Consider the following 57671-nt stretch of genomic DNA (forward strand, 5'->3'; position numbering starts at 1 on the left):
CAGCGTTCATCCTGAGCCAGGATCAAACTCTTCATTTGATTTAGCTCTTCGATGTTCCTGACATCGTTTGTTTCTTTCTCGAAATTGACGTGTTTCTTGGTTTCCTGTTCAGTTTTCAAAGATCGTCGCTCTCTCAAGCGCTTTTTAATTTAATCATATTTCTTACCTTTTGACAAGTATTTTTTTAAAAAAATTGTAAAAAAAAAGGTAGATAGGTTCATCTACCAAAAATTCGATCCAAGAATTTGAAAAGACCGGATTTTTTCTCATACTTTACCTTTTTATTAAGTGCCAATTCTTCTGCTTTTTTCATGGCATAATTTTGCGAATCAAAGAGTGTTTCCGTACCTAATTTCGCATAGGTACCATCTTTCATTAAAACACGACCCTTTACATCATCTTTGAATTGATCCTTAAAATAATCTAAGATATCCTGTTTTAATTTTGGTTCATCGATAGGACAAGCCACTTCGACTCGTTTTTCCGTATTTCGCGTCATGAAATCCGCACTAGAAATATATACTTTTTGTTCATCACCAACACCAAATGCATAAATTCGTGCATGTTCTAGATAACGACCAACAATACTATGGACTTCGACTTTTTCTGTATAGTGTGGCAAACCTGGAACAATACAACAAATACCACGAACAACCATTTTGACTGGTACCCCAACTTGGGAAGCTTCACTAATCTTTTTAATTAAATCAACATCCGTGATCGAATTCATCTTTAGTAATATCTGTGCTGGTTCATTATTTTCTGCTTTTGTGATTTCTTTATCCATCATTTCCAAAACATGAGACTTTAAACTAACTGGCGAAACCAACAATCGATTATACGTTCCTTTTGTATTGCCTAAAGCCATATTGTTAAAGAAATGCATGGCATCTTCACCAATGTCGGAACGCGCCGTAATAAACGAATAGTCAGTATATTGATGACTGGTTTTTTCATTATAGTTACCCGTACCAATCTGAGTAATATGCTGAATGCCATGCTTCGACTTTCGAGAAATCATACATACTTTCGAATGCACCTTATATTCATCAAAACCATATTGAACACGAGCACCAGCATTTTCGAGGATTTCAGCCGCTTCAATATTTCGTTTTTCATCAAATCGCGCACGCAATTCCATTAAAACGCTCACTTCTTTGCCATTTTCCAAAGCTTCCGTCAAATAATGAATAATACGGCTATTCTTCGCTAAACGATAAATCGTCATCTTTATAGAAATGACATCCGGATCATTGGCGGCTTCTTTTAATAAATCAAGGAAAATATCAATGTTTTGATAGGGATACAATAATAAAACATCGTGATTTAATACTTGTGGGATGATCTTGCGATCACGATCGACATAAATGCTTTCCTGCGCTTTAAATGGCGGATAAGATAAATATCCCAAATGAACCTTTTCGGCATGCTCGGTCAACGCAAATAAGTAATCCATCTCTAAAGTAGATTTAGAAAGAAAAGCTTGCGCTTTTTCCAAATGTAGTTTTTTACACAAGAATGCAATGGATTCTTCATCTGCATCTTTATATAGTTCCAAACGAATTGGCGATAAACGATCTCTTTTCTTTAAGATCTTTTTCATATAATGACGATAATCTTCATCTACATCAATTTCTTTTATGTTTAGATTGATATCGGCATTACGCGTAACACGTATGATCGTTTTATATAAGATTTCATTCTTTGGGAAAATAGATTTGACCATGTAGTAGATCAATTGTTCCAATAAAGCATAATTTCCTGAACCATCTTCAAAATAAATGATTCGATCGATCACTGTAGGCACAGGAACGATTCCATAAACCGTTTGATCATTTTCTTTCATTCGCACAAAAATATATTGTTGCTTATTTAATAAATGTGGAAATGGATGTTGTAGATCAATAATTTGTGGAGACAATACTGGTAAAACATGTTCTTCAAAATACTCATCCAGATATTTGGATTGTTTTTTTGTGAGATTTTTTTTGTGCACACGAAATAGATGGATATCTCGCATCGTATGCTCGATCTCTTTCGCTATCGCATCTTTTTTCTTATACAACGTATGTGTCCTTTGATAAATGGCATGCAATTGTTCCTTTGGCGTCCAACCACTTCGCCGATCGTGATGTTCACTGTCTACTAAAGACATATCGTATAAACTACCACAACGAACCATATAGAACTCATCTAAGTTACTTCCAAAAATAGCTAAGAATTTCAATCGTTCCAATAATGGAACATCTGGATCAGCTGCCTCCTCTAAAACACGTTCATTGAATTTCAACCATGATAATTCACGATCTTGTGTAAATGGATACTCACGCATGCTTCAACACCTTATCTATCATATAACCCTCCCGTACACCATTCGTGGAGACTTGAATATTTTTAGCACGACTGTACTGGGCCACACTTTGAATCAGCAATAACCCCGGGAACATGGTATGCACCCGGTCCGCCTTTACTTTCAAGAATAAGCGAATGGTCTCTTTTTCATCTTTTGATAATAATTTGATCAGTTGTGATAAATCTTCAGGTTTGATCACAAAACGATTCGCATCAACCATTTTTAAATGAACCATCAATTCACGAATCGCACGCATGCTACCACCTGTCACCACTAAATTCTCGACTCGAAACATACCCTTACTAGGCTCGGCGCTTTTTAGTTCCTGTTTCACCCGATCTTGGATGGCTGTGATTTCATTCTTTGTCGGAATGATATGATCGACATATTCATTAAAAAGATTTAACGAACCAACTGGAAGAGAACATACAAAACCAATTCGTTTTTGGTCATATAATACAATTTCACTACTTCCTCCACCGGTATCCATATACATACCATCTGCGTAATGAATCCCTAATAAAGCACCATCAAACGAAATCAAACCTTCTTGGGCGCCGGATAAGATCTCAATTTGTATATGACAATGCGTAGCTACTTGATCGAGTACTTCCTCTGTATTTTTGATATTTCTTAGAGAAGCTGTCGCAAAGGCTTCAATCACATCGATATTCAATAGTTGTGCTGTTCGTCTAAAATCCAACAAACATTCAATCAATGCATCGATTCCTTCTTGTAACATTACTTTCTTTTTTACATACGAAGCCAAACCAACTGCTGACTTTTTCGATACCAATAAAGAAAAATTTTCATTCTTCACCTGGTAAAGATTCATTCGCACGGTATTGGACCCAATATCGATAATCACATATGTTCTCATAGTATATATTATAAACCTCCCCATTTTCCTCTGTCGTAAAGTTTGCGTAAAAAGCGACCCCCTATAAGAGATCGCTTACTCTTGATTCTATTATACTACTCGATGACCAAATGTTTGATACCGGATTTTCGCGCAATGTCATAAAAATGCTCCATTTGACGCGAAGAATATAATTTTGGATTATCTTCAAAACAATATTCCATATCCAAATACGCATACTTAGACTGTGCCATGGGATTATAATTTAAGATCTCATAATGGACTTCAGGATCACACGATACCAGAAATTCACTGATTTTTTGAATATTTTCATCCGTTGCTGTCATTTGCGGAATCAGTGGTGTTCGTACGATCACATGGGCATGATGCGTCAACACATAGCGAATGTTTTCAAGAATCATTCGATTGGAAACACCCGTATAGCTTTGATGCTGCTCATCATCCCAACATTTACAATCACAATAAACTTGATCGATATAAGGTAAAGCTTGTTGAATATGATCTAATGATGTAAATAAAGTGGTTTCGATGGCTGTGTGAATACCTTCTTTTTTGGCCGCCTGCAATAAAGCTAACAGAAAATCGAATTGATAGAATGGTTCTCCACCACTGATGGTCAATCCACCACCATATTTGAAAAAAGCCTTATCTTTGCGAACTTCTTTCATGGCTTGTTCCACGGTATAGGCTTTGGCATCAAACCGCATTGCCGTGGTCGGACAGGCATCGACAATGGCTTGCCAATCTTCGGGCTGGTTCCGATCCACACAAATTCGATTTCCAAAGTAGGTTACGCCTTGATGTTTAGATGCATGCACACAACTTAAACAATGAATACAATGATTGGACATATATAGAATTTGTGGTTTTGGTGATAATCCTTCAGGATTTTGACACCAAGCACAATGTAACGGACAACCTTTTAAAAAAACCGTTGTTCGAATGCCTTGTCCATCATGTGTCGCAAATCGTTTAAAATCAAAAATATAGCCTTTAGATGTTGTCATAGGTTGTTCTTGCAATGATTTCATTTTGCAGATCTCCAGCTAGTTCGGTAAAGTAGGCCGTATATCCAGCCACTCGAACCGTCAAAGAACGATATTGTTCTGGATGCTTTTGCGCATCCAATAAATTTTGTCGACTCACGACATTAAATTGAATATGTGGAATTTCTAGATCTACAAAAGTTCGCAAAAAGTGACAAAATTTGGTGATACCGGTTTCGGTCTTAAAGAAATCAGGTAAAAATTTCATATTTAATAAACCACCATTGGTCGTACAAGCATTATCCATTTTTGATACGGATTTTAAGACCGCGGTTGGTCCTTGTAGATCTCTTCCATATACAGGTGATAATCCACCATCTGCTAATGGATCTTGCGCTAAACGACCATCCGCACTAGCCCCCACATTCTTGCCCATAGGCACATGGGCACTGACCGTATACATACCTGTATGATAAGGACCATGACGATAATTTCTATGTTTGCCCAATTCTTTACGGAAAAAGCGAGCCCATTTTGCGCCCAATTCATCCACCCATTCTACATCATTGCCATACTTTGGTACCCGATGCAATAATGTTTGACGCATGATTTCATCTCCATCAAAATTAGTTCGTAATGCATGTTCCAAATCTTGTGGCGCAATGCGTTTTTCATCATAAACCATCTGTTTGATAGCGGCCAAAGAATCTGCTAAGTTGGCGACTTGGATCATCTGGATACCCGATAAATTATAGTGGGCCCCACCAGCTGTCACATCCATTCCCTTTTCCATACAATCATCGATCACTGCGGATAAGAAAGGGGTTGGTAAGACATCGATATGTGCTTTTTCAACAGCTTCACAACAAACCAACATCTTATCCATAAAATACAAGATCATCTTTTTATAGGCAGCTTCTAGGTCTTCAAATGTTTTATACGTTGACAACGAACCAAAATCCGGGCCTAACTGTTTTCCTGTTAATAAACAGACACCATGATTTAATGTCAATTCCAATACTTTATTCAAATTAAACATGGCTGCATCGCTCCAACCTAAATTATTTCCTTGGGTCGTCAGTTCTACACAACCAACAATGGCATAGTTCATCGCATCTTTATGAGAAATACCTAACTGTTCCAGCGAGTGTATGATGGCCTTGTCATTAAAGAACTGTGGCATGCCACTACCCTTTGATACACAGCGAACGGCATGTCTTAATAAAGCATCGTTGGTATGTTCATGCAAACGAACAGATAAATTCGGCTGTGGCAAACCAATATCTTCTTGAGCATCCAAAAATAAATGGGATAATTCATTGCAATGATCATTGCCCTGTGTATCTTGTCCACCGATAGCCACATTAAAACCGATCGGGAATCCCGCAAAATATTTTGCACTATTTTTATTGCGCAAATAGACAATTTCATTAAATTTTAACCATAAGCATTCAATTAATTCCAATGCATCTTCTTTTGTCAAAGTCAGATCATCGATATCTTTCTGATAGTATGGATACAAGATCTGATCCAAACGTCCTGGCGAAAAACTCGAAGCATTCGATTCCATATGCAAGATGACCATTAAAAACCAAAGCGACTGCAATGCTTCATGGAAGGTGTTGGCTGGTTTTGTCTGTAAATGATGACAAATGCGAGCTACTTGCATCAGATCCTGTGCATGATCTGGGCTTGTTTTCGCTGTTTCTTTCAATAAATCCTCATATCGTTTCATGAAGATTTGTACACCTTGCATCACTAAGCGGACACATTCATAAAACTCTTTTTGTTCGGGTGTGCAATTTTCAAGCTTACGATTGGCTTGATCGATATATCCTTGTGGTCCTGTTTCTAACCATTCTTTCACATTGGGGCAAATATGACCTTGTGCATGATCCGTTTGATTGATTTTCACTACCGTTGAAATGGCTGAAATTTCATCTCCTGCTCGATCATGGACGATATCTTCTAAACTTTTTCCTTTCCAATACGGGACAATTTGTTCACGGAACGTCCGGATATCTTCTTGTCGAACCAAAAATTTATCTTGTGGACGTGTGGGGATGGTCTCAAATTCACGATCCACCCATGAAATACCACTTTCAGGAAACACAACACCATAACGAACGCCTTTCGTTCGATTGCCCACGATCAATTCATCGGGTTCTATCCCAATTTCAATTTGGGTCAATGCATTATATAAAGCCTTTGCTCGTTTGACTTGTTTTGAATCTTGTTCATTTTCTTGATAGGTCTTGGTTATGATCAAAGCTTGTTCAATACTTACATAACGTGGTTGCGATAACATCTTCGTTTTTAAATTTTGAATACGTTGTATTTGTTCTGCTCTCATATTTCTACCTCTTCGTGCTTATTATATAATACATTGGCTATTTTTCAATAATTTATTATTGTTATTTATTTATTTTTATTTTTTATTATTGTTTCTTCCATGTGTATTGGTACACTATACGCAGAATTTGGCCCTAAAATTTTATATGCATAAGATTTGATCTTTTTAGAAGCATTCGATGGGGCATACGAATAGCGGAACGCTTTCATCATATCCATATCGTTTCCACCATCTCCATACACGGCCACATCATCATCAACCAGCCCTAAATACTGTGTCAATTGATGGATGGCCATGCCTTTATTGACTCCTTTGGCTGTGATTTCAAAAAAATCAGGTCGAAAGGGGGCATTTTCAATTTGATGGCCATGCCGTGAAAGAAAATCATATACCTCTGCTTTTCGTTGGGGATCATCCACTTCTCCATTGATCTTATAGATGGGTTGAGAAGCAATAGCTTCTGGCGTTTGATCATATCGATAATCCGATAACCAATTTTCCATAGTTTCTACATTCATAGATCCACCAAAAAAGTTTCGTTCATGATAACGCGCAAAAATAGCGGAATAAGATGCCAACGTGTATTTGACTAATTTGCCATTATAATCAAAGGAAAGATCTGGAAATGTTTTTGCGAATTCAAATACAAAGGAAGATTCAATGGGTCGTTCAAAAATGATATGTCGATTCCAATTAAAAACCATGGCTCCATTCATACATATGGTATAGATATGTCGATCACCAAAATCTAAGCTTTTCTTATGGAGCGGATGCATGTCTCTACCTGTCGCTATCGCAAAATCACGTTGATTTTCTAAGACAAAATCAATACTATGCAGGATCCTGTGATCGAGTTGATGATTTTCATTTAATAAGGTTCCATCTAAATCACTCACAAACAGTTGAATCATTTCGTTTTCCTTTCCAAATAAACAACGGTTTCTACCAATGGTGTTTGTGAAAACATATCCAATGGCTGCACGTTTTGAATGGTATATTGTTTGGTCAAGATAGCCAGATCTTTTGCCAGCGTACTTGGATTACACGAAACATAGAGGATGGTGGGAATATATTTCTGTAAGATCGTTGATGTCATGTCTTCTAATCCTTTACGTGGTGGATCAACGATCAAACAATCGATAGGCTCATTGGTTGTCATCAATTTTTCATTGGCATCCCCACAAATAAACGATACATGGGTACAATGATTCCATTGTGCATTGATCTTTGCATTTTCAATCGCATCTTGATTGTATTCAATTCCATATATAGTCTTTGCTTTATTTGCTACAAACAAACTCATGGCACCAATTCCACAAAAGGCTTCCATGAGGGTATGGCAGTTGGGGGTCCATTCTTGTACGAGCTGATACAAACGTAAAGCTTGTTTGGTATTTAATTGGAAGAAGGATCGTGGCAATAATTGACAATGAATAGGGCCTAGTGTGATTTCCATTCTCTCTTTTCCAGATAGATGGATCATGGTATCACCAAAAATATCGATACGATCATCCGTCTTGATCGATTGCCAAATAGATACGACCGAATCGATCATTGATAATGCCGCAATACACGTTTCAGGTAATGTTACATTTTTGGTCACAAGGATCATTTGCACCTTTTGATCAAACGATTTGAGAACCAAACTCAACAAATTTTCCAAATGAAATTGATCAAAGATTTCCAAAGCCTTTTTTCGGACCAACTCAATTTCTTTTTCATGAACAACACATCGATCGATCGCAACAAAATCATGCGTATGGGCGGCATACATACCAGATTGCCAATGACCATGGACCTTTTGGAGCGGTAACTTACACATATTACGATAGCCCAGTGGATCAGGGTTTTTTATGATGGGTAAGATGGGACCTTGATAGTTCGCATATTTACGCAATGCTTCTTTGACCATCTGACTTTTCATTTTACATTGTTCCTTATATTGGGCATGCATCAAGGCACAGCCACCACAAGTTTGCCATTTCGCACATAAAGGATAACGACGACGCGAAGATGGAACGATCAACCGATCCATTTCACCCATACAATATTTTCTTGTTTCTTTCACAATATGATATTCAATTTCTTCTTGGGGCAATGCATACGGAATGAAGACTGGTTTTCGATGATAATAAGCAATACCTTCCCCATTAATTCCCCATTTTTTTATCGTTGTTTTCATACTCTTCTCCAAATATCAATCACAAATTCAAAGGTGATTTCTTTTCCTGCACAAGCTTTCACACGTTCCAAACCTTCTTTGGGACTTTTATATCGATAGGGTGTCATTTCTAATAGATGCCATACATCATCCACCCATTGTTTTGATGTGATGATTTTTTGTTCTTCATGCAAAAAGCCTTGGCGTTCTGATTCTGGCATTGGATTTTCATTCACGTGTTCATAGAGCATTTTCTTCAATTCCCAACAATGATGAGGTCCAGGTCCGACCGTGATCCAGATTCCTTGAGGCTTTAAAATTCGTTGTATTTCTGCACTGGCATAAGGAACAAAAATGGAAAGAACACCATCGCAACAATTGGATTCAAAAGGCATAGAAAAGATACTTGCCACAATATAGTGACCCAATTTATCTTTTTTAGCTGCATATTGAATGGCATCTTTGCTCAAATCAATTCCCCATACTTGACTCACCGATGAAAAAGCTGAAGTATAATATCCTTGTCCACAACCTGTATCTACGATGGTTTCAAGATGATAGGACTGAATGATCTTTACGAGTTGATCCTTTAAGAACGCATAGTGACCCTGTTCCAAAAACGCGGTACGTGCCTTGACCATTTCTTTATTATCACCTTGATGTTTTTTTTGTTTCAAAGAAAGATTCACATATCCTTGTTTGGCAATATCAAAACTATGATGATGGCTACATTCCCATGTGTGTTCTTTTCTTTCTAAGGGCATATAACAAATTGGACAAACTAACATAGATTCTCCTTTTAAAAAAAGGTGGAACATCCACCTAAAATAAATCTTCCTGTGCTGCCTGTGGCCGAACCACAATATCCTCACATTGATCGATACAGTCTTGAACCATCGATGTCCAATCCCAACGTGCCTCATATTTCTCACAACGATCGATTCGTGGTTTTGTGGCAGGGGCTTTGGGATCAAAAATGGTACAACAATCTTCATAAGGAAGAATCGACGTTTCATAGGTACCAATCTTTCGTGCTAAATCAATAATTTCTACTTTATCCATACAAACAACCGGCCGAATCACTGGCATGTTCGTAACGGCATTGATCGTTTGCATACTTTCTAAAGTTTGTGAAGCCACTTGTCCGACGGATTCTCCCGTTCCAATCGCCTGGGCATGTCTTTTTTTAGCCATACCATCCGCAATCCGCATCATCATACGTCGCATCAAGGTAATAGCATAACTTTCATCGGCATGTTGATAGATTGCAAGTTGGAGTTGGGTAAAAGGAATCACATGAACCAAAATTTCACCTTGGTATCCACTCAACATTTGTGCTAAAGAAAGAACCTTATCTTGGGCATTTTGGGAAGTATATGGGGGAGCTGCAAAATGAATGGCTTCAATATGTACACCCCGTTTCATCATCAAATAACTGGCAACCGGTGAGTCGATGCCACCACTTAAAAGCACCATGGCTTTCCCGCCTACGCCTACAGGATATCCACCTGCTCCGGCACGTCGATCCGTCATGATATAGGTAGAGTCTTGATGGACTTCAATCACAATTTTCACATCGGGATGGTGGACATCCACTTTCCACTCACTATTTCGTAAAATTTCACCAGCTACTTTACGATTGATCGTATCAGAAATGTAAGGAAAGTTTTTATCCGAACGTCGTGCAGCTACTTTAAATGTCTTTGGCGTAGAGAGATCAACACTATTTTTGGCTGCTTGAATGATCGCATCCATATCGGATGGCACTTGGATGGCCAATGAAAAAGAAGAAATACCAAATACCGTTGCAAGTACATCACTCACTTTTTCCGGATCTTCATCATGTAAATAGATATACATACGATCATGTTGTTTTTCATATTCCAATGTCGAAAAATTGGCAAGGGCCTTTTTTACGTTGTGATATAACTGTTTGATAAATGAATTTCGATTCTTTCCTTTTAGTGACAATTCACCATATCGAATCAAAATATGATCATAACGATAGTCCATAGTCTCTAATGATCTCCTTACAAATTTCAATAAATTGTTTTGCTTCATCCATTGTATTTAAACCCGAAAAAGATAAACGAATCATATGCGTTGCTTCCTTTTTGGATTTTCCCATCGCCAATAAAGTATGTGATTCATTGGCACCATGACTAGAACAGGTGCTCTTGGCCGAGACACAAATGTCATGGGCATCCAATGCATTCAATAATACTTCACTGGTCAATTGATCAAAACCAATATTTAAGATATAAGGCAACGCATCTTCAGGCGAATGAATATGTGCGCCTGGTATCTTTTCCAGTTCTTCTCTTAAATATGTATTGATCTTTTGAATCTTATCATAACTTTCTTTTTGTGCTGATAAAGCCAAACGAATTGTCTTTGCGAGCACAATATTAGTAGGTGCATTTTGCGTTCCACCGCGCAAACCATGTTCTTGTTGACCACCTTGAATGATTGGTTTGATTTGAACTTTTTCTTTTTTCATCAATAAGCCAGAACCTTTTAAACCATGGATCTTATGAGCTGAAATCGTAGCCATATCCAATATTTCAAAAGGAACATCAATTTTTGAAAAACTTTGAACACAATCCACATGATAAGCACATGTTGGATTTTGATGCACGACTTTTTCAATCGCACGAATAGGATTGATAGCTCCCATTTCATTGTTGACATGCATAGTGGATACCAAGATCGTATCTTTACGCATATAGGATCGAACACATTCCGGCGTAATGATTCCTTTTTCATTAATAGGCATCTTTTCCACATCAAACCCCAATGTAGCTAATACATCCGCTGCATGATCCACCGATGGATGTTCTACATTACTAATAAGGATATGTTTGCCTCGTGTCGTATTCGCTAAAGCATACCCGATGATTGCCATTGTATTGGCTTCACTTGCACTGGCCGTGAATAGAATTTCACTGCCTGTTACCCCTAACATATGGGCAATTTTTTGGCGTGCCGTTTCCATCAACCCATTGGCTTTTCGTCCTACTTGATGAAGACTATCCGGATTTCCATAGGTAGTAGCTAGGAGTTGCTTATAAACGGCAAGGACCTCCGGTGCAAGGGAGGTCGTTGAAGAATTATCAAAATAAATCATAGGCTACACCTGATTCATGACAGCGGGATCTTTTTTCGCAATCAATTTTTCATAGGTTCCAGGATGTAGATTTTCAATGGCTTGGATTGCAATCTTCAAAGCGCGGGTATATTCACCATTTTGGAAACACAATTCAGCACGCGTCAAATCGGTATTCATAGAAGGATGGGCAGAGCGGAATCGATTTCCAAAAACGATCGCATTTTCAACCATCACCGCCACACCAATCAAATTGTTAGCATTGTTGTAAAGCTTATAAACAAAGTCAATCGCATCTTGTAGATCGGCATTCAAAGTTGGAACATCCAGTGGCGAATGAGATAATACAATTTGCACACGACTGATCAAATCTTCGGCTTGTTGAATGTCTTTTTCGAATTGCGAAGAAATACTTGGCAAATGACGTGTAGCGGCATTCAAACGCACTTCATTCAAGATCAATTGCAATTTGACCAATTGTTTTTGTGCTCGTGATTCATCGCTACTTGCACTGATCAATTTTGATTTCATTTCGTCAATTTGTGTTTTAAATTCATTGATATCCGAAACAAATTCACGATAATAGCGCACTACTTCTACCAATGGAGTTTGATCCGCTTTGATTTCTTTTTGAAGTAAAGTAGCTGCTTCTTGCACATTGCCCATTTGTTCATCGGCCAAAGCAAAACGATGGGTCCAATCTTCCAATCCAAAACGATCACGAATATTACCATACATCTTTTTGATATCATTCAATTCAACTTGAATTTCAGATACCGTGATCAAATTTTGTTCCAAGCCACCATGAATCTCATCATAGGCCGCTTTTTCTTGAGAGATCGCATCTTGTAGTTTCAAGACACCATCACCAATCTGACTGATCAACATTTGTGCTTCTTTCAGATTTCCTACATCAATTCGATGTTCTGCTTCTTTTAATTGACTGGCTGCTTCATTCAAATTCTTATTGATTTCCAAATATCTCAAATTCACATCGGATTGAGATAAGTCTTGTGCATTCTGATTGATTTCCATCATGGCAGCTGGAATGATAGATTTGGTTCGTTCATACAGATCCGGGCATAAGGCAATTTCACTCGAAAGTGTATCAATCGAAGTGGCAATCTTGTTTCCTTCATCTTTGGCTTTGTTGAATTCGCATGCGTACATCCATTCTTCAAAATTCGAGAAATCATTTTCAATTTCTTGGAACCGAGAATCAAAATAGGTCGTTGCCTTGTAAAAAGAATTACGATTTGTCGTATAGACTTGACGCACATTTTGATAACGTTCCTTCAATGCATTCGCAAAATCACGAACTTCTGTTTCTTTTTGTAAAATATTATCCAAAGCTTTCGTCACGATACGAATGCGTTCACGCGCATCTTTTAAAGATGTTTCCAATTCATCCATGCGACGCATGGCTCTTTTTGTATGATGTCCTTCTAAAGCATCATGTGCTTTCTCACAAAGGGTATCACATTCATCCATGCCTTCCATGCATACATTATATTTCGGAGTTAATTCATTGACACGTTCCATGATATCGGCATTCACTTTTGCGAATGCTTTTGCTTTGTTGAATTTATAATCCAATGAATTATTTCTAACAGCATTTACATCTTTTTCTAATTCTTCAAATCTTGCACTTGCTTTGCGACGACGCACATGATTGGAAAAAATAACTAATAAGATGATCACCAAAACGATGATACATATATATATCAACGTAGCCAACGTGATACGTGATTGAATAAATGATAAAAAGTCGGTTACAGATTGCATCCAAATTCCTCCTTAAAAAACTACTGTCATTATAGCAAAACTTACTATGTGTTTCCATGAATAATCTAAATTTTCTTGATTTTGAACAAGCACTTTGATATGATATTTGAGCATAAATTGATAGCAGCATACAAAGCTACAAGATACGCGTTATAAGCGCAAGCGATGCGAGTAACTAACAGCTGAATAGTAGAAAGCATCTTTTATAACACGCCTAGTAGTGATTTGTACTGTTATTGTTTTGTGAAAAAACAATAGGAGGAAACTTATGTCTAGAAACACAGGAAGTACTTGGAAAAAGTCTCGTCGTTTGGGTTTCTCGATCTTGGAAACAGGTGAAGAACTAACTCGTCGTAATTATATTCCAGGTCAACACGGCCAAGGACGTCGTGGCAAATTAACAAACTATGGTATTCAGTTACAGGAAAAACAACGTATTCGTCATACGTATCAATTAAGTGAAAAGCAATTCGCTAATACGTACGCAAAGGCAAGTAAAAAACCAGGTGCATCTGGTGAAAATTTATTGATCATGTTGGAAAGCCGTTTGGATAACATCGTTTATCGTATGGGATTTGCTCGTACACGTCGTGCAGCACGTCAACTTGTCAACCATGGACATATCTTGGTTGATGGAAAGAAAGTCGATATTCCTAGTTTCCAAGTAAAACCTGGACAAGAAATCGAAGTTCGTGAACGTTCGAAAAACTTATCTGCAATCAACGAAGCTTTAGAAGCTGCAACATCTACTGTTGATTTTGTCAATGTAGATACCGATAAGAAAAAAGGTACGTATGTACGTTATCCAGAACGTAGTGAATTATTCACATCACAACCAATTAATGAATTGTTAGTCGTTGAGTTCTACAATCGTTAGTAAAAAGAGGCCTTGCCTCTTTTTATTTTAGAAAGATGAAAATGTATATGGATGCAATTAAAAACAGTTTACAAGCCTATGGCCAAGATTCATCAGAAAACAATCTCGTTTCGATGTTAGAAACATTGATTTCCAGTTCGGTTTGGATTCCTGTATTCGAAGATAACCAACCCGATATCTTAGCCGATATGGACGGTCATAAATTCTATCCCGTTTTTTCAAGCCAAGAAGAAGCTTTGGATGAATATGTGCAAGTCAAATGGCAACAACTTCCTTTTGTGGAATGTCTGCATTATGTAGCCGAAAATAAAAAGGTTCACGCCATCGTGGTGAACCCATTTACAGAAAATGTACGATTGCCAAAAGATATTGTCGAAGGACTGAATGAACAATTTGGTCGCCATTAGAACGAAGTCATTCGTTCTTTTTTTATTGGAACTGGTCCAATGGTCGATCCTTAAAACCTTCGGAAGTCAATACGACCATGGAATCATATCCCACCTTTCGTATCAGATCCAAAGATTCTTTGAAATGACAATCCAAGTTTATCCGGTCATGACAATCACTATTCAAACAAATACGAATCTTTTTTTCGTGCATATAAGCCAATAAATTCTTATATGGATAAGGTGCTGTTCGATATCCTCGAGCGATGGCACCTGTATTTACTTCAAAAATTTTATGCGAAAGAGCATCGATCGTATCGCAAGCTAGAGCGACATATCGAGGATCTTCAAAATCAAAATACTTATTTCCTTCATTGTATTTTGTCAATAGATCCAAATGTCCAATGATATCCACTTCTTTCCAGTCTTTCATAACAGCAACATTCTTATAGTAGGCTTGTGCATAGGACAAAAAATCATCATGAAACCATTCATGCAGTATTTTACACATTGTCTGTTCACTTTCATCAACACTTTTAAACTGGCCTTCCTGTTCAACAAAATGTGCACTGCCAATGATGTAATCAAAATCAGCCGGATTGGCTACTCTTCCCAATATATCTTGTTCGATGCCTAGATATATTTGGATTTGATCGGCATATTTTTTTTGAAGTGCACGAATTTCATGAATATATGCAACCTGGCCTTGTTGCGACATCGATGCATCATCATAGATACAATATCCATGACCGGAAAATCCTAATATATCAAACCCTTTTTCAATCGCTGTTTGGATCATTTGTTCCGGTTGGTCTTTGCCATCACAATATGTACTATGTGTATGTAAATTCTGTCTCATGTCTCTATCCTCCAATAGGAGTATATCGTAAAAAAAGCAGGTAGTTCAACTACCTACCTACTTTCGTTTGGTTCTAACTTTTTGGATAAAAAGTCGATTTTTTCCGCTACAAAAACATAATTATAGTATGTTTTCTCTTCTTTATCATAACGACGCGAAGCCATTCGACCTTTAATGGCCAGACAGTCCCCAATGTGTGAATGCGCACATAAGGTTTCTGCCAATCCCCTCCAAACTTCCACTTGGATCAAATCTTGTTCGTATATGCCCTCGGAATTGGCGAATGGACGATCCACTTTCATCAAAACACTACATGTCTTGACACCCGTGGTTGTCTCTTTCAATGAAGGTAATTCTTCAATACATCCAACAATACAAAAAAGATTCATTCTATTTACCTCCTAGCGTATCCGGTAATGGTAATGTACCATTTCTTATCACCTGCCTTCGCTCTTATAGTAAATAGATATTGATATTTAAGCAAACGAAGTTAAATTACGTAAAATAAAAAATATACAGTATTTTACATATCATAAAATACTGTATATTTATTGATTTACATATTTTTTGGTTGAATCGTCGTAACCGTTGGATGATCAAGATCCAAAGTCTTGAGATAGGTATTGATTTGTTCCACGCTTAATTTGGAGATCATTTCATATTGTTGCCAATGATCATAGCCAGAAATATGAGCTTCCAGCAAATCCACTGCAAGATCTTCAAAAGAATCAAATCCGCGAATCATTTGTGCAAGAGCTCGCGCTTTTATGGCTTGAAAGATTGTTGGATCGATGCCTTGAACCAACTGTTTGCTCATTTTTTCTACCAGTTTTATATAAGCTTGGGGATAATGAGTCTGTGCATAAAAAAGTACAGCACTGTGATCAATATGGATATCACATTCTGCCCCATTGATGTTGGTCATGATTTCTTCATCCAACCAAGATTGATAACAAGGATTCAAAGAGGTCATCGCTGCATCTAACGCCATTTGAATACATTGATCCTTTTGAATAGCCAAATGAATATCGGTTTCTGGCTTTTGTTTATAGCCAATGCATACAAAAGGTGTGGAAATATCCATCGTACATGAGAAATCAGAACGAGCACAAGTCGTTGGTTCATCATGGATCACGCGCTTGACTTTGCCATTTAAAGAAGAGGGATGACGGATTTGATTTTCTTTAATGATATCCATGATCTTGTCAATATCCTGGCCTGTAATACCAACCAATGTTAATTTGGAAGGATCATAATTATAATGATAGAAGGTCTTTAAATCTTCGACACGCATATGGGCAATATCTTCTGGCGTTCCTAATACATCATATCGAAGGGGATGCTCGACATATAGACTTTTCCAGGTTTCTTTAAATAATCGCTGTTCTGGTTGTTGCTGATACATATCATATTCGCTAAGAATGATTCCTTTTTCTTTGTTGACAGATTGTGTATCAATATCCAGTTCTTCCACAAAATCAAAAAGTAGATGCAATGGTGCTTCGATATCTGCCGTTGTTTGAAAATAATACGCCGTTTTATTATACGTCGTAAACGCATTGGTACTGGCTTGCATTTGAGCAAATTGATCCGTAATATCCTGGCCATGTAATCGAAACATTTGATGTTCAAGAAAATGGGCACATCCCGAACGATGATGGAGATGCAAATCATGATAACTTTGTTCAATATCAAATCCACCTGCATCCACAGCAAGCATAAACAAGGAACGATAATATCCCGGCTTTTTGACCAAAATAACATGCAATCCATTGTCTAATGTTTCCTCTTTGACAATCATATTAAACTTCTTCATGCTCTTCCTCCTTTACGATGGATCGCGCAACCAAATGTAGATAGGAACTTGCCTGGATCACTTCTTCTTTGGTGACATGATCAATGGCTGAGATACGATCTTTTAATTGCGTATTTCGATGCATCAAATCATCCAGATAGGCTTGTTCAATTAAACTAAACGAACTATCTTGACCACTGATCAAACCATCGATCAGATCTTTTTTTGCACTCGAAAGCAATGACACATCAAATTGACCGGTTTGCAGTTTCTTAATTTGTTCTTGGATCAAAGATATTACTTGATCAAAATATTGATTTCGAAAACTCGTGGAAATGATCAATGCGCCATCAAAACGAACAATTGAACTATAGATGGAATAACAATAACTATGTTTTTCACGAACGTTGGTAAACAATAAACTATTGGGTGATTGACCCAAAAGGGAGTTCATGACCAACAAAGGATAATACAATGGATCATCCACGCCGATATGATTCGCATACACATGTGTTAGACTTGTTTGCGAAATATCACGAGTTTGGCTTTGTATTTGTAAGGAAGAATTGTCCAACAATTCAAAATGCGATTGGAGCGTTTGATGCGAATCCAATGAATCTAAATAGTTATAGAGTGCTTGACTTGGTTGACCAACGATATATACATGCTTTTCTGCTTTTAGATAGGCTTCATAGGCTTGCTGAATATCCAAAAGCGTAATGCCATCAATTGCATCGATGTTTCCTTGTACCGGTATGGAAATGGAATGAGGGGCTAAGCTCGTAAAAGCATTCAGCAAAGCAATCGTGTTGGGATCATCCATTTGCGTATGCAAACGATTTTTTAATTGCATTTTTGCTTGAGAAAGCGAAGCCGACGTAAAGTGTGGATGGCAAATGATTTGATTGAATAAATCAAGTGCTTGTTTTTCATAGCTTTGATCGGGTATCCATTGTGATTCAATCGCATTCATTCGTATATCCATGACCAATTGTTTCCCATAAGCAGAAAGTCCAACCCCAATACGAATACCATAGGTATCTGCTAAAGCACGGGCAAATAAAGAAGGATCTGGATATTTTTCCGTTTGTTTTTTCATCATGATGCATAAAAGATTCATGGTCGTGATCGTATGAATATCCAAGGCAAAAATCGAACGAATGGATACACTCACATGATTAAATTTTTCGGTCTTAATAAATTTCATTTTCGTTTTCCTCTGATAAAAAAAAGAGGACCGAAGTCCTCTTTATATAGACTAGTTAATATGAACGTAAGCGATAAATGGTTGCGAACAATTTACGGAAGTAAGAACCGTTGTCGATCCATTCCAACCACCATGTACAGCTTGTCCATTACCAACATAAACAGCAACGTGACCTTGGTAAACAATGATATCACCTGGCACTGGATTACTTGTGACAGTACCTAATGATAAATAATCTTCAGGCCATCCATGGAAACTAATACCTGCTGCTGCTAAAGAGTTTGTAACTAACATCGTACAATCTTGACCAACACCGATTTGTGATAAAGCGGCGGCAGCAATAGCTGCTGATTTTGAAGAAGTTGTTGTGCCTGTACTTGTTGATGTATTTGTTGAACCCGTATTTGCAGCGGTATTGTTACTTGTACCCGTATTTGTATTTGTACTACCTGTATTGGTTGCCGTATTCGTAGTGGTATTGTCTACGACCGTTGTTGTATTGGAAACAGTTGAAGTATTGGCATTGGATACCGTATTGTTTGTGTTCGCAGCTTGTTGTTGAGCAGCAGCCTGTTGTTGAGCAGCAGCTTCTTGCGCAGCTTGTTGTTGCGCAGCGGCCTCTTGTGCAGCAGCTTGTTCTTGTGCAGCTTGCTGTGCAGCGGCTTCTTCTGCAGCTTTTTGAGCAGCAGCTTCTTCGGCAGCCTTTTGTGCAGCTTCGGCAGCAGCACGCTCATCAATTGCTGTTTGCGTATCTACGATTACACCATTTTCATCTGTGTAATACTCATCGGCAACTTTTTCACCATTGACAACTTTATTTCCATCATCACCAAAGAAATAAGCATTACCATCAATTTGTTGGTAACCTGTAACCTTTGTTCCATCTTGGAAATAGGCATTACCATCATTTGACCAACCTGTTTTCAATGTACCATCTTCATTGAAAGCATACGTTGTTCCATCAATATCCATTTCTGTGTTTGTAACACGTTTACCATTTTCATCAAAATAGTATTTTTGTCCATCGATTTCAACCCAACCTGTTTTTACTTCACCATCGGCATCTAAGTAATATGTTGAATCTCCATCATTCACTAAAGTATTGGTTTTCTTGAAACCTTTGTCATCATAATATGATTTTTTGTCTTTAGACCAACCTTGACGTAAAGTACCTGTCTTTTCAAAATTGTACGTTTCGCCAGAGACTACGGTCTTTCCTGTAGCGGCTGTACCATTCGACTTAAAGTAATATGTTTTGTTAGCAACGGTTTGCCATCCAAATTGCATATCGCCTTTTTCATCGAAATAGTAAAGGTCGTTGTTAACTTGGGTCAATCCAGTGGCCTCTTTACGATCAGAAGCTTGAATATAGTAACGATTTTTACCTTCGCCATGCCATCCTGGTTTTAGTTCAAATGCTTTGATGGTTTGAGCAACTGAACCCATGCTGGCAGCACATAACGCTACAGCAAGTAGTTTGTTATGTTTTTCGATAAATTTCATCTAAATCACCTCTTAAACATCTCCAAGGTTATCATAAGTTTCCGGTTGTCGCAAATTTCACCGAATCATTCTGGAAAGGTTTCACACAATTTTGGGAATCATTTTTTAAAAAATCCCCTTTATTTAAAGGGGTTTTCAAAAAATTATGTAAAAATGTGTGATTTTAATCCAAATTTAAAGTAAAATCTCAAAATAGACAAACGTTCACAAATGAAGTACATTTAGGCATTTATTAACTTTTGTCTACCTATTATTCCGGAATCGTGTCCAAAAAATCCTCTCCTTTAAGGACCTCCGTTGTCGATAATCCAGGATAATCCAATTGTCGTAATACTTCATAAACGATGATTGCCGCACAGTTGGATAAATTTAAAGAACGAGCTTGTGCAACCATCGGCAAACGCATACATGTATCTTGATGATGTTTTAAGATACGACGATCAATGCCCGTGCTCTCTTTCCCTAAGATCAAATAGATATCACCTGTCTCTTTTTTAAAGTCAAATTGACTCGGTGCTTTTTTACCATAACGCGTCATATAATAATAATGTTTGGCTGGATTTGCTTGCACAAACGCATCCCAATTTTTATGAATACGAATATCACAATCTTTCGCATAATCCATCCCGGCACGACGAAGATGTTTTTCATCTAAAGAAAATCCCAAAGGTTCTATCAAATGTAGAACACTATTGGTTGCCATACAAGTACGAATGATATTTCCGGTATTGCCTGGTATTTCCGGCTCGTATAAAACGACATGAATCATAATCGATCCTTCCAATCTGCCATAAAGGCTTTTAAAGCATTGCCACGATGAGAAACACTATTCTTTAATTCCTCACTCACATTGGCCGTGGTTGTATGAAATGGTGGGTAATAAAAGATGGGATCATAACCAAATCCATTCTTACCAACGATTTCATCATTGATTTGGCCTTCGATCGTACCTCGATACGTATATTCTTTCCCTTGTTCATCAATAAAGGCAATCACACAGATAAATCGAGCAGAACGATCTTTTTTTCCCTTGAGCGCATCAATGATGGCCTGGTTTTTGATCGTATAAGACGTGTCTTTGCCCATCCAACGGGCAGAATGTACACCCGGTTGTTTATTCAAGGCATCGACTTCTAAACCGGAATCATCACTAAGCACCGGTTGATGGATCACCTGATACAGAGCCCGTGCTTTGATCAAGGCATTTTCTTCAAATGTCTTTCCATTCTCAACAATGTGGACCTCTTGATCCAGATCTTTCATGCTTTTTACCTGAACTTGGGATCCCAACATCGTTTGAAATTCTTCCACTTTATGTGGATTGGAAGTTGCTATCCAAATTGTTTTCATATATATCACCAAAAATCATTATAAAAAAAAGAAGAACTCATTTCAATGAGTCCTTCTGGAATCGATTAATACATGGCTGGAGCAGCTGGTGCTGGTTGTTCTGGTTCTGGAATCTTAGCCACACCGGCTTCTGTAGTAATGAACAAAGCAGAAATACTTGTTGAATTGATCAAAGCATTACGAGTTACTTTGGCAGGATCAATGATACCTGCATCAAACATATTTACCCATTCACCGGCTTTGGCATCAAAACCAATACCCGTATCTTGTGTCTTTTGTTTTTCAACAATATCTTCACTATTAAATCCGGCATTATCAGCAATTTGTGCCAATGGCGATAACAAAGCGTCAAATACTAATTTAATACCTTTTTGTACATCCACTACATCGGAATGCACCTTATCTTTCAAGGCAACATAAGCATTGACAAGGCAAGCGCCACCACCAACAACAATACCTTCACTAACAGCTGCACGAGTAGAGTTCAATGCATCTTCAATACGTAATTTCTTTTCTTTCAATTCCGTTTCAGTAGCCGCACCGACTTTGATGACTGCCACACCATTGGATAATTTACCTAAACGTTCAGACATACGTTTCTTATCATATTCGCTCTTGGTATTTTCAATTTGTGCTTCAATTTCTTTTACACGATCAGCTACTTTTGCTTTATCGCCAGCACCACCAATCATCGTTGTACTGTCTTTCTTAACAATCAAACGCTTTACGGTACCAAGATCAGATAATTGCATATCTTTTAGATCCATATCTAGATCTTTCGAATAGAATGTTGCACCTGTTAAGATGGCAATATCTTCCAATTGCGCTTTTTGGTTATCACCAAATCCAGGCGCCTTCGTTGCAACGACGTTAAATGTTCCACGTAATTTATTTAATGCCAATGTAGATACAACTTCATTTTCCAGATCATCCGCAATGATCAATAAACTACGATTGGATTGTACGATTTGCTCCAACAAAGGTAAGATTTCTTGGACATTGTTGATCTTTTGATCCGTAACCAAAACATATGGATTTTCCATAACACATTCCATTTTTTCACGATCAGAAACCATATATGGAGAAACATAGCCCTTGTCATATTCCATACCTTCACTGATTTCTAATGTTGTTTCAAAACTATTGGAATCATCCGTAGAGATAACACCATCACGACCTACCTTTTCCATGGCTTGGGCAATGATCTTACCAATTTCTTCATTACCACTCGAAATGGTAGCTACGCTCTCAATATCTTTAGAAGATTCTACCTTCTTTGAATGTTCCAAAATATATTCACTAATAGCTTTTGATGCTTTCTCAATACCTTCACGCATCAATACAGGGTTTGCACCACGTTCTACCGCACGTAAACCATTTTCAATCATGCTTTGCGCCAAAATGGTTGCTGTTGTTGTACCATCACCAGCCGTATCATTGGTTTTATTGGCTACTTCATAAACCAATTTTGCACCCATATTTTCAAATGGATCTTCCAATTCAATTTCTTTGGCAATACTTACACCATCATTCGTGATCAATGGGCTGCCATATTCTCTTTCCAAGACCACGTTACGTCCTTTAGGACCTAATGTAACACGTACTGCATTCGCTAAGGTATTCACTCCATTGAGCATTGCTTCACGAGCATCTTTTGAAAAACGTACTTCTTTTGCCATAACTATTCCTCCTATATATTATCGATTTACTGCAATGATATCTTCATCTTTGATCACTACATATTCTTCGTCATCAATTTTGATATTTGTTCCGGCATATTCTTTAAATAATACTTTATCGCCCTTGGCATAATCTGGCTTTTCGACTCCAGTTCCAATTTCTTCAACGATCGCAAATTTTGATTTTTCTTTGCCACTCGTCAAGATAATTCCACTTGCGGTCGTCTTTTCTTCTTTTTCTTTTTTCAATAAAACAAAATCATGTAAAGGTTTAATCATACTAGCATCCTCCTTTTTAGCACTTGTCTATTTCAATTGCTAACTGTAGTATATCACAACATTTAGCACTGTCAACATCAAAGTGCTTAAAAAATCAGATCCATATCTATGGATCTGATCTTGCCTATTCAGCTTTAAATAATTCTTTAGTATCCACTTCGGAAACAAAACGTTGAATGGCATCTTCCAATGAAACTGTTTCTGATTTACGAGAACCACTCTTTCGAATCGTTACCGTATTTTCAGCCATTTCGCCATCACCAACAACCAATTGATAATTAATATGCTTGATTTGTGCTTCACGAACACGATAACCTAATTTTTCATTACGATCATCTAGATCAACACGCAATCCTTTTGCCTGCAATGCTTCTTGTACTTGTTTCGCATAGACCAAATGTTTTTCCTGATGAACAGGAATGACAACCAATTGATGAGGAGCCATCCACAATGGGAAATGACCAGCAAAATGTTCGGTCAAAATACCAATGAAACGTTCAAAAGAACCAAAGACAACACGATGCAACATGATTGGTGTCTTACGAGATCCATCTTTATCCACATAGACAGCGCCAAAACGACCTGGTAAATTCATATCCAATTGAACCGTACCACATTGCCAAATACGTCCCAAACTATCCTTGATATGGAAATCCAATTTTGGACCATAGAAAGCACCATCGCCTGGATTTACAACAAAATCTTTTCCAGCTTTACGGCACGCCTCAGCCAAAGCTTTTTCACTCTTTTCCCAAACATCCAATTCACCAATATAGCTTTCTGGACGAGTAGACAATTCAATATTGTATGTCAATCCTAAAACACTATAAATACGATCAATCAGGGCAATGATACGTCCTACTTCATCTTCAATTTGATCGACAGTCACAAAAATATGTGAATCATCTTGGGTAAATTCACGAACGCGGAACAATCCGTTTAATGCACCAGAAGCTTCATTTCGATGCACAAGTCCTTCTTCAGCTAATCGAAGGGGTAAATCTTTGTAAGAATGCAAAGAATTGTTATAGACCAACACAGCGCCTGGGCAATTCATTGGTTTGATCGCAAATTCACGATTTTCTACTTTTGAAGTATACATATTTTGTTTATAGTGTCCCCAATGTCCAGAGGTTTCCCATAATTCTTTAGACATCATGATAGGTGTACGAACAAATTGATATCCTTCTTTGACATGTTCTTCATGCCAATATTCTTCCAATTGTCTTTGAAGGATCATTCCATCTGGAAGGAAGAATGGCATACCAGGTGCAAATTCAGACATCATAAATAAGCCCATTTCACGACCAATCTTCTTGTGATCACGTTTCTTTGCTTCCTCTAAAGCTTCCAGGTATTTGTCTAGATCTTCTTTTGTATCGAAACATACACCATAAATACGTTGTAACATTTTATTGTTGACATCACCTTTCCAGTAAGCACCAGAATGTTTCATCAACTTAAAATAACGACACTTCTTTGTACTCTCTACATGAGGACCTCGACATAAGTCGGTAAAGTCACCTTGCGTATACATCGAAATGTTTGTACCTTCCGGCATACGAGTAATCAAATCGACTTTATATGGATCATCTTTAAAACGCGCCAAAGCCTCTTCTCGGCTGATTTCCTGACGAACGATACGTTTATCCGATTTCGCACATTTCTTCATCTCTTTTGTGATCTTATCCAGATCTTCATCTGTGATCGTATGATCACCTAGATCCATATCATAATAGAATCCTTCTTCCACGACAGGTCCAACCCAAAATTTAGCATCTGGCCAAATATGACGAACGGCTTGGGCCATTAAATGCGCACATGAATGATTCAATGTTTTTAAATGTTCATCTTCAGTAAAGTTCACAAGTTCCATTTTGTTTCCTCCTAAATAAAAAAACGTCCTATATAAGGACGTTGTGAACGCGGTACCACCTTAATTTACAGAAAAATTCTGTACATCTCAAGTGTTGTTAACGCCAACTTACGGCACACTCTTTCGAGGGCAACTCCAAGGGAGTAAATAAAAATCTGCGCAAAGAATTTACACCAACCATTCTTCTCTCTAGATTGCATGATTCCTATTCATGTCCTTTTCAACATTATTGTCCTCATTATAAACTATTCGATGTTAAAATGCACGATAGAATTTATTTTTTCATTCTATTTCAGTAAACTGCCTCAATTCATCGAAAATAAAGCTACTAAGAAGTTTGATATTTAAACCTCCATCTATTATTCTTGCCATCTTCTTCTACTTTGAAGAAGTGAATTTCGACAAAAGGAAATTCTGCATGATTCAAAAATCATCGTTCTTTATTCTGCTTCTCATTTTTCTGGCGATAGTTCCGTCTTCGATTGGCTTGTTTTTTTACTTTCGGATGCGGTCGATAAATTTCAAAACAAACCCCATCTTCCGTATTATATCCTTTCACAAGATAACGATTGGCCTTCACCACTTTATCAACAATGGATAAACCCAAACCAAAACGACCCCCTTCCCCTTTTTCATAGGGATGAAACAACGTTTCAATCCGATCTTCATCCATTTTTGGTCCATCATTGGATATTTTTAGATCATCTTCGTGCAATTCAATTCGAATATATGTTTTCGCATAACGAAATGCATTTTCCATGATATTTTCAATGGTCACTCGCCAAGATTCCAACAAACCATCAAAGAACACTTCTTCCATGTCTGTTTGAATTTCTATATCCTTACGAATGACGGCTGTATTTAAGACAACTTGTTCAACAACATCTTTCATATTGGTAACGACACCTTCGGCATCACTGGTGATCAAATATTCGACCCGATTTAAATACAAAAGATTATGAACTTTATCTTCCAAACGTTGTGCATTATCAATGATCACATCAACACTTTTTTCCATCGTACCATAAGGATAGATCCCATCTTTGATGGATTCGGCATAGGATTTAATGGTTGCGATAGGTGTCTTCAAATCATGAGAAATGTTATGGATCATTTCCTCTTTGGCTTTTTCCTGCTTTGTCAATTCATCCTTCATATTGACCAAAGCATCCGCCACTTCGCCTATTTCATCTTCTCGATTGACATGCAATTCTACATCTTTTCCCATTTTCACTTGTTCAATGTAATATTTGATCTGGTTCAATGGATGAATGATGGAATACACCCATATCATCATGATCAACAACATCGCAAAATAGGCAAAAATCGTAAGATCAAAAGTAGAATCCACTAAAGAAGAACGAAGCGATTGAGAATAGGTATCATCCATATAACTAGCTAAGATCACATTTCCCTCATTGGTCTTCACAAGCCGAATTCGATAATAATAGGTTCTCCCATTATATTCATACACACCTTGTTGAACATCCCCATCTTCTTTGACTTGTTGCGATTCCTTCACGATCGTATTGGCCAAACCAGGCACAGTCTTATCATGAAACTTTGTGTTCAATAGCTGTACCTTATCTTTTTTTACGATCCCATTCACTTGGTATTTATCGACTGAAAAATCAAAATAGTCTTGTTTCAAAGCATCGGATGAATCCGATTTCAAAACGGTAATGATGGCTTCCTGACGGCTTTCCATCATATCATACATTTGTAGACGAATGGTACGATCGATATTGCCACTTAAAAAGAGAAAGAAAAACGCAAAAAAGAAAATAATAAATAGGAAAATGATCATGATGATCTGCTGGGTCAAAGATAATTTGCGAAACCCTGCTGTTAGTTTTTTCATCTTATCCTAACCGATAGCCATATCCATAAATCGTATGAATATTCAAATTTGGCAATTTCTTACGCAAACGACGCAACGTATCATCGACCACACGATCCGATCCAAAATAATTTTCATCCCAGACATTTTCCAATATTTTATCACGACTAAAAGCAATGCCTTTATTTTTGATGAACATCATCAATAAATCAAATTCTTTTGTTGTCAATTCTATTTCTTGATTCTCATAAAAAATCTTACGTTGTTCTTCATCCAATTCATAACCATCGATACTGATGCGATTGTTATCATCTTTATATGCACGTTTGATAATATTATTGACACGCAATACCAATTCTTTAGGACTAAAAGGCTTAGTGATATAATCATCACTGCCTTTTTCTAAGCCAATAATACGATCAAATTCTTTATCACGTGCAGACATGAAAATAACTGGGATTTCTGGACCTTGTAAACGTATTTCTTCAATCAAATCAAAACCCGATTTATCATCCAACATGATATCTAAGATCCATAAATGAACATCATCATCGGCAACATGAGCATTGGCTTCTTCATATGTATAATACGACCGAACTTCATATCCTTCTTTACGTAAATATTGCGCCACCAGATTATTTAGATCTTTTTCATCTTCTACGACACAAATTACACGTTTCAAAATGCATCCCTCCTCTTAAAACGCATGCTCTTTCATATAAGAAACAACACGTCCTACATATTCTTCACATAACTCATCGGTTTTAGCTTCAACCATGACACGAATCAATGGTTCCGTTCCACTTGGACGAACAAGAATACGGCCTTCATCGCCTAGATCATCCTGAACACTTTGAATCACTTGTTGCAACGACTCATCATTTAAAGCATGTTCCTTATCCTTAACTTCGACATTTTCTAATAATTGCGGATAAATAAATAAGCCTTCACTGAGTTCTTGTAAGGTTTTACCCGTTTCTTTCATGACCGTCAATAACTGTAAGGCGGTAAATAAGCCATCCCCTGTCTTTTCATGTTCATAGAAAATAATATGACCGCTTTGTTCTCCACCAATCCAATAATCATGCTTCTGCATTTCCTCAAATACATATTTATCACCAACTGGGGTTTGGATATAATCAATTTTGCTTGCATCCAATGCTTTATACAGACCTAAGTTAGCCATGACCGTAGTGACACACATATTCTTATTCAATTTATTGACTGATTTTAAATAGCGACTACAGATATAAAGAATATAGTCACCATTCATCAAACGCCCATCACTGTCACAAACGATCAATCGATCCGCATCGCCATCAAACGCTAAACCAACATCATACTCATTTTCTTTCATGATTCGTTGTAAGCCTTCTGGATGCGTAGATCCACACTTGTTGTTGATATTAATGCCATTTGGTGAATTATTGATGGCCTCGACCGTAGCACCTAAAGCATCTAAAGTTTCCACCGCCGTACTTGTAGCGGATCCATTGGCAAGATCCACACAAATATGCATGCCCGTTAAATCAACAGGAACTGTTTCTTTTAACCAAGACATATAGATTTCCAAACCATCTTCCCATTCGATCAATTCACCAATCTTCTCCCCAGTGGCTAATGGCAATTGGGTTTTATCATCCATATAATCTTCGATCTTCAATAAAATGGATTCCTCCATCTTTTCACCACGATCATTAAAAACTTTAATGCCATTGTCGTAAAAAGGATTATGACTGGCACTGACCATGATGCCACAATCAAACCGTTCCTTTTGAATCAAATAACTAATGGAAGGCGTTGGACATACACCCAACAAATACACTTGGGCTCCCATACTTGTTGCTCCAGCTGCCAATCCCAATTCAAACATATCGCCAGATAAACGCGTATCTTTACCAATCAAGATACGAGCATGACGACTACTTTTACTATAATACCAACCAAGATACTGTCCAATCTTGATGGACATATCTAATGTTAGACCTTCATTGGCTCTGCCTCGAACACCATCTGTTCCAAAATATTTTCCCATTTTTGTACTACCTCTATTCACTCTTTAATTTTACTTCTGCCTTTATGGTGGAAGGATCAATTTGAACATCCACAGTTTCACCCTTTGAATCATAAGCAACCAATGTGGCACTGGTCTCAAAATCACTGGTTTGATTGGATGCATCAATAATGGCTTTTACGGAACGAATCGAATCAATTTGTTCCTTTGTACCCGAAATCGTTACATTATTTGTATCCAAAGTAGGTGTATCCCATTTGGAAGTACTGGAAGCATATAATTCTGCTGAAACGGAAAACCGTTTGGATACACGCTCAGCCAAATGAGCCGTTACGGTAGCTGGCTCTATTTTTGCATCCAGATTCGAAGGAAGGTTATCCACATCCAATTGAACAACCGAATCACCTTCTTGATTTTTCCGTAAATCACAAACTACTTTGACTTCCCCTTTGGCACGAAATACCTGTATATCGGCAGATTTACCTGTCAACATCACAGTAACCGTACTCGGTACGCCAGTCAGATCATATTTTTCCGAATCATATAATGCATCCACTTCCACATTATTGATCTGTACGGTGGTTGATTGGTCATTAAATAATTGCGTACCAATCACATCATAATTGATCGATACACAAATGAAAACAGCTGCTACCAAAGAAACCAAAGCTGCCCCTGTTTTTGAATAAATGATATGATCGACTAATTTACTTAATTTTGAAAAGATCAATCGCACAATTCGATAAATCAAATGCAATTTACCCATAGGAGGTTGTGAATTATTATTCATCATTTTGATTTTCCTCCGTGGTCTGTATTATAAAAGTCGACAATCTCAATCGGTTGAATTCGTTCATCGACTTTCTTTCTCTTTTCTTTTTCCGACCCTGTTTTATTTCGTGTGATCAAAGAATGTGCCGTTCTACGAATCAATTGCGAATCCGATATTTCTGGTTCTTTCGGAATCAAAACATTCATCAAATAACGACGCAATCCTTCGACTGGATATTGCGTTAATTGCCCATTTACAGCAAGTGAAATAGCGCCTGTTTCCTCGCTCACAATGATCGTGATCGAATCGGTAATCTCACTGATTCCAACTGCAGCTCGATGTCGTGCACCATATTTACTTGGTAGATCTCTACTTGTTGGTGGAAAATAAGCAGCAGCACACGCAATTTTATTTCCCTGAATGATCACAGCCCCATCATGCATGGGTGTTCCATATTGAAATATCGTTCCCAATAATTCACTAGACACAACCGAATCCATACGAATTCCTGTGTTGATATAATCGGTCAATTCTTGTGCTTGTTGGATTGTGATCAAAGCCCCCGTCTTTGATTTTGACATTTGTTCACAAGCATCAACAATTTCATTGATCATTGAAATGGTTTCTTCCGTAGTTAAATTCGTCAAGTGGATGGCCGATGTTTTTCCTAAGCGTTCCAACATACCACGTATTTCGGGTTGGAATACGATGATCAACGCCAATACCCCCCACTGCAAGAAAATATCCATGATATGGCTAAATGCATTGAGACCAAGGATAACGGATAGTCCTTTAATGACCAGGATGACTAAAATACCCTTTAATATTTGTACCGTACGCGAATTATTTCGAAAGAGTCGCAAAGCCAAATAAATCAATGCCCATACCGCTAAAATATCTAAGATCAGTCGAATGATCAATGTGATATCATCTATCGCAGCACTCAAATTAGATTCCCCCTTATTTCATCGATTATTCGGATTTAATATCTTTGATCATTTCTGCAATAGACATGACTTCATGATCACAAATTGCTTTGATTTCCTCGCTAGCTGTAAAGAATGCATAAGAATTTCCTGCAAATTCTAACATCGGAATATCTTTCTCTAAATTACCGATCGCATATACGTCGTCTACATCTAGATCCACATAATTGGTCACAAATTCCAAACCTGTTCCTTTCGAAACTCCTTTTGGAACCACATCGACACAATAGTTATTGGCATAAGCAGTAATATTTTCTGAAAAGAATATGTTTAATTCTTCTGCCAATGCAGTGGCCATATCCGGATTTGTCATCGAAAGAACGATTTGTGAATAGCCTCCTTGCTTATCCATGACTTCTGCTTCCGTAAGATCCGGTTGCATATTCGGATAACGAACATCCTGAATATGTGGATTCACTACAATACGATGGCGATGTCTGCCGTCATTGACAACATAACTAACCACACCATCCGTTTGTTTGGCAATATACATAACATCCAAAGCAGTAATATACTCTAAAAAATTACTTTCAATTTCATTGCCCATACGATCAAAAATTACACTACCATTATTTGTTACAATATAGTCTGGATCCAATCCATCTTTTTTCAAATACTTATCCAGTGATTCTTTTGCACGACCGGTTACGATCGTGAATAAATTTCCACTTGCTTGCCATTGTCGGACTGCCTGGCTATCCTCGTCCATTACATGTTTTCCGTAACACAATGTTCCATCATAATTTGAGGCCAACAGTTTCATAGTATAGTTCTCCTTTATTGTCTTTTCTATTTTATCACATAATTGACATGAATCACATTATAAAAAGGTAGGATACAAGACCTACCTTTATGATTCAATTGTAGAATTCAAATCATCTTCTCACCATTTGTATATACACGATTGTACGTATAGAAATTATTGGTATTCTGTATATACAATGAAGATGATCATATGCCCCCAGTACAGATGTTTTGTTTGTGATATTGGATCACTGCCTTTTTACGGCCCTTTCACATCCTTCGTTGACATATGCGAACGGAAGTTTGTTCTGATTACTCAGCTTATCCTTTGGAGCCTTCTCTCCATAGTTTCGCTTTTCGTTAAAGCGATATGCTTTAACATCCATTTTTTTTCATCTTCTCACCGCTCCCTAATGAAATCCCCTTTTCTACTTCTATTATAACGAGTTTATCGAACATGGAGATCCATCATGGATAACTTGAGCTATTATATGGCATGATTGGAATCCGTTTCTCGCTGTTTTGCGCGAATCTTGCGATGCTGCGAACGCGAGACCGGAATACGAATTGAATCCTTTAATTCCACCATGTCATTGAACCAAGAAGTGATATATTTTTGATTCACTAGATAAGAAACATGAACACGTAAAAAGCCATACGGTTCAAATGTTTTTTCCAACTCCGAAATATTGATTCGCTTATGAAAGACTCCTTTTTTGGTATGAAAATACACCATTTTATCAATTTTTTCTAAATAATAGATATCTTCATAAGGCAAATTGACACGCACCCCACCATAGGCAAAATAATAAATATCTTCTTGATGTAAAGAAGACAGCAACCACTCCTTCATATCCAAAAGATCCGTTTCAATTTTATCTTTTTGAATATATCGTACACGTCCTCTTTGATCATCGCCCATGGCCTTTGTTGCATCAGCACAGATGTATAAAAATAAAGCCTGTGGATGGTCATGAACAAAAACACTTTCCATCCGTGTCGTTTTAAACATTTCATCAAAAACAAACACTTGAAAATCAACCGATTCACAAGCTTTTGCCAATCGGCTCGCTTTATAATAATGACGGAAACCCCAATCTTGATCATTTAACAGTTGTGATAAAGCAAACACAGTATCTTTGGTTTCTTGTTCATGTGTTAAAAAAGCAATTCGTATCATATCTATATTTTAGCACACTAACCAAAAAAAGATGGAATTCAATCCATCTTATACTTCTTCACGCCATAATTTGGCACCTAGTTTTTTCAATTTGCCATCCAAATCATCATAGCCACGATCGATGTGATAGATATCGTGAATTTCCGTCACGCCTTGTGCCATCAATCCAGCAACGACTAAAGCCGCTCCACATCGAAGGTCGGTTGCCTTGACACGCGTACCATATAATGGTGTTTTTCCATGAATAAAGGCGCTTGGAATACGAACATCAATATCAGCACCCATTTTACGTAATTCATCACAATGCTTGAAACGCTCGGTATAAATGGTTTCCGTCACCGTTGATTGTCCATGGGCTTGGGTCAATAAAACCGAAAAAGGTTGTTGCACATCCGTCGCAAAACCAGGATAGGGTTTAGTTAATATTTCAGTTGGTTTTAATTGTTCATGCTGACCAAAAATATGAATAAAATCAGAACCCACTTCCATTTTTATACCAATTTCTTTTAATTTCATAATGATCGCATCCAAATGTTGTGGAATGACATTTTCAACACGCATGTCATCACCAACAGCAGCACCAATAATAATATAGGTAGCTGCTTCAATGCGATCGGGAATAATTTCATGGATACATCCTTTTAGATCTTCTACTCCATCAATTGTGATGGTCGATGTCCCCATGCCATGAATACGTGCCCCCATTTTATTCAAAAGCGTCGCAATATCAATGATTTCTGGTTCACGAGCCGCATTTTCAATGATCGTGCGGCCTTTCGCATAAACAGCAGCCATCATGATATTGATGGTGGCCCCAACACTTGAAATATCCAAGAAAATATTGGTTCCAATCAATTCATCCGCATGTAAGATATAACATCCATTCTCATAGTTGATACGAGCACCTAAAGCTTCAAACCCCTTTAAATGAAGATCAATAGGTCGTGGTCCTAAATAACATCCACCAGGCATACGAATTTCTGCATGACCAAATTTACCAAGCAAAGCCCCCATAAAATAATAACTAGCCCGCAATTTTGTTACAGCTTCTGAAACCATAGGAATATTTTTCATATTTCTTGGATCAATATATAAAGTACCTGGTTCTGTTTCTTCTACATCCACATTTAATTCTTGAAGCAAGACCATCAAAGAACGTACATCCGAAATATTAGGCACTCCATAGATCGTAACGGGTTGATTGGCTAAAACACATGCAGGAATCAAGGCAACTGTAGCATTTTTAGACCCACTGATCGTCACTGTACCAGAAAGACGATGTCCCCCTTCAATCTTAATTACTTTTTCCATTGATTTTCCTCCCCTGCTATTTTATTCCATAAGATTCTAACATGAACGTTTCAAAAAAAAAAGAGTGGTTCTTTTTGAACCACTCAAATTTAAACCAATTATTCAGCTTTTCCAGCACAACCAAAGAAGTTTTCAACCATGTCTTCTACCAATGCTTGAACTGCATCTGTACCAGGTTTCAACAACTTACGAGGATCGTAACCTTTTCCTTCTAAGTCTTTTCCAGCTTCAATATATTTACGAGTTGCATCCGCAAATACCAATTGACATTCCGTATTGACATTGACTTTAGAAACACCTAAAGTAATGGCTTTTTGCACTTGTTCACGTGGAATACCAGATCCACCATGTAATACTAATGGTTTACCATTTGTAGCCTTTTGGATCTCAGCTAAACGATCAAAGTTCAATCCAGCCCAGTCAGCAGGATATTTACCATGGATATTACCGATACCAGCAGCTAGGAAATCTACACCTAAACTTGCAATCTTAGCGCATTCTTCTGGATCCGCTAATTCACCAGCAGAAGTAACACCATCTTCGGTACCACCAATACCACCAACTTCACACTCAACAGAGATTCCTTTTGAATGTGCTAAAGCAAGGATTTCTTTTGATTTTGCTTCATTTTCTTCGAAATCATAATGACTTCCATCGAACATGACAGAAGTAAAGCCAGCTTCGATACAAGCCTTAGCTCCTTCATATGTTCCATGATCTAAGTGTAAAGCAACTGGAACTGTGATTCCCAAGTTATCATGGATATTTTTAACCATAGCGACAACATTGTCAAATCCACACATATACTTTCCAGCACCCTCAGAAACACCTAACATAACTGGAGCTTTTTTAGCTTCGCATCCTAAAAGGATAGCTTTGATCCATTCCATGTTGTTGATGTTAAAAGCACCAATAGCGTAATGTCCTTCATGGGCTTTGTTGATCATGTCTGTAGCAGATACTAACATTTCTTTTCCTCCTTGTTAATTACATCTTACGGCTATATTTTACTACCAATTCTTTTATTTGAAAAGGCTTTATCTTAGGGATGTCCCCATCAATAAGACAACATCCGATAACGCTCGAATTCGCTCTAAAATTCGATTGGCAGCTACTCTTCCCTCTTTCTGACAAGCAGCATATCGACTCTCTAATTCGGACCATTGATAATTCGAAGTGAAATAGGTCTTTTTCTTTTGTTCCATACGCGCATCCAAGATGGGAAATAAGATTTCATTCAAGGTCCATGGTGAAATATATTCAGCTCCTATATCATCAAAAATCACGACATCTGCCCACCGCATCTGTGCCATATTCATTTTTCGCCATTGCGTATCCTTCATGGAATCCCGACATTCGGCAATCCATACGGGCACCTTCACAAAACAAACAGTCTTGCCTTGCTTAGCATAATGATTGGCTACGCCTTTTAATAAATAACTCTTACCCACACCAGCTTGTCCACACAAATAGATTCCCTTATCCGCAGATAGAGATTTTACTACTTTCGCATAGGCTTCCAAATATTGTTTCGAAGTCATTCCTTTGGTCAATGTTCGAAGATCGATCAAATCGTCATCCGTACTCATATGGGTATATCGAAAATTCTTTACATGCGCTAACAGCTTTTCCTTTTCTATCATATAAGGACACATACTATACGATTCACGCAATCCATCTTCCGTAAGTTCCAGCTGATATCTATGCCCCTTTAGCGTTTGCCGACAATACGATAGACCCAGACAACCCTCGCATTTCTGTAAAGACTCTTGCCATGTAAGCATCTCAATAATGTTTTCTTTAATAAATGAATCATTCAAATTATGGGCATCCAAGAAATGACGAATGATTGGTTGTTTCTTGATTCGTTCTATATCAGACATGCGAATCTCCCTCCAATTGTTCCTGCATCTTTAGTATTTCTTCTTTCAACTCATCACTAGCTTCTTCTTGCTGCACCTGTGTATACCAAGAAGGATAAGCCTGTTTTGAGGATGGTGTTGATGGTGCTTGTATTTGCGCCAATGCTTTTTCTTTTGAATCGATGCCTAAACGAACCCAACTTGCAGCAATTTTTTCCACATAACTCCGTGGAAATTTTTGATGGGATGTCTTCAAAGTATATTCAATCAACACATTCATCACTTCATTTGAAAAATGATAATCATGCATTATTTTTTCAATCACTTTGCGATCGCTCGAAGCGACAGGCACACCCTTTTGCCTTTGCTGCATAAATGCGACCGGCGCCAATGCATATGGATCTTTCAATGATTCCACCTTGGTTTTATTATGATAGACTTGTGCTTTTAACTTATCAAAATCAAACACATGCGTATTGGGGTTGATTGCTCGCATCACATATCGTTTCATTACTTTCGCATCGATTCCATGAATCGTTGCTAATTGAGCAATACGAGTCAAATTTTGTTCTGTGCGCAATCGCATCGGAAAAATTTGATCCATTCCCTGTAAAAAGGTATCAAAATCAAAATCATACGATTCCCGAACCAAATGTGGACGATGATCATGATACAATTTCTCATCTTCTTCGCTCCAACCATCCAATTTTTCTACAGGACAAGGCTCACTAATTTCTTTCATGGTCGAAGGCACTTGCATATCTTTCGTAAAATGCGTCTTGATTTGATCGAATCGTTGTTTTCCTACTGCTTGTAAAAATAAACGACTATATGTATCGTGGACCAAAAAAGAACGTGCATCTAAAGGAGCAAAAATATGATACAACCAACTCCTCGATTGTATGTCATGATAAGTTTTGATCAAATGAAATTGTTCTAAATTTTTTCGTGCCTGCACAAATCGGGATGACGATAAACCACTCGCTTGGATCAGTTCATCTTGTGAACAAGAAACATCCGCCATGATCCGAAACAATTGATACAGACCAATGGCTTCATGATCCAGTAAGGGCAAATACAAGAAATACAGATCCGCCAAAGACTCTTCCGTCCATGGATCACATAGAATGATCTTACAGTCCGACACTACTTTCCTCCCTTTCTAAAGCTTTTTGAACTTGAGCATATAATTCATCTAAACTCGCATCATTATAAATCACGACATCACTTTTTTGTATCTTCTTTTCTGGATCCATTTGAAAAGCCAAGCGGGCCTGAGCTTGTGATGCACTATAATGACGATACTTTTGCAGACGATCTAAAGCAATATCAAGATTGGTTACGACACACCATATGGAATCGAACATATCTTCAACATGACTTTCAAATAATAAAGGCACCTCGATAAAAACCAAAGCCGTCTTTTGGACTTGTGCCCAATCTTGTATTTCCTGCAAGATCAAGGGATGCAAAATAGCTTCAATCTTTTGTTTGATTGCATCTGCCTGAAACATTTGTTCTGCCATTTGTGCCTTATCAATATTTTCCATATCATCCAATGGAACCAATTTCTTTTCAACCAGAGCTCGATATCCCTTTTGGCCTTTTTCTAAAAGATGAGCATTGACCCGATCACAATCTAAGACAGGATAGTAAGAAGCCAAGTATTTTGAAACTTGAGATTTTCCTGCCCCCATAGATCCAGTTAATCCAATTATTTTCTTTTTTGACAATGTCGACATATATACGTTCCTCTTTGTCCAACAGTAATTTTCTCGATGGATCTGCCACATACTGGACAAGGTTCTCCTTTTCTTGCATGCACCTGCAGATGAATTTGAAAGCGTCCAGAAACACCTAAGCTGGATGTATAATCACGAATGGTCGTTCCTCCACAAGCAATCGCCTCTGATAAGATTTTTCGCATTTGGAGAATGATATTCGCACAATCTTTTTTGGATATCCGATTGCACCGACTTCTAGGATCCAGCCCACAAGCAAAACAAATCTCATCCGCATAGATATTGCCAATCCCAGCAATGATCGATTGATCCAAAAGAGCCATTTTTAAGGGCCGATGGGCTGAATGAATCTGCTGATAGAAATACATAGCATCGGCTCGTGGATCCGTAAAATCAAGACCTACATTTTTTAAAGCAGGCAAACTTGCCACATCTTCGGTTTTGGGATACAACCACATTCGCCCAAATTTACGTGTGTCATGATAACAAACATTTCGACCATCATCCATCTGCCAGATAGAGTGAATATGTTTACAAAAAGCAGGTGGTCGATCATAAATATAAAAGCGTCCTTCCATTCGTAAATGAACAACTAAAATAGATGTATCCAAGGTAAAAAGAAGATATTTTCCAATACGCGAAAAGGCATGAAACTTCTGACCTTGCAGTTGTTGACAGAATTGATCCACACTGGGATAGGCAATCAATTTCTCATAAAATACATTCACTTTCGCAATGGTATGATCTTGGAGTTGTCGTTCCAAGGTGGACACCACAACTTGTACTTCAGGACCTTCTGGCATTATTTCGCCTCATACCAGGTTGGTCCATAAGCCAAGGATGCTTTTAATGGCACGGATAATTCCAATGCATGTTCCATGGTTTCTTTGACAAGCTGTTTCATGATTTCCAACTCATTTTCTGGTACTTCAAAGATCAATTCATCATGAATCTGAAGAAGCATCTTCGATTGCACGTGTGCCTTTTTCATGGCTTGATCTACCTTGATCATCGCAATCTTGATCAAATCGGCCGCACTACCTTGAATCGGTGCATTCATAGCAGCTCGTTTACCGAATTCCCGCGTCATAAAATTCTTATCATTGATTTCCGGAATACTACGCCGGCGATGAAACATCGTTTCTACATAGCCATGTTCTTTACAAAAATCAATCAAACCATTCATGTACTGATGAATGTGTGAATAATTCGAAAAATAAGCATTCATAAATTCTTTGGCTTCCACTCGAGTGATATTTAATTGTTGCGAAAGGCCATAATCCGTTTGCCCGTATACGATCCCAAAATTGACCGTTTTAGCCATTCGACGACGATCTGGTGTAACTTCTTCCGGTTTACAATCAAAAATCAATGTAGCCGTTCTTGTATGAATGTCCTGATCTTCTTTAAAAGCTTCGATCATATGGGGTTCTTGTGCCATATGGGCCAACATACGCAATTCAATTTGCGAATAATCAGCAGATAAAAGAAGTGTTCCCTTCGGTGCTGTAAAAGCTTTACGAATTTCTTTTCCTTGATCATCACGAACACTGATATTTTGCAGATTTGGTTCACTACTCGATAATCGACCCGTTTGCGTCATCGTTTGATTAAAAGTCGTATGGATCTTTTCATCCATTTGAATGTGTTTTTGTAAACCATCGATATACGTGCTCTTGATTTTTGCGACTTTCCGATATTCCAATAATTTTGGGATCATTTCATGTTGATCTTTGATCTTTTCCAATACATCCGCCGAAGTAGAACGTTTTTTGCCTGGATGTTTCAATCCCAGATCATCATAAAGAACCATCGCTAATTGTTTTGGTGAATTGATATTAAATTCTTTTCCAGCTAAGGCATAAATGGCTGCCGAGATTTGATCCATCTTTTCAGAAATGGATACACCCATATCGGATAATATCTTTCGATCAATATGGATTCCTTCTTTTTCCATCTGAAACAAAATAGGAATCAGCGGCTTTTCGATGGTTTCATATAAATCAAATAATTCTTCATTTTTCAATTGTTTCCATATTTGTTTATATTTTTGGTCCAACGCGACGATCAATGTGCCCATAACGGCCAATGAACGTTCCTCATTGGTTTTTTCTTTATTCTTTTTACTTAAATCATGAATGGACTCTGGTAAATGAATATGCATCGCTTCCAAAACGGCATCTTCATTGGTTGCTTGGGAATGCAGCAAAAAGATAGCTACATGAAAGTCTTCCTTAAACAGACAAGGTTTAAACCCATTTCTAGATAGAAGATGCATCATCATCTTGGCATCCCAAGTCATATAGGCATCATCGATCAGACTGGTTTGAAAAGCTAGATCAAAAAGCGCATCCGTTTTTGAAATATAATAAACCGTATTTTCTTGTAAACCGATAAATCCATAGAGTTCCTGACTCATATATGGATCTGGCGAACAAATTGGTAATAAAAACGAACTTTGGATCGACCAACTATGGATTGTTTTATAAGAAACTTCTTCTTTGGTTTTGGCTTTTGTTGCCTGTGCAAAAGAATGCATTTCATATTTGGCATAAAAGTCATTCACAGTATCGTCAAAGCCATGAAAATCACAAGATTCCAAAACAAATGGAAGATCCATATCACGATAAATAGTGGCCAAATGTTTCGAAAGAAACGCATTGTCTTTATCATTTTCTAATTTCTCTTTGAGCTTCCCTTTGATCTCATCCATATGTGCATAGACTTCTTCTACACTGGGATGCGCTTTTAATAAACGAATCGCCGTTTTTTCGCCAACACCTTTTACCCCTGGAATGTTGTCGGCGGTATCGCCCATCAATCCTTTTAAATCAATGATCTGAATGGGTGTTAATCCATCATACATTTCTGAAAAATTCTCATTATCCACCAGCTTCATTTCGGTGATCCCTTTTTGCATCAATAAAACTTTTGTGGACCCATCGATCAACTGCAACAAATCACGATCACTGGTCAAGATCGTTGTATCTGCACTCTTTTGACATTGTTTGGCCATCGAACCGATGATATCATCCGCTTCATAACCATGTATTTCATAGCGTTTGATACCGGCTGCATCTAAAAATTCTCGAACAATGGGAAATTGAACTTTTAATTCATCATCCAATGGTTTTCTCGTTCCTTTGTATGGTTCATATTCTTGTTTTCGAAACGTTTGCGAATCGGCATCCCAAGCCACTAATAAAGCATCGGGTTGGATCGTATCCAAGGCTTTTTGCAGCATCATGATAAAGCCATAAACGGCATTGGTTGGAATGCCATTCGATGTCTGCATCGAATGACGATACATCGTTGCATAATAAGCACGGAAAAGCATCGAATTGCCATCCAGTAATAAGAGTTTTTTCATATTATCACCAACTTCTATTTATTCATTCTATCACGCAAAAAGGAAATGAGCTATGACTCACTTCCCAAAAGAACGAATTCGACGATAATTCTTTTTTTCTATGGCATTTTTTTGATTGGAATGCCGCATAGATATACGATCGATAACATCAATAATATAGTAAAGGGCTAATAAAGCAGCACAATGAAATACGATCGTCATCAATTCCATATGAAGAAACCATCGGCCAAAAGAGACACTCACTTGCCCAAAAAGCTTTGAAACTAAGAAAGGAAGTATGTCTAACAAGATCACACAACCAATCGTACCTAACGAAAGCCATCGTACATCATCACTCGTTTTTTCAATGAGCCACCCCAAACCAAAACTAGCAGCTGGAAATAAGATCGTAGATAAAGGAAATGTGGATAAAAAGAAGTAATCATATATCAACCCACACAACATGCCCATCAATACTCGATCGATCCAATTTCGTTTATATACCAATAACAATAAGGCCATAAAACAAATATGTGGAACAAATGACATATTCTGAAAACTAAAATCAGGTGGCCAAATATAAACGATCAACGTATCCAATAAAGCCATGATCAACAAAAAGAGAAAGAATGTGCGCAATTTCATGATGCATCCCCATTTCCGACAACCATCACATATTTAAAACTTTGCATATTCGATACCGGCTTTACATAGATCTTAGAAATGATCGATGAATCATCTCGTTCAATTTCTGTAACTGTACCTACAAAGATACCACTTGGATAGTTGCCACCTTGTCCGCTTGTTGCGACAGCTTGCCCACTTGTCACGGTAGCATCATTATTGAAAAGTGACATACAATACTCATTCCGATTGGCATCATACGATTGAATGACACCTTCAACCGTCGAACCATCTTGTAAAGAAATTTTGACCGCGATATCATTTACTAAATTTTCGCTCGTTAACAATTCAACCGTACTTGTATTGACCTGGGTCTTTGTGACCAAACCAATCATACCTTCACTACTTTGCACCAACATGCCAACTTTTACACCTTGTGAGCTGCCTGCCGAAATGGTAATGTTTTGATTCCATGTTTCACTAGACCGACGAATCACAGAACAACTAATCATCTTTACATCACTATTGGTGTTTTTCACATTCAGTAGTTTTTCTAATTCTTCATTTTTATTTGCTTCTTCTTCATAGAGCGTTTTATAACTCTTTTGTTCCGCTAATTCTTGTTTTAAATAGTCATTATCATCTTGTTGATGCCAAAGGTTCGCGACATCATTAAATACATTGGCCAACGATGTGATTGGATATTCGATCAATCCATATTGAATATAGGTCCAAGCACTATATCCCATATTGGATAAAGCTTGTTGTCTTAAGCCAATCATGCATGTTCCAATCCCAAGAACAATGACGATCAATATCGCTAATACACGTTGTAGATGATTTAATCTCCGCATAATGATCCCTCAAATCTAAGACCTATTATACAAAGATTCCAATTTCCTTTCAATCTAGATATTGGCTTTGTCGAAAGGAATACCATCCATCTTTGCCGACGATGATATGATCTAAAAAATGGATACCCATCACTTGTGCGACTTCATTGATTTGTTTCGTGCAACGAATATCTGCATCGCTAGGATGCGGATCTCCCGACGGATGATTATGAATACACAAAACGGAACATGCATTTTCTAAGAATGCTTCTTTAAAAATATCACGAGGATGCACACAGCTTTCATTCAAAGTACCTTTAAACAATAGATGATGGGAAATGATCTTTCCTTTTGTATCTAAATATACAGCCACAAAATGTTCTTGTTTTTCATACGCATATTCCAATTTAAACCATTGCACGATATCATTAGGTGCCGCAATAACATGCGAATACGCACTAGCTTTTGTGGCCCGAGAACACAATTCAATGCTTGCTAAAAGCTGCAAAGCCTTGACTTCTCGAATGCCTTGAATTTGCATCAAGCGATGGGGCGATAAATCAAACAGATTCGATAAATGGTTCGATACTTCAAATACCTCCTTTGCGATAGCAAATACCGAACGGTTTTTATTCCCACTCTGTAACATCAATGCTAATAATTCAACATCCGTCAATGACTTCAAACCAAATCGTAGTGCTTTTTCTCGAGGACGATCTGCCTCATTCATATCTTTCACTTTCATATATTCTAATACGCTTAAAAACAAGAAATAACAAAAAAGGGGTTTACACATTTTTCTAGTTTTGTTATTATATATAAGCACATGGCGGTTGTGGTGAAGCGGTTAACACAGCGGATTGTGGCTCCGTGATGCGCGCGTTCGAATCGCGTCAGCCGCCCCATTGTGAAATTGAAGCTCTCATTGAGGGCTTTTTTTTATGCTTTATGCTACAATACTGCCATGAAAAAAAATATCGCAATAACACTCGCGCTGATTGGTGCTTTAAGCTTGCCAACAACGATCTATGCCAATGACAATATCAATGCTTGTGACCCAACAGCTGAATGTGAAGAATCTAAGACTAAAACAACAGAAGAAGGCTTTGTCGAAATTTCGATGGATGAGGCTCTAACCTATTTTACCGAGAAAAAAAGTGGCATCCTCTTTTTTGGCTTTAATGCTTGTCCATGGTGCAAAGAAGCAAGACCCATATTAAAAAAAGTGGCCGATAAAAAGAATGTAACTGTTTATTATGTCAAAGTTCGTGATGAGGATAAGAATTTGTTGTATTCTGATGAGCAAAGAGTCGAATTGACAAAATACATACCCAAATATATGTCAAAAAACAAAAAGGAAGACAATAAACTTTGGCTTTATGTACCATTGGTCATTCATGTAAAAAAAGGAAAAGCCGTGGCTGGTCATGAAGGAACGGTCAAAAACCATGATGCCACAAAACGAAAAATGACAAAGAAAGAAAAGAAAAAGTTAGAAAAGACATATACGAAGATACTGAAATAAGTATCTTCGTTTTTCAAATAAAAAAAACGATGCGAACATCGTTTATTGAAAAATGGCGGTCCAGATGGGACTCGAACCCACGATCTCCTCCGTGACAGGGAGGCATGTTAAACCACTACACCACTGGACCAATAAAATGGAGCAGATGAGGGGAATTGAACCCCCGTATCAGCCTTGGCAAGGCTGTGTTCTACCATTGAACTACATCTGCATCAAATTGGCGGTCCAGATGGGACTCGAACCCACGATCTCCTCCGTGACAGGGAGGCATGTTAAACCACTACACCACTGGACCAATATTCACTTTTAAAATGGCGGAGAAGGAGAGATTTGAACTCTCGCGCCAGTTTCCCGACCTATACCCTTAGCAGGGGCACCTCTTCAACCACTTGAGTACTTCTCCAAAAATCTAGGTCAGAACGCTACTCGTTAGCGCCTACATATAATAGCATGGCCAAAAACGAATTGCAACTATTATTTTCAAAAAAAAATAGGCCTCATTTGAGGCCTACAACATCATTACTTATAAAGATTATAGAAAGCTTTCTTTCCTAAGTATTTTGCAACATGTGCATTGCCACGTTGGTTCAATTCGTCTTCAATACGCATTAAACGATTATACTTAGCAATACGGTCTGTACGAGACATAGAACCAGTCTTGATTTGACCAGCATTCAAACCAACTGCGATATCAGCAATTGTGGTATCTTCTGTTTCTCCAGAGCGGTGAGAAACGATGCAAGTGTAGTTATGTTTCTTCGCTAATTCAATTGCATCGAAAGTTTCAGTCAAAGTACCAATTTGGTTTACTTTGATCAAAATGGCATTCGCAATACCCTTTTCGATACCTTCTTGTAAGATCTTTGGATTGGTTACGAACAAATCATCACCAACTAATTGAACTTTATCACCAAGACGATCTGTCAAACGTTTCCAGCCATCCCAGTCACGTTCTCCTAAACCATCTTCGATAGAGATGATTGGATATTTCTTCAACCATTCTTCATACATATCGATCATTTCATCCGCAGTCTTGTTTCCTTGACCTGATTTCTTCAATTCATACAATCCTGTTTCATGGTTGTGGAATTCACTGGAAGCAACATCCATCGCGATGCACATGTCTGTACCTGGTTCATAACCAGCAGCCTTCATAGCTTCTACTAATAATTCCAATGGTTCTTCGTTTCCATCTTTACAACTTGGAGCGAATCCACCTTCATCACCAACGTTGGTATTGTATCCTTTGTTCTTCAATACTTTCTTCAATTCATGGAAAGTTTCAGCACCCATACGAACAGCTTCTTTGATAGATTTCGCACCAACAGGCATCAACATGAATTCTTGGAAATCTACCGTGGAGTCTGCATGAGAACCACCATTGATGACATTCATCATTGGAACTGGCAATGTATTTCCATTGAATCCACCAAAGTAATTATACAAAGGCATTCCATAGAAATCAGCAGCTGCAAGAGCCGTAGCCATAGATACACCTAAGATAGCGTTTGCACCTAAATTCGATTTTGTTGGGGTACCGTCTAGATCGATCATTGTTTGGTCAACAAAGTTTTGATCACGGCAATCCAAACCAATAACAGCTGGTGCAATTTTTTCGTTTACATTTGCAACAGCTTTAGTAGTTCCTTTTCCTCCAAAACGAGTTTTATCTCCATCACGAAGCTCCAATGCTTCTCTTTCACCAGTACTTGCACCACTTGGAACCATAGCACGACCATAAGCGCCAGATTCAGTAGTTACTTCAACTTCAACAGTTGGGTTACCACGAGAGTCTAATACTTCGCGAGCATAAACATCTGTAATAATAGGCATAATTAAAATATCCTCCTTTAAGCCTCTAGCTACGTTTATGATAACACTTTAACAAGCCTCTTTCAACGTAAAACAGAATGAATCAAAGCAATGATTTCTTCCTTTTTTGTTGGACTTTCATCCACAAAATGTACATAGAAATCATTTATATTTAAGGCCTGAAATGCAGGAATCATCGCCAACCAATTTCTTGGTGTCTCATCAAACAATTGCATATAACAATCCTTATTTCCTTTCATCAAAAGACGACGTCCATCTTTACCTTCTAATTCAAAATGATGACGATGACACAAATGACAATCCTGTCGCTTGCCATCCAAACACACCGTATTGATGGGACAATGTTTCATGATCATGTATCGAATCTTACCATATATATACACAACAACCGGTGCGTCTACATGATATCGAGCACCAAAAGCTAAAACCGTTTTTTGTATTTGATCCGGTGTCATTTCGATACTCAATGCCACTTTCTCAAATCCCATTTCTAGACAAGCCGCAATACCATAAGAATTCGTTACATTTTTGGTCAGATCAGCCATCGAATCTGGTAGATCTTGTACATATATCCGATGATCACTTGTCACTTTTGGCTGAAATGCATACGGCTTCTCTGGTTGACAGCAAATTTTTGTACGCTCTTTTTCTAACGCTTCGATCGTAGTTCGTCGCAATGCATTGATCACACCCATTGGAAAGAAAATATCACCAACAAGCGTACACGCAAATGCCGTGATTTCGACCCAGCTATCCTTGGTCTTATACATTTGCTTGGCAATGGTATCTTGGTTTAAGGCATGTTTTTGTGCGACCGAAGCCAGTTGTTCGGATACACAAGTTACCGTATGGATACCATCCGACATTGTACAAACAAGAGGTGTGGAAGGGCCATCGCAATGGACAAAACAGGAAACCTTTACTTTACGAATGGTTTCTTTCGAAGCTTTTTCCACTTCTTTTTCCAACGCATACGAAATCGTTTTATAAACGATGCTCCCCTTTTGGATCTTTGATTTCACTTCCGCTTCACATCTATGATGACCATCGATATGCTTCTGCAAACGTCCTTTTTCATCAAACAGATAATTAACGCGACATCCATAGGCTTGACCAAAGCGGATGCCATCATTCTGATCAATGGATCGATCCAATTGGATCTTCACACGTTTTCCATGAATGCCAATCACCTTACCAATGGGAATCCCTTGATGATTGGGTGAGTCCATATGCATCAAATTATATCCGCGCTGATCAAACATATGCCCTAAAGTATATCCTCGATTGAAAGCAAGCTTTAATCGTTCTTTATCTTTTTCTGTCCGTTTTTTCCCATCGCGTACCATTTTAACTTGTCGACAAGCCTCATATACATAGACTGGACTTTTCATACGCCCTTCGATCTTCAAGGAATCTACAGACAACTGTCCAATCTGATCGATCACAGAAACATCTTTTGGGCTTAATAGATATTCTTGATTGAACGATATAGGTTGGCCATCTTTATAGAGAGTGTAAGCCATACGACAAGGTTGTGCACAAATCCCGCGATTACCGCTTCTGCCATAACAAAAGCTTGAAAAGTAACATTGACCGGACACGCTGATGCAAAGGGCACCATGCACAAAGACTTCAATTTCCACACCACTTTGTTGGCAAGCTTCGATTTCAGCTTTTGTACATTCTCTGGCTAAAACCACTCGTTTCACTCCCAATTTTTTTAATTGCTCGATCTGGGCTGGTGTATGAATGCTCATTTGAGTGGATGCATGAATCGTTAGTTCGGGTAAGCGATGATGCAACAAATGAATCAAGCCTAGATCTTGTACGATCAATGCATCAACACCCATTTCATATAAGGCTTTGGCTTGTGCATACGCAGCTTCTACTTCCTCTTCATACAAAATGGTATTCATGGTCACATGAACATCGACACCAATAAGATGACAACGCTGAATGATATCTTTTACTTCTTCGAGCGTAAAGTTCTTTGCGTAGGCACGCGCTCCAAAATGTTTTAAAGCTAAATACACAGCATCACATCCACCTGCCAAAGCAGCATCTAACATGGAACGATCACCAACAGGCGCTAATATTTCCATTTTCTTTCCTCCCATAAAAAAGGCTGTCCATTGACAGCTTTTACTTCTTATTATTTCTTATTATTATAGAAATTCCGAATAGCTTCAAACGACTCTTCGCTAATGACGTGTTCGATTCGACAAGCATCCTTTGCGGCCGTTTCTTTATCAACACCAATATTTTCTAACATATTAGAAAAGAAACAATGTCTTTGATAGGTAGATTGAGCAATTTCTCTGCCTTCCTCTGTCAAATGTAAGATCTTTCCTTGGTCTAATCGAACTAAGCCTTTTTCCGACATGACCTTGACTGCATGCGAAACACTTGGTTTAGAAAACCCAAGATAGCTTGCCACATCCACACTACGCACACTTTCAAGTTGTTGTGACAAGACCAATATTGCTTCTAAATAATCCTCCATGGATTCACCTAATTGTTGCATAATCCGTCTCCTTTGATTATTTTATTCTATTCTAGAATTTCTCTGGTTGTCAAACAACTTGCCTAAAAAAACAAAGTGGACGTTTTGTCCACTTTGTTAAACGAGGCGTTCAAATAAATTCATCAATGGTTTACGGGATTCATGTGGCATACCTAAAGCTTCGGTAATCGGAATAGCTACGATCTTATTATCACGAATCGCAATACATTGTCCACCAATGCCCTGCATCAACAAGTCAACTGCTTTTTCACCCATTTGAGAAGCCAATAAACGATCAAATGGACAAGGTGAACCACCACGTTGGATATGTCCAAGAGTTGTTGCTCGACCCGCAAATCCCGTATTCAAGCTTACTTTTTTTGCGAATTGATCCACATCTGTGATCTTTTCCGAAATGACCACAATGGCATGACGCTTTTTCTTGATCAGATCCAAGTCACGCAAACGTCCTAAGACTTCTTCTTCATCAAAACCGGTTTCGCTTGTCACAATGATTTCTGCTCCACAAGCAATACCAGACCATAGGGCCAAATCGCCACAACGATTACCCATGACCTCAACGATGGAGCAACGATGGTGTGAATTGGATGTATCACGCAATTTATCGATACATTCTACAACGGTTTCTAATGCGGTTTGAAATCCTATTGTATAGTCAGTACAAGTAATATCATTATCAATTGTGCCTGGCAGACCAATACAATTCACGCCCATTTCCGTTAATGCCAAAGCACCACGATAGGAACCATCTCCCCCAACGACAACAACGGCTTCAATTCCACGTTTTTGAAGTTGTTTGACCGCTTTTTGACGAACATCTAAATCTTTAAATTCAGGCAGACGTGCAGAGCCTAAGATCGTACCACCACGATTGACAATTTCACCAACAGATTCTCGTGTTAACGGTTCAATATACCCTTCCGTCATTCCTTTGTATCCATTATAAATACCGAAGACTTCCAGACCCGCATTGATACCTACACGTGTAACAGCTCGAATGGCTGCATTCATCCCTGGTGAATCGCCACCAGAAGTCAAAATTCCGATTCTCTTTACCATAAAAAGTCCTCCTAAGAAAACATTAAAAATACTTTCTTACATTTCTTTATTTATCACTTCTATCATACTCTATTTTTGTAAGAATCTCGAAAAAAATCATAACAATTCTATAAGATATTTTACTCCAATATACCTATTGATTTACTAGGATTTTTATCTTATACTAAAAACAGAAGGAGTTTATATGAAAATTTCAACAAAAGGAAGATATGCCCTCCAATTAATGCTCGATATTGCCTTACAACCATCGAATCGACCGGTAGCATTAAAGGATGTATCCAAACGTCAAAATATTTCTTTTAAATACTTAGAGCAAATCATGCCAGCTTTGACCGGTGCTGGATTGATTCGGAGCATACGTGGTCCAAAAGGAGGCTACTATATCAATAAAGACCTTGATGCGATCACAGTTGGTGATATTTTACGGTTAACGGAAGGCTCACTTGCTCCCGTGGATCAAGTGGATTCAGATCTTCATACCATTCCATCGGACAGTCTGGATACCATCGATATCATGGTTTGGCAAAAATTATACAAAGCTATCTGCGATGTGGTTGACCATGTGACAATTCAGGACCTGGTTGATCAAGAACGATCCAATGGTGGTGAATACTATATATAATATATAATGCGATTTATCGCATTTTTTTATGTCTTTTTTATTTTCCTATATTTCCTCTTGACTTTATAGGTTTTTAGGTTATGATATAGACAACCCAAGCGAAAGGGGGCTTACAATGAATAGCGATTGTTGTTGTCAAAACTTACATATAGAAACCAAGATCAATAAAGAAAATTTAAGGAGGTATGAATCATGGGATACTATACAAGTGCAAGTCAATTAATTGGAAACACACCATTATTAGAACTACAAAACATTGAAAAAGCAGAAGGATTACAAGCCAAAGTATTTGCGAAAGTTGAATATTTTAATCCATCCGGATCGGTTAAAGATCGTATCGCGTTATCGATGATCGAAGATGCGGAAAAAGAAGGAAAATTAGCACCTGGCACTACGATCATTGAACCAACTTCTGGAAATACCGGTATCGGTCTAGCTTCTATTGCCGCCGCCAAAGGATATCATTTGATCATCGTAATGCCAGAAACAATGAGCGTTGAACGTCGCCAGATCATTAAAGCATACGGTGCCGAAATTGTCTTAAGTGAAGGTTCAAAAGGAATGAAGGGTGCCATTGCGAAAGCTGAAGAATTATCAAAAACACATGCCCCTGCCTTTATTCCAAGCCAATTCACCAACCCTGCAAACCCTAAAATCCACTATGAAACAACAGGACCAGAAATCTATAAAGATCTAGATGGTAAAGTCGATGTATTTGTTGCCGGTGTTGGAACTGGTGGAACCGTTACAGGTACAGGAAAATATTTAAAAGAAAAAGCTAATACAAAAGTTGTTGCGGTTGAACCAGAAACATCTCCTGTATTATCTGAAGGACATGGTGGACCACATAAGATCCAAGGTATTGGAGCTGGTTTTGTTCCTGAAACATTGGATACCAATGTATATGATGAAGTATTGACTGTTTCCAATGAAGATGCATTCAAATATGCGAAATTGTTAGCGCATAAAGAAGGAATTAGCGTTGGTATTTCTAGTGGTGCTGCTTTACAAGCTGGTTTAGTAGAAGCTAAGAAGCCAGAAAATGCTGGAAAGAATATTGTTGTATTGTTGCCAGATAGTGGCGATCGCTATTATTCTACTGCCCTTTTCCAAGACTAAAATCCTTAAAATACAGCCATCCTAAAAATGTGAACCTTTTGTGGGTTCACATTTTTTTATACAAGACCATCGAAAGCCCGTTTTCATTCCTTTCTTATATGCAATGAAATACAATATTACATAGACCACCTATGATCATGATCCAAATCAAGTTCAGTTTGGTTTTGCGGGCAAGCAACAAACATACACATGTCAAGATCACCAAGAATACATTTTTGGCGTATCCTTGCAAGATCAAAAGTCCCGATCCCAAGATCATGGCTAGAACAATAGGTCGCAAAACTTGAAAGATCTTTTTCATCACATCCAGATTTCGATATATAAAATAAATCTTCGCTAAAATCGTGACCAAGATCAAAGATGGTGCAATACATCCCAAAGTGCAAGCAACTGCCCCACCTAAACCAGCCACTTTTTGACCAACAAAGGTCGCACTATTAATGGCAATAGGACCTGGCGTCATTTGAGAAATCGTGATCAAATTCGTAAACTCTTTCATGGATAGCCAATGATGAATGGTCACGGTTTGTTCTTTGATCAAAGGTAAAGCCGCATATCCACCACCAAAACTAAAAGCGCCGATCCATATAAAACTAATAAATAAAGTTATGTAGATATTCATTTTTTGGTCCTCTGGAAAATCACTTCGAGACACGCGAATACCATACCACAAAGAATGATCCATACTACAGGGATATGAAAGATCGAATTGGCACAAAGGGCAATTCCAAAACAAAGCATAGATACATATTTTTTGTGTTTGATATAGGGAATGCCCATATCTAAACATACCGAAAGGATGATGGCAACAACGCCTGCTTGCATACCTTCTAACAACCAACGAATCCAGACATTGGCGATAAAAGCATCGTATACAAGCGATACGATCGATAAAATAAGAAAAGGTGGCAATATCGTTGCCACCAAAGCAACCGCAACACCAACGATACCAGATAGTTTATAGCCCACAACGATTGCACCATTTACAGCAATCGCACCAGGACTAGACTGAGCAATCGCCACCAGATCTAACATTTCTTCATCATCGATCCAATGGTATTTTTTCACAAATACATCACGCATCAAAGAAACGATCACATAGCCTCCACCAAAGGTACAAGCACTCAAATAAAACATGGAAGTAAACATTTTCCAAAGTTTTTTCGTGTCCATATTACTCCATCACTACATAAATCGAACTAAATGGCGGTAAAATAAAATGATCCGTAGACTTCTTTTCCTCTGGCTCTTTTGTGGAACCATTGAATCGTTCCCAATCCGTATGAAGCGTCAATACCCACTTATCCTCTGTATGAAGCGTTTGGGTCTGATTCGAAAAATTAAAGAAGGCAGCCACTGGTTTTAACGTACCAGCCGAACGTTTAAATCCATAGACATTGGTTTCCTTTTCATTGATCGTGATCCATTCAAAACTGCGAGGATCATCGTCCCATTCATACAATTGTGGAGTAGATTGATAAATCGTTCCCAACGCTTTAAAGAAATCATGAAAAGTATCATGCATAGGATATTTCAATAAAAACCAATCCAATGCCTTGGTTTCATCCCATTCCCGGAACATCGCAATTTCATTGCCCATAAAATTCAATTTTTTACCGGGATGCATCATCATATACAGATAAAGCGAACGCAATTGAGCAAATTTTTCTTCATAACTTCCATAGATCTTATCTACGATCGTTCGTTTTCCATGTACAACTTCATCATGTGATAAAGGCAATAAATATCTCTCCTTATAAAAATAATACATAGAAAATGTGAGTTTGCTTGATAATTCTTTGCGTTCATCACTGGTCTTCATCATATAATCCAAGGTATCATTCATCCAGCCAAGATCCCATTTATAGTCAAACTCCAAACCACCTTCATTCACTGGCTTGGTCACATTTGGATATGCCGTAGAATCTTCCGCAATCAACATCGCGCTGGGATGCAGAGCATGCAGACCCGCATTCATTTGTTGTAAAAATTCAATAGCTTTGGGATTGACGCCTCGATTTTCATCACCCATCCAATAAATGAGTCGACTCACTGCATCCATACGGATCCCATCAAAATGATACATATCCAGCCAATAATTTGCGGCCGATTGTAAAAAGCTACGCACCTCATAACGAGAATAAATAAAGTTACATGTGCCCCATTCACTTTCACCCACATCACTGGTAGGATACTCATAGAGCTGTGACCCATCATACAACTTTAAACCATAAGGATCTGTCGCAAAATGAGCTGGCACAAAATCAATAATAGCGCCAATACCCGCATTATGTAAGGCATTCACCAATGTTTGTAACTGTTTGGCACTGCCATAACGAGAGGTTGGACTGAAATGGCCAGTCGTTTGATAGCCCCACGAACCATCGAATGGATATTCACTTAACGGCATGAATTCCACATGGGTAAAATGATTTTCGATACAATAGGCAATAAGATCGTTAGCAATGGCATCATAACAAAACCATCCATTTTCATCCTGATCATTTGTTTTCCAGGATCCCAAATGCATTTCATATATATTCATGGGTTGATCAAAATTACGTGAGCGTTGGTTCATCCACGATGCATCCGTAAAAGAGAGAGCATCGATATCTCGTATGATCGATGCATAATTGGGTCGTAATTCCATCCCAAAACCATAAGGATCACAATGTTCCACACGTCCATTGGCTCCATAGATCACATATTTATACATTTGATTCACTTCTGCATCTCTACAATATAATTCCCAAATGCCACTTTGTGCATCCTGACTCATCGGTTCTTCTTGCCAATGATTCCATTCACCGATCACGCAAATGCTTTGTGCTTGTGGTGCATACGTTCGAAAGATGACCCCCGCATTTTGGGGATGTGCACCAAAATATGTATAAGCATCAAATGCTTTGCCCTCATAAAAATCTTGCCGTTTCATATATTTTCCTCCACGAAGTCATTTCGTAGTTTCATCATACCATAAAAAAAGCACTTCCGAAGAAGTGCCGATTATTTATTAGTTGTTGATCAATTTGTCGCCTTCATTGTTCCAAGAATACAAAGCACGGATTTCTTCACCGACTTTTTCACATGGATGTTCAGCAGCTTTCTTACGCAAAGCCTTAAAGTGAACTTGTCCACCAGCAGGAGACATATCAAGCAAGAAATCTTTAGCGAATGTTCCATCTTGGATATCACTTAATACCTGACGCATCGCTTTCTTAGTGTCTTCAGTAATGATCTTTGGTCCAGTGATGTAATCACCATATTCTGCTGTATTCGAAATTGAATAACGCATTCCCGCAAATCCAGATTGATAGATCAAATCAACGATCAATTTCATTTCATGGATACATTCAAAATAAGCATTACGAGGATCATAACCTGCTTCACACAATGTTTCGAAACCAGCTTGCATCAATGCACATACACCACCACAAAGAACAGCTTGTTCACCGAATAAGTCGGTTTCCGTTTCTGTACGATATGTTGTTTCCAACAATCCAGCACGAGCACCACCGATTGCAGCACCATATGCCTTTGCGATATCCCAAGCATGTCCAGTTGCATCTTGTTCAACAGCGATCAAGCATGGTGTTCCTTTTCCTTCCAAGTACTCTGAACGAACTGTATGTCCTGGAGCCTTAGGAGCGATCATTGTAACATCGACATCCTTTGGTGGAACGATACATCCAAAATGAATGTTGAATCCATGCGCAAACATCAACATGTTGCCTGGTTCCAAGTTTGGTTCGATATCTTTCTTATACATATCTGCTTGTTTTTCATCATTGATCAAGATCATGATGATATCTGCTTGTTTTGCTGCCTCTGCAGAAGTATATACTTTTAAACCTTGTTCTTCTGCTTTTTTCCAAGATTTAGATCCTTTATACAATCCAACGATGACATCTGCACCACTTTCTTTTAAGTTCAATGCATGTGCATGTCCCTGTGATCCATAACCAATGATGGCAATTTTCTTTCCATCCAAATAAGATAGATCACAATCACTTTCATAAAAAATTCTTGCTTGTTCTGCCATGTTCTTTTCCTCCTTCATGGTAAGTTGTCATACAACTTTATGTGTTGTTGTATGACAATCATAAAACGCTTCAAGCCAATTGTCAATCAAAGATTTGTTTTTTCTACCGAAATTTCTTCACGAATCAAAGTATGATGCAAATGGATCAATACCGCACTACGCAATGCTGGTCCATCCCGATGTTTTAAAAACTCCATGATCAAAATATGATCGGCATATGCATCTTGTGCGATCAATTCCAAATTCGCATGAAATTCAAATGTTTTTTCGATGGTTTCCTTGATGACCATGATAAAATTATTCAAAAATTCATTATGAGCCGCACGAATGATCGACGAATGAAATTCCGTTTCGGTACTAATGCGTTCTTGAGCCGTAGGATCCAACAAAATCAAATGTTGCACCGTTTCACCGAGCTTTAAAATATGCGCAATCTCCTCATCTGTCGCCCTTTGACAAGCCAATTCCGCCGCTTGTGGTTCGATCATCAATCGCGTTTCAAATAAATCATGCAACGTCACTTTCATGGATTGCACCTCTTGCATATCCAGTTGAGAATCCGTTTTGATATCTCCCTGATTCACCACAAAAGTGCCATTTCCTCTTTCCACTCGCAACAAGCCTTCTGAGACTAAAATACGAATTGCTTCCCGCAAAGTGGTTCGACTGATCCCCATTTGAATTGAAAGTTGATTTTCATTGGGTAATTTCTGACCCGGCATGTAGACATGATTGGTCAAGATAGATTCTCTAAGTTGATCAGCTGTTTTTTGAGATAAAGTTTGATTTGCCATAAAACAACTATATCCCAAAACATCAGACAACTCAAATTATTTATAAGACAACTTAAAAAAAAGAAGGCCAAAGCCTTCTTACGCAGCCGTATTCCAACCTAAGCTTGGATCATATTCCGATGTATCATAATCATAAGGTGTGGTTGGTGTATACGTATTGTTGTTGTCTTCATATGTTCCATTGTAGGAGTCATTCGCATTGGCATCATACGTATTTGTGCTCGGATCCGTGGTTGTCTGTTGTTGCGTTGTTGTTGATTCCTGTGTCGTGATATCTTCACTCGTAGACCAAACAACTTTTACCTTAAATTTCTTTGTTCTTTCATTGCCCGATGTATCAGACGCTGTTACTTTGGCCGTATACGTACCCGGTGTATTAAAATCTACAGCACTTGTATCAAACGATAATGTGACTTTCGTTTGATCCTTCGCTTTAAATTTCTTGCTGAAGTCATAGCTATCATCACCCACAGTGACTTTCACGCTCGTCGGTGCCTTGGTAAACGTCGGTTTTTTCGTATCCGAAATAGTGACACGCAAATATTTGACTTGTTTACCTGCAACCGAATCAAACGAAGCCTTCACAATATAAACCCCTGGCTTGTTCTTATTGATCTTACTGGTATCTACCTTAAAAGAATAAGCATTGCGACTCAAAACATCCGTCGCTTTGATATCAATCTTTTGACCCAATTCATAATGCAAGCTGGTATTGCTCCATTCCGGCATCATACGCAATTGAATATTAAAGATCAAAACAACCATAAAAGCTAAAGCTAAAACGATGGCTATCGCAATTCGTAATTTTGAACCTCTATCTAAATTTGATGACATATTATCGCTCCTTTTCTTTGGCCAGAAAAACATATGCCTCGATTTCCATCGCATCCATCAAATGTGCAAACGCATGCAAAGAACGCTCTCTTTGATTTCCACCTAATAAAAATCGATTCACAATATAATCATTTGGACAATGCAATTCAATTTTGTTTTCTGATTCCAAAAACGCAAATCGAATCCAACAATCACAAGATTGGCTTTCTCCTTCTACAAAAACATCTGGACAAACCAATCCGCGAAGGTCCGGATCATGAAAACCATCAAAAGTTTTGGCATCTACATCCTGATAGTGACAAACATTTTGATAATCTTTCTTTTCATATGTCTCCAAATTTTGTATTTTAGCTAGATCCCGTAAAGCCCAGACTTGGATCATGGCACAAACAACATCATGATTCAATGGAAACGTAGGAACATATGTGCAACACACCTGCCGTTTATTGATTTCTTTGATGTTGGAAATATCAATTCTATTCATTTCCATTGTATCATCCTCCCATGTACCCATTGTACACTATCCCCCATAAAATAAAAAATAGATACCCAAAAGTATCCTTAAATTTGGACTCGAATCAAAGTCATATTATCTTGTGAGCCGGCATGCAATGCCATTTGAAAAAT

Annotated in this window: 54 protein-coding genes, 5 tRNA genes and 1 other annotated feature (1 of these 60 running past the window's edge); of the genes, 6 read left to right on the plus strand and 53 right to left on the minus strand. The window is 38.0% G+C overall.

Annotated elements, in window-relative coordinates; translation table 11 throughout:
• Positions 1-217: 217 nt before the first annotated feature.
• The 10 genes from ppk1 to MOZ64_RS03205 form a co-directional block, all read right to left on the minus strand.
• On the minus strand, positions 218-2332 hold the full coding sequence (gene ppk1, locus MOZ64_RS03160) for a polyphosphate kinase 1 (protein ID WP_320325161.1): 2115 nt from the start codon (positions 2330-2332) through the stop codon (positions 218-220).
• Positions 2325-3221, minus strand: coding sequence for a Ppx/GppA phosphatase family protein (locus MOZ64_RS03165; RefSeq protein ID WP_320325162.1), 897 nt, complete (start codon positions 3219-3221; stop codon positions 2325-2327). Before MOZ64_RS03165 ends, ppk1 begins: the two co-directional genes overlap by 8 nt.
• Positions 3222-3328: 107 nt before the next feature.
• Positions 3329-4264, minus strand: a complete 936-nt coding sequence (locus tag MOZ64_RS03170; protein ID WP_320325163.1) for a glycyl-radical enzyme activating protein — start codon at positions 4262-4264, stop codon at positions 3329-3331.
• Entirely contained in the window at positions 4227-6572 is a 2346-nt protein-coding gene (locus MOZ64_RS03175; RefSeq protein ID WP_320325164.1) for a glycyl radical protein, read from the minus strand. The genes MOZ64_RS03170 and MOZ64_RS03175 overlap by 38 nt, the downstream gene beginning before the upstream one ends.
• A gap of 65 nt (positions 6573-6637) precedes the next feature.
• Entirely contained in the window at positions 6638-7483 is an 846-nt protein-coding gene (locus MOZ64_RS03180; RefSeq protein ID WP_320325165.1) for an HAD-IIB family hydrolase, read from the minus strand.
• A complete protein-coding gene (rlmD, locus tag MOZ64_RS03185; protein WP_320325166.1) occupies positions 7480-8754 on the minus strand; it encodes a 23S rRNA (uracil(1939)-C(5))-methyltransferase RlmD in 1275 nt (424 codons plus the stop codon). The genes MOZ64_RS03180 and rlmD overlap by 4 nt, the downstream gene beginning before the upstream one ends.
• Complete coding sequence (locus MOZ64_RS03190) at positions 8751-9521, minus strand: putative RNA methyltransferase (RefSeq protein WP_320325167.1); 771 nt, start codon at positions 9519-9521, stop codon at positions 8751-8753. Before MOZ64_RS03190 ends, rlmD begins: the two co-directional genes overlap by 4 nt.
• Positions 9522-9555: 34 nt before the next feature.
• On the minus strand, positions 9556-10746 hold the full coding sequence (thiI, locus tag MOZ64_RS03195) for a tRNA uracil 4-sulfurtransferase ThiI (RefSeq protein ID WP_320325168.1): 1191 nt from the start codon (positions 10744-10746) through the stop codon (positions 9556-9558).
• Complete coding sequence (locus MOZ64_RS03200) at positions 10730-11860, minus strand: cysteine desulfurase family protein (protein ID WP_320325169.1); 1131 nt, start codon at positions 11858-11860, stop codon at positions 10730-10732. The genes thiI and MOZ64_RS03200 overlap by 17 nt, the downstream gene beginning before the upstream one ends.
• 3 nt (positions 11861-11863) lie before the next feature.
• A complete protein-coding gene (locus MOZ64_RS03205; RefSeq protein ID WP_320325170.1) occupies positions 11864-13624 on the minus strand; it encodes a septation ring formation regulator EzrA in 1761 nt (586 codons plus the stop codon).
• Between the two features lie 268 nt (positions 13625-13892).
• On the opposite strand from MOZ64_RS03205, the gene rpsD reads away from it, so the two are divergent.
• Both rpsD and MOZ64_RS03215 read left to right on the plus strand, forming a co-directional pair.
• Positions 13893-14501, plus strand: coding sequence for a 30S ribosomal protein S4 (gene rpsD, locus MOZ64_RS03210; RefSeq protein ID WP_320325171.1), 609 nt, complete (start codon positions 13893-13895; stop codon positions 14499-14501).
• A gap of 47 nt (positions 14502-14548) precedes the next feature.
• Positions 14549-14908 carry an SseB family protein gene (locus MOZ64_RS03215; RefSeq protein WP_320325172.1) on the plus strand — a complete coding sequence of 120 codons (360 nt, stop codon included), beginning with the start codon at positions 14549-14551 and terminating at the stop codon, positions 14906-14908.
• 22 nt (positions 14909-14930) lie between these two features.
• On the opposite strand, the gene MOZ64_RS03220 is transcribed toward MOZ64_RS03215, so the two are convergent.
• From MOZ64_RS03220 to radC, 27 genes are all read right to left on the minus strand, one after another.
• A complete protein-coding gene (locus MOZ64_RS03220) occupies positions 14931-15746 on the minus strand; it encodes a histidinol-phosphatase (protein ID WP_320325173.1) in 816 nt (271 codons plus the stop codon).
• Positions 15747-15799: 53 nt separating this feature from the next.
• The gene (locus MOZ64_RS03225; protein WP_320325174.1) at positions 15800-16135 is read right to left on the minus strand and encodes a single-stranded DNA-binding protein; all 336 of its coding nucleotides are present in this window, start codon (positions 16133-16135) and stop codon (positions 15800-15802) included.
• A gap of 167 nt (positions 16136-16302) precedes the next feature.
• Positions 16303-17562, minus strand: coding sequence for an EF-P 5-aminopentanol modification-associated protein YfmH (gene yfmH / locus MOZ64_RS03230; RefSeq protein WP_320325175.1), 1260 nt, complete (start codon positions 17560-17562; stop codon positions 16303-16305).
• Positions 17549-18748 carry a M16 family metallopeptidase gene (locus MOZ64_RS03235; protein ID WP_320325176.1) on the minus strand — a complete coding sequence of 400 codons (1200 nt, stop codon included), beginning with the start codon at positions 18746-18748 and terminating at the stop codon, positions 17549-17551. Before MOZ64_RS03235 ends, yfmH begins: the two co-directional genes overlap by 14 nt.
• A gap of 51 nt (positions 18749-18799) precedes the next feature.
• The gene (locus tag MOZ64_RS03240) at positions 18800-20251 is read right to left on the minus strand and encodes an NlpC/P60 family protein (protein ID WP_320325177.1); all 1452 of its coding nucleotides are present in this window, start codon (positions 20249-20251) and stop codon (positions 18800-18802) included.
• A 250-nt stretch (positions 20252-20501) separates the two neighbouring features.
• Positions 20502-21020 (minus strand): tRNA (cytidine(34)-2'-O)-methyltransferase, encoded by a 519-nt coding sequence (locus MOZ64_RS03245; protein WP_320325178.1) that lies wholly within the window; start codon positions 21018-21020, stop codon positions 20502-20504.
• Entirely contained in the window at positions 21017-21601 is a 585-nt protein-coding gene (rdgB, locus tag MOZ64_RS03250) for an RdgB/HAM1 family non-canonical purine NTP pyrophosphatase (protein ID WP_320325179.1), read from the minus strand. The genes MOZ64_RS03245 and rdgB overlap by 4 nt, the downstream gene beginning before the upstream one ends.
• A gap of 65 nt (positions 21602-21666) precedes the next feature.
• On the minus strand, positions 21667-23280 hold the full coding sequence (gene groL, locus MOZ64_RS03255; RefSeq protein WP_320325180.1) for a chaperonin GroEL: 1614 nt from the start codon (positions 23278-23280) through the stop codon (positions 21667-21669).
• 18 nt (positions 23281-23298) lie between these two features.
• Positions 23299-23559 (minus strand): co-chaperone GroES, encoded by a 261-nt coding sequence (locus tag MOZ64_RS03260; RefSeq protein ID WP_320325181.1) that lies wholly within the window; start codon positions 23557-23559, stop codon positions 23299-23301.
• 124 nt (positions 23560-23683) lie between these two features.
• A complete protein-coding gene (gene thrS / locus MOZ64_RS03265) occupies positions 23684-25435 on the minus strand; it encodes a threonine--tRNA ligase (protein ID WP_320325182.1) in 1752 nt (583 codons plus the stop codon).
• Positions 25436-25466: 31 nt separating this feature from the next.
• Positions 25467-25668, minus strand: a binding site (T-box leader).
• A gap of 197 nt (positions 25669-25865) precedes the next feature.
• Positions 25866-27296 carry a HAMP domain-containing sensor histidine kinase gene (locus tag MOZ64_RS03270; RefSeq protein WP_320325183.1) on the minus strand — a complete coding sequence of 477 codons (1431 nt, stop codon included), beginning with the start codon at positions 27294-27296 and terminating at the stop codon, positions 25866-25868.
• 1 nt (position 27297) lies between these two features.
• Entirely contained in the window at positions 27298-27957 is a 660-nt protein-coding gene (locus MOZ64_RS03275) for a response regulator transcription factor (RefSeq protein WP_128520815.1), read from the minus strand.
• Positions 27958-27972: 15 nt separating this feature from the next.
• Complete coding sequence (glmM, locus tag MOZ64_RS03280) at positions 27973-29310, minus strand: phosphoglucosamine mutase (protein WP_320325184.1); 1338 nt, start codon at positions 29308-29310, stop codon at positions 27973-27975.
• 13 nt (positions 29311-29323) lie between these two features.
• Complete coding sequence (locus tag MOZ64_RS03285) at positions 29324-30082, minus strand: CdaR family protein (protein WP_320325185.1); 759 nt, start codon at positions 30080-30082, stop codon at positions 29324-29326.
• On the minus strand, positions 30079-31008 hold the full coding sequence (gene cdaA / locus MOZ64_RS03290; RefSeq protein ID WP_320325186.1) for a diadenylate cyclase CdaA: 930 nt from the start codon (positions 31006-31008) through the stop codon (positions 30079-30081). The genes MOZ64_RS03285 and cdaA overlap by 4 nt, the downstream gene beginning before the upstream one ends.
• A 25-nt stretch (positions 31009-31033) precedes the next feature.
• Positions 31034-31810, minus strand: a complete 777-nt coding sequence (locus tag MOZ64_RS03295; RefSeq protein WP_320325187.1) for an HAD-IIB family hydrolase — start codon at positions 31808-31810, stop codon at positions 31034-31036.
• Between the two features lie 468 nt (positions 31811-32278).
• Complete coding sequence (locus tag MOZ64_RS03300) at positions 32279-32971, minus strand: LytR/AlgR family response regulator transcription factor (RefSeq protein WP_320325188.1); 693 nt, start codon at positions 32969-32971, stop codon at positions 32279-32281.
• A gap of 48 nt (positions 32972-33019) precedes the next feature.
• On the minus strand, positions 33020-34282 hold the full coding sequence (gene murA, locus MOZ64_RS03305) for a UDP-N-acetylglucosamine 1-carboxyvinyltransferase (RefSeq protein WP_320325189.1): 1263 nt from the start codon (positions 34280-34282) through the stop codon (positions 33020-33022).
• A gap of 98 nt (positions 34283-34380) precedes the next feature.
• Positions 34381-35250 (minus strand): class II fructose-1,6-bisphosphate aldolase, encoded by an 870-nt coding sequence (gene fba / locus MOZ64_RS03310; RefSeq protein WP_320325190.1) that lies wholly within the window; start codon positions 35248-35250, stop codon positions 34381-34383.
• 69 nt (positions 35251-35319) lie between these two features.
• A complete protein-coding gene (locus MOZ64_RS03315) occupies positions 35320-36165 on the minus strand; it encodes an ATP-binding protein (protein ID WP_320325191.1) in 846 nt (281 codons plus the stop codon).
• Positions 36158-37291: a DnaD domain protein gene (locus MOZ64_RS03320; RefSeq protein ID WP_320325192.1), complete on the minus strand. Its 1134-nt coding sequence runs from the start codon at positions 37289-37291 to the stop codon at positions 36158-36160. Before MOZ64_RS03320 ends, MOZ64_RS03315 begins: the two co-directional genes overlap by 8 nt.
• The gene (gene coaE, locus MOZ64_RS03325; RefSeq protein ID WP_320325193.1) at positions 37278-37886 is read right to left on the minus strand and encodes a dephospho-CoA kinase; all 609 of its coding nucleotides are present in this window, start codon (positions 37884-37886) and stop codon (positions 37278-37280) included. The genes MOZ64_RS03320 and coaE overlap by 14 nt, the downstream gene beginning before the upstream one ends.
• Complete coding sequence (mutM, locus tag MOZ64_RS03330) at positions 37859-38689, minus strand: bifunctional DNA-formamidopyrimidine glycosylase/DNA-(apurinic or apyrimidinic site) lyase (RefSeq protein ID WP_320325194.1); 831 nt, start codon at positions 38687-38689, stop codon at positions 37859-37861. Before mutM ends, coaE begins: the two co-directional genes overlap by 28 nt.
• Positions 38689-41256, minus strand: coding sequence for a DNA polymerase I (gene polA / locus MOZ64_RS03335; protein WP_320325195.1), 2568 nt, complete (start codon positions 41254-41256; stop codon positions 38689-38691). The genes mutM and polA overlap by 1 nt, the downstream gene beginning before the upstream one ends.
• A 57-nt stretch (positions 41257-41313) precedes the next feature.
• Positions 41314-41880, minus strand: coding sequence for a hypothetical protein (locus MOZ64_RS03340; protein WP_320325196.1), 567 nt, complete (start codon positions 41878-41880; stop codon positions 41314-41316).
• The gene (mreC, locus tag MOZ64_RS03345) at positions 41877-42713 is read right to left on the minus strand and encodes a rod shape-determining protein MreC (protein WP_320325197.1); all 837 of its coding nucleotides are present in this window, start codon (positions 42711-42713) and stop codon (positions 41877-41879) included. Before mreC ends, MOZ64_RS03340 begins: the two co-directional genes overlap by 4 nt.
• Positions 42714-42762: 49 nt before the next feature.
• The gene (gene radC, locus MOZ64_RS03350) at positions 42763-43437 is read right to left on the minus strand and encodes a RadC family protein (RefSeq protein ID WP_320325198.1); all 675 of its coding nucleotides are present in this window, start codon (positions 43435-43437) and stop codon (positions 42763-42765) included.
• Positions 43438-43521: 84 nt separating this feature from the next.
• On the opposite strand from radC, the gene MOZ64_RS03355 reads away from it, so the two are divergent.
• Both MOZ64_RS03355 and traF read left to right on the plus strand, forming a co-directional pair.
• Positions 43522-43597: transfer RNA gene (locus MOZ64_RS03355), tRNA-His, on the plus strand.
• 59 nt (positions 43598-43656) lie between these two features.
• The gene (gene traF / locus MOZ64_RS03360) at positions 43657-44217 is read left to right on the plus strand and encodes a conjugal transfer protein TraF (RefSeq protein ID WP_320325199.1); all 561 of its coding nucleotides are present in this window, start codon (positions 43657-43659) and stop codon (positions 44215-44217) included.
• A gap of 53 nt (positions 44218-44270) precedes the next feature.
• Here traF and MOZ64_RS03365 read toward each other — a convergent pair.
• The 8 genes from MOZ64_RS03365 to pfkA form a co-directional block, all read right to left on the minus strand.
• Positions 44271-44347: transfer RNA gene (locus MOZ64_RS03365), tRNA-Asp, on the minus strand.
• A 7-nt stretch (positions 44348-44354) separates the two neighbouring features.
• A tRNA-Gly gene (locus tag MOZ64_RS03370) sits at positions 44355-44428 on the minus strand.
• Between the two features lie 7 nt (positions 44429-44435).
• Positions 44436-44512, minus strand: a tRNA-Asp gene (locus MOZ64_RS03375).
• Between the two features lie 17 nt (positions 44513-44529).
• A tRNA-Ser gene (locus MOZ64_RS03380) sits at positions 44530-44620 on the minus strand.
• A gap of 116 nt (positions 44621-44736) precedes the next feature.
• Positions 44737-46050 (minus strand): phosphopyruvate hydratase, encoded by a 1314-nt coding sequence (gene eno / locus MOZ64_RS03385; protein ID WP_320325200.1) that lies wholly within the window; start codon positions 46048-46050, stop codon positions 44737-44739.
• A 62-nt stretch (positions 46051-46112) separates the two neighbouring features.
• A complete protein-coding gene (locus MOZ64_RS03390; protein WP_320325201.1) occupies positions 46113-48152 on the minus strand; it encodes a peptidase U32 family protein in 2040 nt (679 codons plus the stop codon).
• Between the two features lie 50 nt (positions 48153-48202).
• A complete protein-coding gene (locus MOZ64_RS03395) occupies positions 48203-48574 on the minus strand; it encodes a metal-dependent transcriptional regulator (protein ID WP_320325202.1) in 372 nt (123 codons plus the stop codon).
• Between the two features lie 96 nt (positions 48575-48670).
• Positions 48671-49633, minus strand: a complete 963-nt coding sequence (gene pfkA / locus MOZ64_RS03400; protein ID WP_320325203.1) for a 6-phosphofructokinase — start codon at positions 49631-49633, stop codon at positions 48671-48673.
• Positions 49634-49817: 184 nt separating this feature from the next.
• On the opposite strand from pfkA, the gene MOZ64_RS03405 reads away from it, so the two are divergent.
• Together MOZ64_RS03405 and cysK are read left to right on the plus strand one after the other, a co-directional pair.
• Positions 49818-50255, plus strand: a complete 438-nt coding sequence (locus MOZ64_RS03405) for an RrF2 family transcriptional regulator (RefSeq protein ID WP_320325204.1) — start codon at positions 49818-49820, stop codon at positions 50253-50255.
• A 192-nt stretch (positions 50256-50447) separates the two neighbouring features.
• A complete protein-coding gene (cysK, locus tag MOZ64_RS03410) occupies positions 50448-51374 on the plus strand; it encodes a cysteine synthase A (protein WP_320325205.1) in 927 nt (308 codons plus the stop codon).
• Between the two features lie 94 nt (positions 51375-51468).
• Here cysK and MOZ64_RS03415 read toward each other — a convergent pair whose 3' ends face one another.
• From MOZ64_RS03415 to MOZ64_RS03450, 8 genes are all read right to left on the minus strand, one after another.
• The gene (locus MOZ64_RS03415; protein ID WP_320325206.1) at positions 51469-51996 is read right to left on the minus strand and encodes a chromate transporter; all 528 of its coding nucleotides are present in this window, start codon (positions 51994-51996) and stop codon (positions 51469-51471) included.
• Positions 51993-52547 (minus strand): chromate transporter, encoded by a 555-nt coding sequence (locus MOZ64_RS03420; RefSeq protein WP_320325207.1) that lies wholly within the window; start codon positions 52545-52547, stop codon positions 51993-51995. The genes MOZ64_RS03415 and MOZ64_RS03420 overlap by 4 nt, the downstream gene beginning before the upstream one ends.
• A 1-nt stretch (position 52548) precedes the next feature.
• Positions 52549-54309: a 1,4-alpha-glucan branching protein GlgB gene (gene glgB, locus MOZ64_RS03425; protein ID WP_320325208.1), complete on the minus strand. Its 1761-nt coding sequence runs from the start codon at positions 54307-54309 to the stop codon at positions 52549-52551.
• A 78-nt stretch (positions 54310-54387) separates the two neighbouring features.
• Positions 54388-55416, minus strand: a complete 1029-nt coding sequence (ilvC, locus tag MOZ64_RS03430; protein ID WP_320325209.1) for a ketol-acid reductoisomerase — start codon at positions 55414-55416, stop codon at positions 54388-54390.
• An 86-nt stretch (positions 55417-55502) separates the two neighbouring features.
• A complete protein-coding gene (locus MOZ64_RS03435) occupies positions 55503-56210 on the minus strand; it encodes a FadR/GntR family transcriptional regulator (RefSeq protein WP_320325210.1) in 708 nt (235 codons plus the stop codon).
• 78 nt (positions 56211-56288) lie between these two features.
• Positions 56289-57044, minus strand: a complete 756-nt coding sequence (locus tag MOZ64_RS03440; RefSeq protein ID WP_320325211.1) for a hypothetical protein — start codon at positions 57042-57044, stop codon at positions 56289-56291.
• A 1-nt stretch (position 57045) separates the two neighbouring features.
• On the minus strand, positions 57046-57534 hold the full coding sequence (locus tag MOZ64_RS03445; protein WP_320325212.1) for a hypothetical protein: 489 nt from the start codon (positions 57532-57534) through the stop codon (positions 57046-57048).
• Between the two features lie 71 nt (positions 57535-57605).
• Positions 57606-57671: the 3' end of a PP2C family protein-serine/threonine phosphatase gene (locus tag MOZ64_RS03450; protein WP_320325213.1), read on the minus strand. It continues 582 nt past the right edge of the window; the window shows 66 of its 648 coding nt (coding positions 583-648); its start codon lies off the right edge, out of view; its stop codon occupies positions 57606-57608.

Origin of the sequence: Absicoccus intestinalis (assembly GCF_033971885.1) — a bacterium.
Classification (GTDB): domain Bacteria; phylum Bacillota_I; class Bacilli_A; order Erysipelotrichales; family Erysipelotrichaceae; genus Absicoccus; species Absicoccus intestinalis.

What these genes read in the sequence shown, in the direction of transcription:
- MOZ64_RS03315 (WP_320325191.1), bottom strand. Translation starts at nt 36,165, where the DNA reads ATGTCTGATATAGAACGAATCAAGAAACAACCAATCATTCGTCATTTC.
- MOZ64_RS03295 (WP_320325187.1), bottom strand. Translation starts at nt 31,810, where the DNA reads ATGAAACTGTTGGCCTCAAATTATGATGGAACATTGTGTTACGGAAAA.
- MOZ64_RS03300 (WP_320325188.1), bottom strand. Translation starts at nt 32,971, where the DNA reads ATGATACGAATTGCTTTTTTAACACATGAACAAGAAACCAAAGATACT.
- coaE (WP_320325193.1), bottom strand. Translation starts at nt 37,886, where the DNA reads ATGTCGACATTGTCAAAAAAGAAAATAATTGGATTAACTGGATCTATG.
- MOZ64_RS03200 (WP_320325169.1), bottom strand. Translation starts at nt 11,860, where the DNA reads ATGATTTATTTTGATAATTCTTCAACGACCTCCCTTGCACCGGAGGTC.
- glgB (WP_320325208.1), bottom strand. Translation starts at nt 54,309, where the DNA reads ATGAAACGGCAAGATTTTTATGAGGGCAAAGCATTTGATGCTTATACA.
- MOZ64_RS03395 (WP_320325202.1), bottom strand. Translation starts at nt 48,574, where the DNA reads ATGCAACAATTAGGTGAATCCATGGAGGATTATTTAGAAGCAATATTG.
- MOZ64_RS03180 (WP_320325165.1), bottom strand. Translation starts at nt 7,483, where the DNA reads ATGATTCAACTGTTTGTGAGTGATTTAGATGGAACCTTATTAAATGAA.
- MOZ64_RS03170 (WP_320325163.1), bottom strand. Translation starts at nt 4,264, where the DNA reads ATGAAATCATTGCAAGAACAACCTATGACAACATCTAAAGGCTATATT.
- rlmD (WP_320325166.1), bottom strand. Translation starts at nt 8,754, where the DNA reads ATGAAAACAACGATAAAAAAATGGGGAATTAATGGGGAAGGTATTGCT.
- MOZ64_RS03225 (WP_320325174.1), bottom strand. Translation starts at nt 16,135, where the DNA reads ATGAATCTTTTTTGTATTGTTGGATGTATTGAAGAATTACCTTCATTG.
- MOZ64_RS03440 (WP_320325211.1), bottom strand. Translation starts at nt 57,044, where the DNA reads ATGTCATCAAATTTAGATAGAGGTTCAAAATTACGAATTGCGATAGCC.
- eno (WP_320325200.1), bottom strand. Translation starts at nt 46,050, where the DNA reads ATGCCTATTATTACAGATGTTTATGCTCGCGAAGTATTAGACTCTCGT.
- MOZ64_RS03285 (WP_320325185.1), bottom strand. Translation starts at nt 30,082, where the DNA reads ATGATGAATAATAATTCACAACCTCCTATGGGTAAATTGCATTTGATT.
- MOZ64_RS03435 (WP_320325210.1), bottom strand. Translation starts at nt 56,210, where the DNA reads ATGGCAAATCAAACTTTATCTCAAAAAACAGCTGATCAACTTAGAGAA.
- MOZ64_RS03415 (WP_320325206.1), bottom strand. Translation starts at nt 51,996, where the DNA reads ATGAATATCTACATAACTTTATTTATTAGTTTTATATGGATCGGCGCT.
- polA (WP_320325195.1), bottom strand. Translation starts at nt 41,256, where the DNA reads ATGAAAAAACTCTTATTACTGGATGGCAATTCGATGCTTTTCCGTGCT.
- MOZ64_RS03420 (WP_320325207.1), bottom strand. Translation starts at nt 52,547, where the DNA reads ATGGACACGAAAAAACTTTGGAAAATGTTTACTTCCATGTTTTATTTG.
- traF (WP_320325199.1), top strand. Translation starts at nt 43,657, where the DNA reads ATGAAAAAAAATATCGCAATAACACTCGCGCTGATTGGTGCTTTAAGC.
- yfmH (WP_320325175.1), bottom strand. Translation starts at nt 17,562, where the DNA reads ATGAAGAAGTTTAATATGATTGTCAAAGAGGAAACATTAGACAATGGA.
- MOZ64_RS03175 (WP_320325164.1), bottom strand. Translation starts at nt 6,572, where the DNA reads ATGAGAGCAGAACAAATACAACGTATTCAAAATTTAAAAACGAAGATG.
- ppk1 (WP_320325161.1), bottom strand. Translation starts at nt 2,332, where the DNA reads ATGCGTGAGTATCCATTTACACAAGATCGTGAATTATCATGGTTGAAA.
- glmM (WP_320325184.1), bottom strand. Translation starts at nt 29,310, where the DNA reads ATGGGAAAATATTTTGGAACAGATGGTGTTCGAGGCAGAGCCAATGAA.
- MOZ64_RS03245 (WP_320325178.1), bottom strand. Translation starts at nt 21,020, where the DNA reads ATGATTCATGTCGTTTTATACGAGCCGGAAATACCAGGCAATACCGGA.
- pfkA (WP_320325203.1), bottom strand. Translation starts at nt 49,633, where the DNA reads ATGGTAAAGAGAATCGGAATTTTGACTTCTGGTGGCGATTCACCAGGG.
- rpsD (WP_320325171.1), top strand. Translation starts at nt 13,893, where the DNA reads ATGTCTAGAAACACAGGAAGTACTTGGAAAAAGTCTCGTCGTTTGGGT.
- MOZ64_RS03445 (WP_320325212.1), bottom strand. Translation starts at nt 57,534, where the DNA reads ATGGAAATGAATAGAATTGATATTTCCAACATCAAAGAAATCAATAAA.
- MOZ64_RS03405 (WP_320325204.1), top strand. Translation starts at nt 49,818, where the DNA reads ATGAAAATTTCAACAAAAGGAAGATATGCCCTCCAATTAATGCTCGAT.
- MOZ64_RS03205 (WP_320325170.1), bottom strand. Translation starts at nt 13,624, where the DNA reads ATGCAATCTGTAACCGACTTTTTATCATTTATTCAATCACGTATCACG.
- MOZ64_RS03340 (WP_320325196.1), bottom strand. Translation starts at nt 41,880, where the DNA reads ATGAAATTGCGCACATTCTTTCTCTTTTTGTTGATCATGGCTTTATTG.
- mreC (WP_320325197.1), bottom strand. Translation starts at nt 42,713, where the DNA reads ATGCGGAGATTAAATCATCTACAACGTGTATTAGCGATATTGATCGTC.
- mutM (WP_320325194.1), bottom strand. Translation starts at nt 38,689, where the DNA reads ATGCCAGAAGGTCCTGAAGTACAAGTTGTGGTGTCCACCTTGGAACGA.
- cysK (WP_320325205.1), top strand. Translation starts at nt 50,448, where the DNA reads ATGGGATACTATACAAGTGCAAGTCAATTAATTGGAAACACACCATTA.
- ilvC (WP_320325209.1), bottom strand. Translation starts at nt 55,416, where the DNA reads ATGGCAGAACAAGCAAGAATTTTTTATGAAAGTGATTGTGATCTATCT.
- MOZ64_RS03215 (WP_320325172.1), top strand. Translation starts at nt 14,549, where the DNA reads ATGGATGCAATTAAAAACAGTTTACAAGCCTATGGCCAAGATTCATCA.
- murA (WP_320325189.1), bottom strand. Translation starts at nt 34,282, where the DNA reads ATGGAAAAAGTAATTAAGATTGAAGGGGGACATCGTCTTTCTGGTACA.
- thrS (WP_320325182.1), bottom strand. Translation starts at nt 25,435, where the DNA reads ATGGAACTTGTGAACTTTACTGAAGATGAACATTTAAAAACATTGAAT.
- fba (WP_320325190.1), bottom strand. Translation starts at nt 35,250, where the DNA reads ATGTTAGTATCTGCTACAGACATGATCAACAAAGCCCATGAAGGACAT.
- MOZ64_RS03270 (WP_320325183.1), bottom strand. Translation starts at nt 27,296, where the DNA reads ATGAAAAAACTAACAGCAGGGTTTCGCAAATTATCTTTGACCCAGCAG.
- groL (WP_320325180.1), bottom strand. Translation starts at nt 23,280, where the DNA reads ATGGCAAAAGAAGTACGTTTTTCAAAAGATGCTCGTGAAGCAATGCTC.
- MOZ64_RS03390 (WP_320325201.1), bottom strand. Translation starts at nt 48,152, where the DNA reads ATGGAAATATTAGCGCCTGTTGGTGATCGTTCCATGTTAGATGCTGCT.
- MOZ64_RS03260 (WP_320325181.1), bottom strand. Translation starts at nt 23,559, where the DNA reads ATGATTAAACCTTTACATGATTTTGTTTTATTGAAAAAAGAAAAAGAA.
- rdgB (WP_320325179.1), bottom strand. Translation starts at nt 21,601, where the DNA reads ATGAAAACAATTTGGATAGCAACTTCCAATCCACATAAAGTGGAAGAA.
- MOZ64_RS03235 (WP_320325176.1), bottom strand. Translation starts at nt 18,748, where the DNA reads ATGAAATTTATTAAGACCGAAAAATTTAATCATGTGAGTGTATCCATT.
- radC (WP_320325198.1), bottom strand. Translation starts at nt 43,437, where the DNA reads ATGAAAGTGAAAGATATGAATGAGGCAGATCGTCCTCGAGAAAAAGCA.
- MOZ64_RS03190 (WP_320325167.1), bottom strand. Translation starts at nt 9,521, where the DNA reads ATGTTAGTTTGTCCAATTTGTTATATGCCCTTAGAAAGAAAAGAACAC.
- MOZ64_RS03220 (WP_320325173.1), bottom strand. Translation starts at nt 15,746, where the DNA reads ATGAGACAGAATTTACATACACATAGTACATATTGTGATGGCAAAGAC.
- thiI (WP_320325168.1), bottom strand. Translation starts at nt 10,746, where the DNA reads ATGGACTATCGTTATGATCATATTTTGATTCGATATGGTGAATTGTCA.
- MOZ64_RS03240 (WP_320325177.1), bottom strand. Translation starts at nt 20,251, where the DNA reads ATGAAATTTATCGAAAAACATAACAAACTACTTGCTGTAGCGTTATGT.